The sequence below is a fragment of the Micromonospora sp. NPDC023633 genome, assembly GCF_040640035.1.
Classification (GTDB): domain Bacteria; phylum Actinomycetota; class Actinomycetes; order Mycobacteriales; family Micromonosporaceae; genus Micromonospora.
In genome coordinates, this window is sequence record NZ_JBFABB010000054.1 from 1 (window position 1) to 47,601 (window position 47,601).

Annotated in this window: 55 protein-coding genes and 1 pseudogene; 29 read left to right on the top strand and 27 right to left on the bottom strand. The window is 74.7% G+C overall.

Features of this window, described 5'->3' with window-relative positions:
- The 4 genes from AB0G13_RS18275 to AB0G13_RS18290 all read left to right on the top strand — a co-directional run.
- Positions 1–261 (top strand): hypothetical protein (locus AB0G13_RS18275; protein ID WP_357875579.1); only part of this gene is annotated, 261 nt, incomplete at its 5' end.
- On the top strand, positions 258–755 hold the full coding sequence (locus AB0G13_RS18280) for an SRPBCC family protein (protein ID WP_357875581.1): 498 nt from the start codon (positions 258–260) through the stop codon (positions 753–755). The genes AB0G13_RS18275 and AB0G13_RS18280, both read left to right, overlap by 4 nt.
- A 186-nt stretch (positions 756–941) precedes the next feature.
- Positions 942–1,523, top strand: coding sequence for a DNA-3-methyladenine glycosylase I (locus tag AB0G13_RS18285; protein ID WP_357875583.1), 582 nt, complete (start codon positions 942–944; stop codon positions 1,521–1,523).
- A gap of 13 nt (positions 1,524–1,536) precedes the next feature.
- Positions 1,537–2,160: a hypothetical protein gene (locus tag AB0G13_RS18290; protein WP_357875585.1), complete on the top strand. Its 624-nt coding sequence runs from the start codon at positions 1,537–1,539 to the stop codon at positions 2,158–2,160.
- 175 nt (positions 2,161–2,335) lie between these two features.
- Here AB0G13_RS18290 and AB0G13_RS18295 read toward each other — a convergent pair whose 3' ends face one another.
- Together AB0G13_RS18295 and AB0G13_RS18300 are read right to left on the bottom strand one after the other, a co-directional pair.
- The gene (locus AB0G13_RS18295; RefSeq protein WP_357875587.1) at positions 2,336–3,127 is read right to left on the bottom strand and encodes an enoyl-CoA hydratase-related protein; all 792 of its coding nucleotides are present in this window, start codon (positions 3,125–3,127) and stop codon (positions 2,336–2,338) included.
- Positions 3,128–3,129: 2 nt separating this feature from the next.
- Positions 3,130–3,948 (bottom strand): PaaX family transcriptional regulator C-terminal domain-containing protein, encoded by an 819-nt coding sequence (locus tag AB0G13_RS18300; RefSeq protein WP_357875589.1) that lies wholly within the window; start codon positions 3,946–3,948, stop codon positions 3,130–3,132.
- A gap of 190 nt (positions 3,949–4,138) precedes the next feature.
- On the opposite strand from AB0G13_RS18300, the gene AB0G13_RS18305 reads away from it, so the two are divergent.
- Together AB0G13_RS18305 and AB0G13_RS18310 are read left to right on the top strand one after the other, a co-directional pair.
- Positions 4,139–4,306, top strand: coding sequence for a DUF3117 domain-containing protein (locus AB0G13_RS18305; RefSeq protein ID WP_007455245.1), 168 nt, complete (start codon positions 4,139–4,141; stop codon positions 4,304–4,306).
- A 128-nt stretch (positions 4,307–4,434) separates the two neighbouring features.
- A complete protein-coding gene (locus AB0G13_RS18310) occupies positions 4,435–5,901 on the top strand; it encodes a leucyl aminopeptidase family protein (protein WP_357875591.1) in 1,467 nt (488 codons plus the stop codon).
- 49 nt (positions 5,902–5,950) lie between these two features.
- Here AB0G13_RS18310 and AB0G13_RS18315 read toward each other — a convergent pair whose 3' ends face one another.
- Complete coding sequence (locus AB0G13_RS18315) at positions 5,951–6,538, bottom strand: O-methyltransferase (RefSeq protein WP_357875680.1); 588 nt, start codon at positions 6,536–6,538, stop codon at positions 5,951–5,953.
- Between the two features lie 279 nt (positions 6,539–6,817).
- On the opposite strand from AB0G13_RS18315, the gene AB0G13_RS18320 reads away from it, so the two are divergent.
- Both AB0G13_RS18320 and AB0G13_RS18325 read left to right on the top strand, forming a co-directional pair.
- Positions 6,818–8,161: a trypsin-like peptidase domain-containing protein gene (locus AB0G13_RS18320; RefSeq protein ID WP_357875593.1), complete on the top strand. Its 1,344-nt coding sequence runs from the start codon at positions 6,818–6,820 to the stop codon at positions 8,159–8,161.
- Positions 8,162–8,232: 71 nt separating this feature from the next.
- Positions 8,233–8,655: a preprotein translocase subunit TatB gene (locus AB0G13_RS18325; protein ID WP_357875595.1), complete on the top strand. Its 423-nt coding sequence runs from the start codon at positions 8,233–8,235 to the stop codon at positions 8,653–8,655.
- Positions 8,656–8,750: 95 nt separating this feature from the next.
- On the opposite strand, the gene AB0G13_RS18330 is transcribed toward AB0G13_RS18325, so the two are convergent.
- The 3 genes and pseudogenes from AB0G13_RS18330 to AB0G13_RS18340 all read right to left on the bottom strand — a co-directional run bounded on the left by AB0G13_RS18330 (position 8,751) and on the right by AB0G13_RS18340 (position 12,050).
- The gene (locus tag AB0G13_RS18330; RefSeq protein ID WP_357875597.1) at positions 8,751–9,899 is read right to left on the bottom strand and encodes an Mrp/NBP35 family ATP-binding protein; all 1,149 of its coding nucleotides are present in this window, start codon (positions 9,897–9,899) and stop codon (positions 8,751–8,753) included.
- Between the two features lie 290 nt (positions 9,900–10,189).
- A pseudogene (locus AB0G13_RS18335) lies at positions 10,190–10,771 on the bottom strand (DUF1003 domain-containing protein); the annotation flags it as partial.
- On the bottom strand, positions 10,764–12,050 hold the full coding sequence (locus AB0G13_RS18340) for a CBS domain-containing protein (protein WP_357875599.1): 1,287 nt from the start codon (positions 12,048–12,050) through the stop codon (positions 10,764–10,766). The gene AB0G13_RS18340 and the pseudogene AB0G13_RS18335, both read right to left, overlap by 8 nt.
- A gap of 33 nt (positions 12,051–12,083) precedes the next feature.
- Here AB0G13_RS18340 and AB0G13_RS18345 point away from each other — a divergent pair, with 33 nt between their 5' ends.
- Both AB0G13_RS18345 and AB0G13_RS18350 read left to right on the top strand, forming a co-directional pair.
- Positions 12,084–12,953 carry a PhzF family phenazine biosynthesis protein gene (locus AB0G13_RS18345; RefSeq protein ID WP_357875601.1) on the top strand — a complete coding sequence of 290 codons (870 nt, stop codon included), beginning with the start codon at positions 12,084–12,086 and terminating at the stop codon, positions 12,951–12,953.
- 224 nt (positions 12,954–13,177) lie between these two features.
- Positions 13,178–13,687 carry a hypothetical protein gene (locus AB0G13_RS18350; RefSeq protein WP_357875603.1) on the top strand — a complete coding sequence of 170 codons (510 nt, stop codon included), beginning with the start codon at positions 13,178–13,180 and terminating at the stop codon, positions 13,685–13,687.
- 141 nt (positions 13,688–13,828) lie between these two features.
- On the opposite strand, the gene AB0G13_RS18355 is transcribed toward AB0G13_RS18350, so the two are convergent.
- Positions 13,829–14,578 (bottom strand): HAD family hydrolase, encoded by a 750-nt coding sequence (locus tag AB0G13_RS18355; protein WP_357875605.1) that lies wholly within the window; start codon positions 14,576–14,578, stop codon positions 13,829–13,831.
- A gap of 105 nt (positions 14,579–14,683) precedes the next feature.
- On the opposite strand from AB0G13_RS18355, the gene AB0G13_RS18360 reads away from it, so the two are divergent.
- Complete coding sequence (locus AB0G13_RS18360; RefSeq protein ID WP_357875607.1) at positions 14,684–15,646, top strand: DMT family transporter; 963 nt, start codon at positions 14,684–14,686, stop codon at positions 15,644–15,646.
- Between the two features lie 114 nt (positions 15,647–15,760).
- Here AB0G13_RS18360 and AB0G13_RS18365 read toward each other — a convergent pair whose 3' ends face one another.
- The 6 genes from AB0G13_RS18365 to AB0G13_RS18390 all read right to left on the bottom strand — a co-directional run bounded on the left by AB0G13_RS18365 (position 15,761) and on the right by AB0G13_RS18390 (position 21,666).
- On the bottom strand, positions 15,761–16,504 hold the full coding sequence (locus AB0G13_RS18365) for a class I SAM-dependent methyltransferase (protein ID WP_357875609.1): 744 nt from the start codon (positions 16,502–16,504) through the stop codon (positions 15,761–15,763).
- Positions 16,488–17,735 carry an MFS transporter gene (locus AB0G13_RS18370; RefSeq protein ID WP_357875611.1) on the bottom strand — a complete coding sequence of 416 codons (1,248 nt, stop codon included), beginning with the start codon at positions 17,733–17,735 and terminating at the stop codon, positions 16,488–16,490. Before AB0G13_RS18370 ends, AB0G13_RS18365 begins: the two co-directional genes overlap by 17 nt.
- On the bottom strand, positions 17,732–18,751 hold the full coding sequence (locus tag AB0G13_RS18375) for an alanine racemase (protein WP_357875613.1): 1,020 nt from the start codon (positions 18,749–18,751) through the stop codon (positions 17,732–17,734). The genes AB0G13_RS18370 and AB0G13_RS18375 overlap by 4 nt, the downstream gene beginning before the upstream one ends.
- Complete coding sequence (locus tag AB0G13_RS18380) at positions 18,748–19,842, bottom strand: SagB family peptide dehydrogenase (protein ID WP_357875615.1); 1,095 nt, start codon at positions 19,840–19,842, stop codon at positions 18,748–18,750. The genes AB0G13_RS18375 and AB0G13_RS18380 overlap by 4 nt, the downstream gene beginning before the upstream one ends.
- A 200-nt stretch (positions 19,843–20,042) precedes the next feature.
- Positions 20,043–20,801 (bottom strand): GNAT family N-acetyltransferase, encoded by a 759-nt coding sequence (locus AB0G13_RS18385; protein WP_357875616.1) that lies wholly within the window; start codon positions 20,799–20,801, stop codon positions 20,043–20,045.
- 40 nt (positions 20,802–20,841) lie between these two features.
- Complete coding sequence (locus tag AB0G13_RS18390; RefSeq protein WP_357875618.1) at positions 20,842–21,666, bottom strand: SDR family NAD(P)-dependent oxidoreductase; 825 nt, start codon at positions 21,664–21,666, stop codon at positions 20,842–20,844.
- A 131-nt stretch (positions 21,667–21,797) separates the two neighbouring features.
- On the opposite strand from AB0G13_RS18390, the gene AB0G13_RS18395 reads away from it, so the two are divergent.
- Entirely contained in the window at positions 21,798–22,754 is a 957-nt protein-coding gene (locus AB0G13_RS18395) for a CoA ester lyase (RefSeq protein WP_357875620.1), read from the top strand.
- Between the two features lie 57 nt (positions 22,755–22,811).
- Here AB0G13_RS18395 and AB0G13_RS18400 read toward each other — a convergent pair whose 3' ends face one another.
- Positions 22,812–23,348 carry a DUF4190 domain-containing protein gene (locus AB0G13_RS18400; protein WP_357875622.1) on the bottom strand — a complete coding sequence of 179 codons (537 nt, stop codon included), beginning with the start codon at positions 23,346–23,348 and terminating at the stop codon, positions 22,812–22,814.
- Between the two features lie 121 nt (positions 23,349–23,469).
- On the opposite strand from AB0G13_RS18400, the gene AB0G13_RS18405 reads away from it, so the two are divergent.
- On the top strand, positions 23,470–24,375 hold the full coding sequence (locus AB0G13_RS18405) for an SDR family NAD(P)-dependent oxidoreductase (protein ID WP_357875624.1): 906 nt from the start codon (positions 23,470–23,472) through the stop codon (positions 24,373–24,375).
- 9 nt (positions 24,376–24,384) lie between these two features.
- On the opposite strand, the gene AB0G13_RS18410 is transcribed toward AB0G13_RS18405, so the two are convergent.
- Positions 24,385–24,933 (bottom strand): DUF4190 domain-containing protein, encoded by a 549-nt coding sequence (locus AB0G13_RS18410; protein ID WP_357875626.1) that lies wholly within the window; start codon positions 24,931–24,933, stop codon positions 24,385–24,387.
- Positions 24,934–25,105: 172 nt separating this feature from the next.
- Here AB0G13_RS18410 and AB0G13_RS18415 point away from each other — a divergent pair, with 172 nt between their 5' ends.
- Positions 25,106–26,302, top strand: coding sequence for an acyl-CoA dehydrogenase family protein (locus AB0G13_RS18415; protein WP_357875628.1), 1,197 nt, complete (start codon positions 25,106–25,108; stop codon positions 26,300–26,302).
- Between the two features lie 12 nt (positions 26,303–26,314).
- Here AB0G13_RS18415 and AB0G13_RS18420 read toward each other — a convergent pair whose 3' ends face one another.
- The 4 genes from AB0G13_RS18420 to AB0G13_RS18435 form a co-directional block, all read right to left on the bottom strand.
- Positions 26,315–27,064 (bottom strand): hypothetical protein, encoded by a 750-nt coding sequence (locus tag AB0G13_RS18420; RefSeq protein WP_357875630.1) that lies wholly within the window; start codon positions 27,062–27,064, stop codon positions 26,315–26,317.
- 72 nt (positions 27,065–27,136) lie between these two features.
- Positions 27,137–27,544, bottom strand: coding sequence for a CoA-binding protein (locus AB0G13_RS18425; protein WP_357875632.1), 408 nt, complete (start codon positions 27,542–27,544; stop codon positions 27,137–27,139).
- A gap of 22 nt (positions 27,545–27,566) precedes the next feature.
- Complete coding sequence (locus tag AB0G13_RS18430; RefSeq protein ID WP_357875634.1) at positions 27,567–28,295, bottom strand: hypothetical protein; 729 nt, start codon at positions 28,293–28,295, stop codon at positions 27,567–27,569.
- A gap of 23 nt (positions 28,296–28,318) precedes the next feature.
- The gene (locus AB0G13_RS18435; protein WP_357875636.1) at positions 28,319–30,397 is read right to left on the bottom strand and encodes an intein-containing Rv2578c family radical SAM protein; all 2,079 of its coding nucleotides are present in this window, start codon (positions 30,395–30,397) and stop codon (positions 28,319–28,321) included.
- A gap of 92 nt (positions 30,398–30,489) precedes the next feature.
- On the opposite strand from AB0G13_RS18435, the gene AB0G13_RS18440 reads away from it, so the two are divergent.
- Complete coding sequence (locus AB0G13_RS18440; RefSeq protein WP_210833271.1) at positions 30,490–30,909, top strand: DUF393 domain-containing protein; 420 nt, start codon at positions 30,490–30,492, stop codon at positions 30,907–30,909.
- On the opposite strand, the gene AB0G13_RS18445 is transcribed toward AB0G13_RS18440, so the two are convergent.
- The 3 genes from AB0G13_RS18445 to trxA form a co-directional block, all read right to left on the bottom strand.
- The gene (locus tag AB0G13_RS18445; RefSeq protein WP_357875638.1) at positions 30,873–31,781 is read right to left on the bottom strand and encodes an HTTM domain-containing protein; all 909 of its coding nucleotides are present in this window, start codon (positions 31,779–31,781) and stop codon (positions 30,873–30,875) included. The genes AB0G13_RS18440 and AB0G13_RS18445 overlap by 37 nt on opposite strands.
- Positions 31,778–32,218: a hypothetical protein gene (locus AB0G13_RS18450; protein ID WP_357875640.1), complete on the bottom strand. Its 441-nt coding sequence runs from the start codon at positions 32,216–32,218 to the stop codon at positions 31,778–31,780. The genes AB0G13_RS18445 and AB0G13_RS18450 overlap by 4 nt, the downstream gene beginning before the upstream one ends.
- A 162-nt stretch (positions 32,219–32,380) precedes the next feature.
- Positions 32,381–32,743: a thioredoxin gene (gene trxA, locus AB0G13_RS18455; RefSeq protein ID WP_357875642.1), complete on the bottom strand. Its 363-nt coding sequence runs from the start codon at positions 32,741–32,743 to the stop codon at positions 32,381–32,383.
- Between the two features lie 551 nt (positions 32,744–33,294).
- On the opposite strand from trxA, the gene AB0G13_RS18460 reads away from it, so the two are divergent.
- From AB0G13_RS18460 to AB0G13_RS18510, 11 genes are all read left to right on the top strand, one after another.
- On the top strand, positions 33,295–33,810 hold the full coding sequence (locus AB0G13_RS18460; RefSeq protein WP_357875644.1) for a MaoC family dehydratase: 516 nt from the start codon (positions 33,295–33,297) through the stop codon (positions 33,808–33,810).
- A gap of 62 nt (positions 33,811–33,872) precedes the next feature.
- A complete protein-coding gene (locus AB0G13_RS18465; RefSeq protein WP_357875646.1) occupies positions 33,873–34,400 on the top strand; it encodes a hypothetical protein in 528 nt (175 codons plus the stop codon).
- A 168-nt stretch (positions 34,401–34,568) separates the two neighbouring features.
- A complete protein-coding gene (locus tag AB0G13_RS18470; RefSeq protein WP_357875648.1) occupies positions 34,569–35,192 on the top strand; it encodes an RNA methyltransferase in 624 nt (207 codons plus the stop codon).
- Positions 35,193–35,293: 101 nt separating this feature from the next.
- Positions 35,294–35,995 (top strand): DUF6758 family protein, encoded by a 702-nt coding sequence (locus AB0G13_RS18475; protein WP_357875650.1) that lies wholly within the window; start codon positions 35,294–35,296, stop codon positions 35,993–35,995.
- Between the two features lie 133 nt (positions 35,996–36,128).
- Entirely contained in the window at positions 36,129–36,287 is a 159-nt protein-coding gene (locus tag AB0G13_RS18480) for a hypothetical protein (RefSeq protein ID WP_007455302.1), read from the top strand.
- 6 nt (positions 36,288–36,293) lie between these two features.
- Positions 36,294–37,169, top strand: a complete 876-nt coding sequence (locus AB0G13_RS18485; protein ID WP_357875652.1) for a PH domain-containing protein — start codon at positions 36,294–36,296, stop codon at positions 37,167–37,169.
- A gap of 105 nt (positions 37,170–37,274) precedes the next feature.
- A complete protein-coding gene (locus tag AB0G13_RS18490) occupies positions 37,275–38,318 on the top strand; it encodes a SigE family RNA polymerase sigma factor (RefSeq protein WP_357875654.1) in 1,044 nt (347 codons plus the stop codon).
- Positions 38,315–39,592 (top strand): hypothetical protein, encoded by a 1,278-nt coding sequence (locus tag AB0G13_RS18495; protein ID WP_357875656.1) that lies wholly within the window; start codon positions 38,315–38,317, stop codon positions 39,590–39,592. The genes AB0G13_RS18490 and AB0G13_RS18495 overlap by 4 nt, the downstream gene beginning before the upstream one ends.
- Positions 39,593–39,640: 48 nt before the next feature.
- Complete coding sequence (locus AB0G13_RS18500; RefSeq protein WP_357875658.1) at positions 39,641–40,507, top strand: PHP domain-containing protein; 867 nt, start codon at positions 39,641–39,643, stop codon at positions 40,505–40,507.
- 40 nt (positions 40,508–40,547) lie between these two features.
- Entirely contained in the window at positions 40,548–41,162 is a 615-nt protein-coding gene (locus AB0G13_RS18505; RefSeq protein WP_357875660.1) for a MarC family protein, read from the top strand.
- A 42-nt stretch (positions 41,163–41,204) separates the two neighbouring features.
- Entirely contained in the window at positions 41,205–42,143 is a 939-nt protein-coding gene (locus AB0G13_RS18510; RefSeq protein WP_357875662.1) for a PD-(D/E)XK nuclease family protein, read from the top strand.
- Positions 42,144–42,245: 102 nt separating this feature from the next.
- Here AB0G13_RS18510 and AB0G13_RS18515 read toward each other — a convergent pair whose 3' ends face one another.
- Together AB0G13_RS18515 and AB0G13_RS18520 are read right to left on the bottom strand one after the other, a co-directional pair.
- Complete coding sequence (locus AB0G13_RS18515; RefSeq protein WP_357875664.1) at positions 42,246–43,103, bottom strand: oxygenase MpaB family protein; 858 nt, start codon at positions 43,101–43,103, stop codon at positions 42,246–42,248.
- Between the two features lie 52 nt (positions 43,104–43,155).
- Entirely contained in the window at positions 43,156–43,584 is a 429-nt protein-coding gene (locus AB0G13_RS18520; protein ID WP_357875666.1) for a Fur family transcriptional regulator, read from the bottom strand.
- Between the two features lie 229 nt (positions 43,585–43,813).
- Between AB0G13_RS18520 and AB0G13_RS18525 the strand changes: the two genes are divergently transcribed.
- The gene (locus tag AB0G13_RS18525; protein ID WP_357875668.1) at positions 43,814–44,296 is read left to right on the top strand and encodes a DUF2231 domain-containing protein; all 483 of its coding nucleotides are present in this window, start codon (positions 43,814–43,816) and stop codon (positions 44,294–44,296) included.
- Between the two features lie 45 nt (positions 44,297–44,341).
- Here the strand turns inward: AB0G13_RS18525 and AB0G13_RS18530 are convergent, their stop codons facing one another.
- On the bottom strand, positions 44,342–44,680 hold the full coding sequence (locus AB0G13_RS18530; RefSeq protein ID WP_357875670.1) for a hypothetical protein: 339 nt from the start codon (positions 44,678–44,680) through the stop codon (positions 44,342–44,344).
- 96 nt (positions 44,681–44,776) lie between these two features.
- Here AB0G13_RS18530 and AB0G13_RS18535 point away from each other — a divergent pair, with 96 nt between their 5' ends.
- On the top strand, positions 44,777–44,971 hold the full coding sequence (locus tag AB0G13_RS18535) for a hypothetical protein (protein ID WP_357875672.1): 195 nt from the start codon (positions 44,777–44,779) through the stop codon (positions 44,969–44,971).
- Between the two features lie 147 nt (positions 44,972–45,118).
- On the opposite strand, the gene AB0G13_RS18540 is transcribed toward AB0G13_RS18535, so the two are convergent.
- A complete protein-coding gene (locus AB0G13_RS18540) occupies positions 45,119–45,496 on the bottom strand; it encodes an FmdB family zinc ribbon protein (RefSeq protein ID WP_357875674.1) in 378 nt (125 codons plus the stop codon).
- 62 nt (positions 45,497–45,558) lie between these two features.
- On the bottom strand, positions 45,559–46,227 hold the full coding sequence (locus AB0G13_RS18545) for a 5-formyltetrahydrofolate cyclo-ligase (protein WP_357875676.1): 669 nt from the start codon (positions 46,225–46,227) through the stop codon (positions 45,559–45,561).
- An 85-nt stretch (positions 46,228–46,312) separates the two neighbouring features.
- On the opposite strand from AB0G13_RS18545, the gene AB0G13_RS18550 reads away from it, so the two are divergent.
- Positions 46,313–47,601, top strand: a 1,289-nt coding sequence (locus AB0G13_RS18550; protein WP_357875678.1) for a HAMP domain-containing protein, incomplete at its 3' end; no start/stop codon positions are given.

The window sequence follows — 47,601 nt, forward strand, 5'->3', positions numbered from 1 at the left end:
CTCCTGCCGGGGGGGGCCGTCCCGGGGGCGGGGCTGTACCGGGCCGGGGCCGGGCCCTACGACGTGGTCGCGGCCGCGGTGGTCGGGACGAACGGGGGCTACGCCGCCTCGGACCGGACCGACGGGAGCGACGCCGGCGTGGGTCGGACCGGCGCGGGCGCCGCCGGCGTGGACCGGACGTCGGCGGGCGACGACGGCACGACGCGGCCGGCGGGCGACGCGACCAGTCCCGGCCCGGTGGTCGGGTCGGAGTCGAAGTGACCGGGCCGGAACCCGGCGACGACCTGCGCGACGTGGCGCAGCCCGGCGCGGGCGAGGTAACCGCCACGGTGATCGTCGACGCGCCGGCCGAGCGGGTCTTCGCGGCGCTGACCGCCTGGGAGCGGCAGTCGGACTGGATCCCCTTCACCACCGTCCGGGTGGTCGAGGGCGACGGCGGCGAGGGCAGCCTGGTCGAGGCGGTCACGGCGCTCGGCCCCGCCGTGCTGCGCGACGAGATGCGGGTGGTCCGGGTGGACGCGCCCTACGAGGTGGGCGTCGTGCACTGCGGGAAGCTGCTGCGCGGCCCCGGCGTGCTCCGCTGCACGCCGCTGGAGCGGAACCGTACCCAGGTGGTCTGGCACGAGTGGTTCCACCTGCCGGTGGGCCCGGCCGGTCGGGTGGCCTGGCCGGTGCTCTGGCCCGGGTCGAAGTTCAGCCTGACCCAGGCGCTGAAGAGGTTCGGCCGGCTGGTGGAGCAGGGTCGGCTGCCCTGACCCGGGTTTCGCCTGATCGACCCTGACCGGGTTCGCCTGGTCGACTCGACGTTCCTGACATCGGGGGGTCGGCGCGGCCGGGACGCCCCGACGTCGTCGACTCCGGTCGGACCAGGCCCGGCCGCCCAGGCGCGAGGCGGGACGGGAGGCCACGGGCCTGTCGGGGCGGTGCCCTAGCGTGGACGCGTGACTGACCTGGTGATCGGCGCCGACGGGCTGCCACGATGCGGCTGGGGGCACAGCACCCCCGACTACGCCGCCTACCACGACACCGAGTGGGGCCGGCCCCTGCGCGGCGACGACGCGCTCTACGAGCGGCTCACGCTGGAGGCGTTCCAGTCGGGGCTGTCCTGGCTGACCATCCTCCGCAAGCGGCCCGCGTTCCGGCTGGCCTTCGACGAGTTCCGGATCGACGCCGTGGCCGGCTACGGCGACGCCGACGTCATCCGGCTGCTCGCCGACGCCGGCATCGTCCGCAACCGCGCCAAGATCGAGGCGGCCATCGCCAACGCCCGGGCGGCGCTGGAGCTCCCGGAGGGGCTCTCCGCGCTGCTCTGGTCCTTCGCCCCGCCGCCCCGGCCGGCCCGGCCCACGTCGTTCGCGGAGGTGCCGGCGCTGACCGCCGAGTCCACCGCGATGGCCAAGGCGCTCAAGAAGCGGGGCTTCCGCTTCGTCGGCCCGACCACGGCCTACGCGCTGATGCAGGCCACCGGGATGGTCGACGACCACCTTGCGGGCTGCCACGTCGTGGCGGCGCACGCGGCGTGATGGGATGGAGGTTATGACGACCGACACCGCGCACCGAGTGGACGCGGCGCGCCCCGCCGACGGCACGGGCGCCTGGGCGGTGCTGCTTCCGACCGGGCGCTACGAGGCCGAGCGGCTCGTCCACCACGACACGCTCGAGCTGACCGGTCTGGCCGACGCCGCCCGGCCCCACCCCGGCGACCGGGTGGCCGTGCTGGCCGGCGCGCCGCCCCGGCTGGTGGCGCTGGGCCGGGTCGCCGCGGCCAGCGGCCAGGAGCGGGAGGATCCGGACGACCCGCAGTCCGAGCGGGCCGAGGCGCCGCTGGTGGTGGCGTACACCCGGCGGGCCTTCGACGAGCCGGTGCCGGCCGACGCGCTGGCGCTCGACGGGCCGCTGACCGCACTGGACCCGACGGCCTTCCGGGAGCTGGTCGACCGGCTCGGCCCGCCGCCGCAGCGGCGCTCCTGGTTGGTCAGCCTGGACCTGCCGATCGAGGCCGCGTCGCCCGCCGATGCGGTCCGCCTGTTCTGGGCCTACGTGCAGGAGCTGGGTCCCCGCGAACTGCCCGCCTTCGTCTCGCCCGCCGGCGACGAGCTGGCCATGCAGGCGTTCGTGCTCGGGGCGGAGGCGAACCAGGATCCGGAGGAGGACGACTGACCGACCCCGGGTGACGTCGCCGCGACGACGCTCGGGCCGCCGCTGCCGGTGATCCGCGCACGGTCCCGGCCGGCGTCCCGCCGCAGGTGCGGCCCACAGCCCGGTCCGGCCGGCGTCCCGCCGCCGGCGCCGCCCACCGCCCGCGGAATGTCGGGGCGGGCCGGCCGGGGAGGCGTCAGCGGCCCTCGAAGACCGGCTTCTGCTTGTTGACGAAGGCCAGGGTGCCGGCGCGGTGGTCGGCGGTGCCCCCGCAGATCGACTGCGCCTGCGCCTCGGCGGCCAGGGCGTCGGCCAGCGTGCCCGCGTCGGCGATGGAGAGCTGCCGCTTGATCGCCCCGTACGCGACGGTCGGGCCGGCCGCCAGCCGGGCGGCCAGCTCCTGCGCGGTCGGCAGCACCTGCTCGTCGTCCTCCACCAGGCGGTTCAGCAGCCCGAGCTGGCAGGCGTCCGCCGCGCGCACCGGCTCGGCCAGCATCAGCAGCTCGACGGCCTTGGCGTGCCCGACGAGCCGGGGCAGCGTCCAGGAGGCGCCGGTGTCGGCGGCGAGCCCGACCTTGGCGAACGCCATCAGGAAGCTGGTCGACGGCCCGCCGATGCGGATGTCGGCCAGGAAGGCCAGCGAGGCACCCGCCCCGGCGGCCATCCCCCGCACGGCCGCGACCACCGGCTTCGGCAGGTTCGCCAGCCGGGCGGCGATCGGGTTGTAGTGCGCCCGGACGGTGTCCAGCGGGTTGCCGTCGGTGGACTCCAGGGCCTGCACGTGCTCGCGCAGGTCCTGGCCGGCGCTGAACGACCGACCCGCGCCCGCGAGCACCACCGCGCGGCAGGACCGGTCGGTCTCCAACTCGGCCAGCGTCTCCCGCAGCGCCTCCTTGAGCGCCACGTCGAGCGCGTTCATCGCCGTGGGGCGGTTCAGCGTCAGGGTGACGACGGCGTCGGTGCGGTCGACGAGCAGCGGCTCGGTCACTTCTAACGACCCTTCTGTCGGGCGATGCGGTTGCCGGCGTCGAGGCACTGCTCGACGTACCGGTCGGCGGCCGGCCGCAGCCGGGCCGCGTGCCGGTCGAAGAAACTGGCCGCGGCGGTGCCGGGCCAGCGCTCGGGGAGCAGCGCGGGGGGCAGCTGCGGGTCCCGGAACAGGAAGGTACGCCACGCGTGCACGAGCCGGAACCGGGCGGCGTACGCCTCCTCGTCGAGGCTGCGCACGGTGACGCCGGCCAGCAGCGGTCGCTGCTCGGCGACGAACTGCTCGTACGCCTGGCCGATCTCCGCCAGGTCCCAGGCCCGGCGCACCACGCCCATCGCGCCGGGGGTGCCGGCGGTGTGCGCGGCGGTGAACCGCTCGTAGCGCACGCCCGCCTCGTCGAGCAGCACGTCCACGTCCTCGCCCGGTCGGGTCGCCACCCAGGTGCACTCGTCCAGGGCGCCGTAGCCGAGGAAGGTCAGGTTGGCGGCGAGCCGCTGCCGGTCCCGCCGGGACAGGGGGGCCTCCAGCACCAGCAGGTCGAACCGCCCGTCCCAGGTGATCCGGCCGGTCCGGTAGATCCGCGCCGCCGCCTCGTCCAGCCGGCGGGCGGCTTTCGGTGTGATCGAATAACCCGGCCCGGAGGTCAGCCGGCACGGGTCGAGCCACCCCTGGCGGACCATCCGGGAGACCGCCGTGCGCACGGCGGGCGGGGCGATCCCGAGCGGCGCCAGCAGCCTGACCAGGGCGGCGACGGGTGCCCGGCCGCCCCTCGCCCGGAGGTGGTCGCCGTACAGGTCGAAGAGTGCCGACCGTGCCTGCATGACCGCACATTGTGACAGGCATTCTCAGGATAAGCTAGATGCTGTTACATCAATGCTGCTTCGGTTTGGGTCCGGCGGTGTTCATCAGGGAAAATCGTTGGTCGACACCCCCGCGTAGGTTGCGGGTGGTCAAGACGAAGTGGCTGTGGGGCAACCCACCGACCCTGGTGTAGGTCTGAGGGGAGACAACATGGCGGCGATGAAGCCGCGGACGGGCGACGGTCCGCTGGAAGTCACCAAGGAGGGCCGGGGCATCGTCATGCGCGTCCCGCTGGAGGGCGGTGGCCGGCTCGTCGTCGAGATGACTCCCGACGAGGCCAACGCGCTCGGTGACGCACTGAAGGCAGCCGCCGGCTGACCGAGGAACGGCCCGCGCGCCCGCGCGGGCCTTTCGTCAAACCCTGAGCCACCGGCCCCGCCGGTGGCTCAGGGTCTTCATTCCCCGCGGAGCCACGCTCCGCGAGCTTCCTGGAGGTACGGCTCCGCGTGCTCGCCATCCGTCTGCTCGCCGAGCCGGACCGGCTCGACATCCTCGTTCTGCCCGTCCGGCCCGGTCCGGGCGACGACGACCCGGCCCGACCGGCCCCGACCGGCGCGGCGCTGCCCGACGACGTGGTCGAGGAGGCCGCCGCCCTGGTGCCGGCGGCACGGCTGACCGGGCGCCCCGGCGAGGTCCAGGCACAGCTGCGGCCCGGGCGGGACCCCGGCCGGCTGCTGCTGCTCGGCATCGGCGAAAGCGACGAGGCGGCCTGGCGGAAGGCCGGCGCGGCCCTGGCCCGCGCCGCGAAGGATGAGACACGCGTCACTTTGGCCATGCCGGCGGAGGCCACCCCGGCGGCCGTACGCGGGCTGGTCGAGGGGCTGCTGCTGGCCTCGTACCGGTTCCGGCTGACCGACGCCGACGCCGCTCCCGCCCTGGCGGAGGTCGACGTCGTGGTGGCCGACCCGGACGCGCACACCGCGGCCGTGGAGGTGGCCCGGACGACGGCCCGGATGACCCGGTTCGCCCGCGACCTCACCAACACCCCCTCGTCGGTCAAGAACCCGCAGTGGTTCGCCGACCAGGTCGCCGCCCACGCCGTCGACGTGCCGGACCTGCACCTGCGGGTACGCGGGCCGGCCGAGCTGGCGGCCGAGGGCTTCGGCGGGATCCTCGCCGTCGGGGGCGGCTCGGCCAGCGGCCCGCGCCTGGTCGAGCTGGACTGGCGGCCGGCCGACGCGCGTACCCACGTGGTGCTGGTCGGCAAGGGGATCACGTTCGACACCGGCGGCATCTCGATCAAGCCGGTGGCGTCGATGAAGCTGATGCGCAAGGACATGGCCGGGGCGGCGGCGGTGGTCGCGGCGACCCTCGGCGCGGCGGCCCTGCGCCTGCCGGTCCGGGTCACCACGCTCGCGCCGCTGGCGGAGAACATGCTCAGCGGCTCGGCGTTCCGCCCCGGCGACATCATCCGCCACTACGGCGGCATGACCAGCGAGACCACCAACTCCGACGCCGAGGGGCGGCTCGTCCTGGCCGACGCGCTCGCGTACGCCGTCGCCGAGCTGGAGCCCGACCTGCTGGTCGACCTCGCCACCCTCACCGGGGCGAACGCGGTCGCGCTGGGCAAGCGCACCGGCGCCCTCTACAGCGACAACGACACCCTCGCCGCGGACGTGCTGGCCGCGATCGCCGCCGCCGGCGAGGCCGCCTGGCGGATGCCGCTGCCCAGCGACTACGCCGAGCACCTCGGCAGCGAGCTGGCCGACCTGCACAGCTCGCCGGACCGGGGCGCCGGGTCCGTGATGGCCGCGCTCTACCTGCGGGAGTTCACCGGCGAGCTGCGCGACCGGTGGCTGCACGTGGACATGTCCGCGCCGTCGTGGGCCGACGGCGACGACGCCGAGCTGACCCGAGGCGCGACCGGCTGGGGCGTACGCTCGCTGCTGCGCTGGCTGGGCTCGCTGGGTTGACCGCCCGGCGGCGCCCGCCCCCGGCGGGCCCCCGGTCAGCGGCGGCGGGTCAGCACTTGACGGCGGCGAGCAGCCCGTGGCCGACCGGCAGCAGCGCCGGGATCCAGTGCTCCGACTCCCGGATCGCCTTGATCGCCTCGCGGACGGTCACCGTCTCGACGTCCCGGGCGGCGGGGTCGCCGACCCGGCCGCCGGCCAGCGTGCCGTTGAGCGCGAGCACGCCGCCCTGCCGCAGCAGCCGCAGCGCGGCGTCCACGCAGGCGGCGAACCCGGTCGCCTCCGCGTCCACGAAGACCAGGTCGTACGCGCCGTCGGCGAGCCGGGGGAGCACGTCCAGCGCCCGGCCGGTGATGATCCGGGTCCGACCGGCGGCGAAGCCGGCCTCGGTGAAGATCCGCCGGGCGATCCGCTGGTGCTCGACCTCGACGTCGATGGTGGTGAGCACGCCGTCGGCGCGCATCCCGCGCAGCAGCCAGACCCCGCTGACTCCCGTGCCGGTGCCGATCTCCACCACCGCCCGGGCGCTGCCGGCGGCGGCGAGCAGCCGCAGCGCCGCGCCGGCGCCGGGGGTCACCGCCTCGAGGCCGACCTCGTGGGCCAGGCTGCGGGCGGTGCGCAGGACGAGATCCTCGGTCACGTACGACTCGGCGAAGTGCAGGGCCTGGGCCGTCGACGTGCCGGAACCGGCGACCGTGGCGATGGGACACCTCCGGGCGGCTCGTGTGGTGCGGGAGCGGGTGGGCACTGTGAGCCTAGAGGCGACGCCGAACGGGCGCAGCCGCGCGTCCGCCACCCGACGATCACGGTCGGCAACCGGTGACTCCATCCGCGGCATCCGTGTAATCCTGGAAGCGGTGTTCCGGCGAGCGCGACCGGGCGACGCTGTCGCCGGGTCCGTGGAGCGCGGGAGCCGGGGATGGACTGGGAGGGCACCGACGTGACCGACGGCTGGGACTGGCGCCAGCCCGGGGGAACTCCGGCGCCGGCGCGACCGCCGGTGCCCGGGTTCCCGCCGGTGGCCTCGCCGCCGACGCCTCAGGGCGCCGGGGGTGGCACGACTTCGCCCTGGTGGTCCGACGCGCTGGCCGACCCGTGGCGCGACCCGGCCGCGCCGGCCGCCGTGGTGCTGCCGGCCGCGCCGAGCCCCGGCACCGAGCCGGAGCCGGTCAGCGACCCGGACGCGCCCGGCCGGCCGACGCTGCGGCAGCTGTTGCTCATCCCGTTGATCACCGCACTGCTCGCGGGCAGCCTGGGCGGGGCGCTCGGGTACGCCTTCGCGGTGCGTGGAGGTGCTGCGGCCGGCACGGTGCTCGGCGCGGACCCGCAGGCGCCCGGCCTGGCCCAGCGCAGGCCCGAGTCGCTGGCCGGGGTCGCCGAGCGGGTGCTGCCCAGCGTGGTGACCGTCCGGGTGGCGGGCCTCGGCGGCACGAGCGAGGGTTCCGGCTTCATCGCCAGCGCCGACGGGCACGTGATCACCAACGACCACGTGGTGGCGGGGGCGACCGGCAAGGCGTCGGTGGTCTTCAACGACGGCAGCTCGGCCCCGGCGACCGTCGTCGGGCAGGACCCGGAGTCCGACATCGCGGTGATCAAGGTCTCCCGCACGGGCCTGCGGCCGGTCGAGTTCGGCGACTCCGACGCGCTGGCCGTGGGCGACCCGGTGCTCGCCATGGGCTCGCCGCTCTCCCTGGCCAACACGGTCACGGCGGGCATCGTCAGCGCCCTGGACCGGACGATGCGGGCCGGCGAGCCCGGCGGCCCCACGCGCTACTACGCGGCGATCCAGACCGACGCGGCGGTCAACCACGGCAACTCGGGCGGCCCGCTGGTCGACGGCGCGGGCCGGGTGATCGGGGTCAACTCGACCATCAAGTCGCTGGTCTCCGACGGGCAGGAGGCGGGCAACATCGGCCTGGCCTTCGCCATCCCGATCAACCAGGCCAAGCGGATCACCCAGGACATCATCGGCACCGGCAAGGCCCGGCGCACGGTGATCGGCGCCCAGGTCGGCGGGGCCGGCGCGGGCACCGGCGGGGCCGGCGTACGCCTGGCGGCGGTGGAGCCGTCCGGGCCGGCGGCCGGCGCGGGGCTGAAGGCCGGTGACGTGATCCTGAAGCTCGACGGGCGGCCGATGACCGAACCGACCGACCTGATCGCCCTGGTGCGGAAGTTCGCGCCCGGCGCGGTGGTGACCGTGGAGTACCGCCGGGGCGCCAACCGGCAGAACGCCTCCGTGACCCTGGCCGCGGACGCCAAGTAGGGGCCGGTCACCCCTCCCCGGTTGGCACCCGACGTGCGTAGTCTTGCTGCTGACCGAAGGAGGCCCGCGCAGTGTTCGAGAACCTGAACTGGTGGGAGATCGGTGCGCTACTGCTCCTGGCGCTGCTGATCTTCGGTGACCGGCTGCCCACGGTGATCAGCGACGGCCTGCGCATGGTGCGCAACCTGCGCACCATGGCCAGCAACGCCACCACCGACCTCAGTCGCGAGCTGGGCACCGACATCCAGCTGGAGGATCTGCACCCGAAGGCGTTCATCCGCAAGCACCTCCTCAGCGAGGAGGACGAGCAGGCGATCCGTAAGCCCCTCCAGGGCGTCTACGACAACCTGCGGGCGGACGTGACCGGTGTGCACAACGAGCTGAAGGACGTCGCCTCCGCCGCCGACCTGCGCGCGAGCGGCAGCCGCCCGGCCGCCGCCACCGGTGGTGCCCCGGCCCCCGCCCCCCGCGTCAGCTACGACGACGCGACCTGACCCCGCCGCCGCAGGACGGCGACGGGGGCGGCGCTCCCCAGGGGAACGCCGCCCCCGTGCGGGTGGCGACAGCGCCGGCCGTGGCCGGCATACGGTCAGCGGCCGGCGGGCTTGAGGCCCAGCGGCTTGCCGAGCAGTGACTCCCGCCGCACGGCGAGCCGGTCGGCGACCTGGCCCAGCGCCTTCGCGGCCGGCGACTCCGGCGCGGCCAGCACGATCGGGGTGCCCTCGTCGCCGGCCTCGCGGACCCGGGTGTCGAGCGGGACCTGCCCGAGCAGCGGCACCTGCGCGCCGATGGTCTTCGTCAGCGACTCGGCCACTGCCTGGCCGCCACCCGCGCCGAAGACCTCCATCCGGGAGCCGTCCGGCAGCTCCAGCCAGGACATGTTCTCGATGACGCCGACCACGCGCTGGTGGGTCTGCAACGCGATCGCGCCGGCCCGCTCCGCCACCTCGGCGGCGGCGGTCTGCGGGGTCGTCACGATCAGGATCTCGGAGTTGGGCAGCAGCTGGGCCAGGGAGATGGCCACGTCGCCGGTGCCCGGGGGCAGGTCGAGCAGGAGCACGTCCAGCTCACCCCAGTAGACGTCGGCGAGGAACTGCTGCAACGCCCGGTGCAGCATCGGGCCGCGCCACACCACGGCGGCGTTGCCGGCGGTGAACATGCCGATCGAGATGACCTTCACGCCGTGCGACTGCGGCGGCATGATCATGTCCTCGACGCGGGTCGGACGCCCGTCCGCGCCGAGCATCCGGGGCACCGAGTGGCCGTAGATGTCCGCGTCGACCACGCCGACGGAGAGCCCACGGGCGGCCAGCGCGGCGGCCAGGTTGACCGTCACGCTGGACTTGCCGACGCCGCCCTTGCCGCTGGCGACCGCGTACACACGGGTGCGGGAGCCCGGCTGGGCGAAGGGGATGACCGGCTCCTGGGAGGCGCCGCCACCGCGCAGCTTCGACTGGAGCTCCTGGCGCTGCTCGGGGCTCATCACGCCGAACTCGATCGTCACGCCGGTCACCCCGGGCACCGCGCCGACCGCGGCCGTGATGTCCGAGCGCAGCTTGTCCTTCAGCGGGCAGCCGGCGACGGTGAGCAGCAGCTCGACCCGTACGACGCCGTCGTCGCCGACCTCGGCGGAGCGGACCATGCCCAGCTCGGTGATGGGCCGGCGGATCTCCGGGTCGTTGACGGTGGCCAGCGCGGCCTGGATCGCGTCGGAGACGGTGCTGACGGGTGCTGACATGCCCGCAATGCTACGTCGGCGCCGATGCCCCACCGCGTCAGCGGGGGGCGGTGTGAGCGAATCGATGGCGGCGGCTGGGGTGGCCGGCATACCGCGCGAAGCGGGACGATCGGGGCGGGTGCCCCTCGCCCGGCCGCTCAGCCCTCGGCCTCCCGGCCCTCGGCCTCCCGGCCCTCGGCCTCCCGGCCCTCGGCCTCCCGGCCCTCGGCCTCCCGGCCCTCGGCCTCCCGGCCCTCGGGCTCGCGGCCCTGGGGCTCCCGGCCCTCCGGCTCCCGGCCCTCCGGCCGGGCGTCGCGGGCCCAGTCGCCGTCCAGGTCGTCGCGCGGCTCCTCCAACCCGTCGCCGTGCTGCGGGATCTTCTCCTGCTGCCGGCGCTCCAGCCGCTGCCGGCGCCGGCCCGCCTCGTCCAGCTCCTCGGCCAGCCTGGCCAGCTCCGAGCGGAGGAAGTCCCGGGTCGCCACCTCGCCCATCGCGTTGCGCAGCGCGGCGATCTCCCGGGCCAGGTACTCCGTGTCGGCCTTCTGCATGGTCGCCCGCCGGCGGTCCTCCTCCAGGGAGACCCGGTCCCGGTCGGCCTGCCGGTTCTGCGCCAGCAGGATCAGCGGGGCCGCGTAGCTGGCCTGCAGCGACAGCACCAGGGTCAGGAACGTGAAGGTGTACGGGTCGAAGCGCAGGTGCGCCGGGGCCAGCGTGTTCCAGCCGAACCACAGCGCGATCACGATCGTCATGTAGACGATGAAGTTCGCGGTGCCCATCCCCCGGGCGATCCCCTCGGACCACCGGCCGAAGGCCTCCGGGTCGAACCGGGGCAGCTTGACGCCCCGGGGCTCGCGCGGCTGGTCGAGCCGCTGCGCCCGTCGCCGCTCAGCCATCCGCGCCGTCCAGCGTCGGCTCGGCGGTCCTCGGGTGCCCGGCGGCGTCCCGGTCCCGCCAGTCCCGGGGCAGGAGGTGGTCCAGCACGTCGTCGACCGTGACCGCGCCGACCAGCCGGTTGTTGCGGTCGATCACGGGCATGGCGACCAGGTCGTACGTGGCCATCCGGCGGGTGATCTCCGGCAGCGGCGTGGTCGGCCGCAGCGGGTCGATGTCGTTGACCACGATGCCACCGAGCAGGTCGGCCGGCGGCTCGCGGAGTAGCCGCTGGAAGTGCACCATGCCGAGGTAGCGGCCGGTCGGCGTGGTCATCGGGGCCCGGGACACGAAGACCTGCGCGGCGATCGCGGGGGAGAGCTGCGGCTCCCGGATCCGGGCCAGGGCCTCGGCGACGGTGGCGTCCGGCGGCAGGATGACCGGCTCGGAGGTCATCACGCTGCCCGCCGTCCCCGGCGTGTACTTGAGCAGCTGACGCACCGGGTCGGCCTCGTCCGGCTGCATCAGGTCGAGCAGCACGTCCTGCTCGGGCGGCGGCAGCTCACTGAGCAGGTCGGCGGCGTCGTCCGGGTCCATCTCCTCCAGCACGTCGGCGGCCCGCTCCCGGTCCAGCGCGGCCAGGATCTCCACCTGGTCGTGCTCCGGCAGCTCGCTCAGCACGTCCGCCAGGCGCTCGTCGTCCAGCGCGGCGGCGACCTCGTTGCGCCGGGCGTCGGGGAGGTCCTGGAGGGCGTTGGCGAGGTCGGCGGGGCGCATGTCCTCCAGCACCGAGAGCAGGTTGGCCGTGCCCCGGCTGTCGGCGATGCCGCTGAGCCCGCGTACCCGCTCCCACTCGACCTGGTGCAGGTGGCCCCGGCGGGTCAGCCGGCCGGTCTGCTCGCGTACGGCGACCCGGGCCAGCGACCACTCGCCGCCCCGGCTGCACTCCATCGCCACGTCGACCACGGAGCCCGCCTGCCCGCCGGGGTCGATCTGCACCCGGCGGTCCAGCAGCTCCTGGAGCACGAGCAGCTCGTTCGGGCGCTTCTCGAAGCGTCGCAGGTTGAGCGTGCCGCTGCCGAGCACGACCGCGTCGGCGTCGATGGAGGTGATCCGGTTCAGCGAGAGGAAGATCCGCCGCCGCATCGGCATCTCGGCGACCAGCCCGACCACCTCGGGCGGGCGTTGCGTCGGCCGCAGCCTGGCCACCGCGTCGCGGACCCGGCCCACCTGGTCGCCGTTGGGATCGAAGACGGCGACTCCGGCGAGCCGGGCGAGGTAGACCCGGGTCGGCGTGCTCACGGGCACCAGCCTAAGCGCCTAGTGTCTATCAACATGTCGACCTTGGCCTACGAGATCGTGGACGTCTTCACCGACCGCCCGTTCGCCGGCAACCCGCTGGCGGTGGTGTTCGGCGCCGAAGGACTGGCCACCGAGCAGATGCAGGCGCTCGCGCTGGAGTTCAACCTCTCCGAGACGGTGTTCGTCCTTCCGCCCACCCAGGTCGGCGCCACCTACCGGGCCCGCATCTTCACTCCGGCCGAGGAGCTGCCCTTCGCCGGCCACCCGAGCGTCGGCGCGGCGGTGACCGCCAGCCGCCGCGGCATGTTCGGTGTGGGGCAGGTCATGCAGGAATGCGGGGCGGGCGTGCTGCCCGTCGAGGTGACCGCCACCGGGGCGACGCTGACGGGCGGCGTCCCCACCCTCGGCCCCGAGCTGGACCCGGAGCCGCTGCTGGAGATGGCCGGGCTCACCGCCGACGACCACGTCGGCCCGGCGCCCCGGGTGGCCGGCTGCGGGCTGGAGTTCCCGTACCTCCCGGTCCGTCCGGACGCGGTGGCCCGCGCCCGGGTCAACGCGGCGGCGGCGCAGCGGTACGGAGTGGAGCACGTCAGCGTCTTCTCCTGGGACGCCGCCGCCCAAACCGCGCACGCCCGGGTCTTCGTCCCCGGGCTCGGCGTGCCGGAGGACCCGGCCACCGGCTCGGCCGCCCTGGGGCTCGGGGTGTGGCTGGTCGCCAGCGGCCTGCTGCCCGCCGACGGGCGCGCGGAGTACACCGTCCACCAGGGCATCGAGATCAACCGTCCGTCCGTGCTGGCCTGCACGGTGACCGCCGCGGAGGGCCAGGCGGTGGGCGCCACCGTGGCCGGCCAGGTCATGCCGGTGGCCCGGGGCGAGATCATGGTCCCCCCGTTCGTCGGCTGACCTGCGGGGTCCGTTCCGCGCGCCCCGGGGCACGCGGAACGGACCTCCGGCTGGCGCCGACGGACCTGGGCGCGCCGACGGACCCCGGGCGCGCGGACGGACCCCGGGCGCGCGGACGGACCCCGGGTGGCGCTGACGGTCCCGGGTGGCGCGGACGGACCCGGGCGCGCCGACGGACCCGGGTGGCGCTGACGGGACGGGGGCGGATGCGGGAGGATGCCGGGGTGACCGACGCGGAGCGGACCAGCACGCCGCTGGTCGACGAGGCGATGAAGAAGGCCGCCGTGGCCTGGGTGAGCGTGGCCGGCGGGCCGGCGCTCGCGCTGTGGTGCCTGCCCCTGGAGGGGGCGCTCTTCGTGGTCAGCGGCCCCGGGGAGCAGTCCGCCCCGGGCCTGGCCGACGCGACCGAGGCGCAGGTCACCCTGCGCGGCGACCACGGCGGGCGGATCGTCACCTGGCCGGCCCGGGTGAGCCGCCTGGTGCCGGGCACCGAGCACTGGGAGACCACCGCGCCGCTCGTGGCCGCGAAGCGGCTGAACGCGCCCGGGCCCACGGCGGAGCTGGTGGAGCGCTGGGCGGCCGACGGCTGCGCGGTGAACCGGCTCGCCCCGGCCGGCGAGCCGGTCGCCGGCGCCGGTCTGCCCGCGGACTCGCTGGCCGAGGTGCCGCGCGAGACGCCGGCGGTCCGGGCGGCCCGCAAGCCGTTCCGCCTGCACCGGGTCCGCCGCCGCTGAGGCGTCCCGCCCGCACGGGGCCCGCCGCCGCTGAGGCGTCCCGCCCGCACCGGGCCCGCCGCCCGCCACGCCGCCCGCCGGTGGTGCGGTCGCTGCCGGTCACGCCCGATGTCGGTTCCCGGTGGCCCCGGGGACCCGGCGTCAGGAGAGGCCGCAACCGGCCGGCACGGCGACGACGGCCGGCACGGGCGCGTCCGTCCGCCCAGGGACCCGGTCGACGAGGCCGACCACCTCGTCGAGCGAGCGCAGCACTGGCCCGCTCCAGGCGGCGTCGGCGTTGAACACCATGTGGCCGGCCAGGTCGGGTGCGGCCAGCCGTACGGCGGTCATCCCGGCCCGCTCCGCCCCGGTCAGCTCCTGGCTGCCGCCGTCGCCGACGTAGAGGCAGTCCGCCGGCGCCAGGTCGAGCCGCCGGCACGCCGCCTGGTAGAGCGCCGGGTCCGGCTTGCAGCGCCCCACCTGCACGGAGAAGACCCGCACGTCGAGCAGCGGGGCGACCGGCAGCTGCGGCAGGAACGCCGGCAGCTCGTGCGTGCAGTCGCTGATCACCCCGGTGCGCAGCCCGAGCCGGCGCAGCGCGGCCAGCGTCGGGACCGCCTCGTCCCGCAGCCGGGTGTCGGCGCGTACGGCCCGGTGGCGGGAGGCGACCGCCGAGCGGACCGCGTCGTCGGAGGGGTGCACGCCGGCCTGCTCGCAGACCCAGCGCAGGGTCGCCTCGGCGTTGCCGAGTCGCCCGCAGGCCCGCTCGTAGTAGGTGCGGTCGAGCACGTCGACGAGCGTGTGCGGCGGGCAGCCGAGCAGCTCGGCGGTCGACCGGTGGGCCGCTCCCCGCTGGACGGAACAGGTCAGCGTGCCGAAGAAGTCGAACAGAACCGCCTGGTACGTGGGCATGGGAGAGCGCCTCCGGGCGGTAGGGGAATCGCCGGCGCGGACTGCATGATCGTAACGGAGCGCTGACGTTCCGTGGCGGCCCGCGACGTGTGAGGATTGCTCCCCGTGTCCCCCGCAGCGCACCGCCCGCCGTTCGACCCGGTGACCACCGGGGCGGTCGCCCTGGCCGTCGTCGCCGTCTCGTCGTCCGCGCCGCTGGTGGCCTTCGCGGCGGCGCCGGCGCTGGCCGTCGCGTTCTGGCGCAACCTGCTCTCGGTCGCCGTGCTCGGCCCGTTCTCGGCGACCCGGCGACGCGCCGAGTTCCGGTCGCTGACGGTCGGCGCCGGTCGGCGCGAGGGCGTCTACTGCGTGCTGTCGGGGGTCGCGCTCGCCGCGCACTTCGCCACCTGGATGCCCAGCACCAAGCTCACCTCGGTCGCCGCGGCGACCGCGCTGTGCGCCACCCAGCCGGTCTGGCAGGGGCTGATCGCCCGCGCCCAGGGCCGTCGGCTGCCGGGCGTGGTCTGGATCGGCATCGGGGTGGCGGTCGCGGGGGCGGGCGTGGCGACGGGGGCGGACTTCGCCGTCTCCGGCCGGGCCGTCGCCGGCGACCTGCTCGCGGTGGCCGGCGGCCTGTTCGCGGCCGTCTACACCGCGCTCGGCGAGCGCGCCCGCACGACGATCAGCACGACCACGTACACCACCATCTGCTACGGGGTCTGCGCGCTGGTGCTGCTCGTGGTCTGCCTGGTCGGCCGGGTGCCGCTGACCGGCTTCGACACCGGCACCTGGCTCGTCGTGCTGGCCCTGGTGGCCGGCGCCCAACTGCTCGGGCACTCGATGTTCAACTACGCGCTGAAGAAGGTCTCGGCGACCACGGTCAGCGTGCTGGCCCTGCTGGAGGCCCCGGGCGCGGCCCTGATCGGCTGGGCCTGGCTGGGGCAGCTGCCCGGGGTCACGGCCCTGCTCGGGCTGGCGCTGCTCCTGGCCGGCGTCGCGGTGGTGGTGCTCGGCGGCGCCCGCGCGGCCCGCCGCGTCCGACCGGTCCCCACCGTCGTTCCCGCCGACGCCGGCCCCGCACGCGGCTGACCCGCCAACTCGCGGGCGTCGCGCCACCCCGGCCCGTCCGCGGCGCCGGCAGCGCAGCCCGCCACCCCGGTCCCTCGCGGCAACGGGCGCCGGCAGCGGGTCGGGTGGCGGCCGTCAGGGGCGTCGGGCGACCACGGCGACCCTGGGCAGCGCCTCCGGGTCCGGTACGGGGGTGAGCAGGTCGTCGACGGCGGCGACGTGGCTCGTCACCCAGCCGGCGTCCGCCAGCGCGGAGAGCACGTCGGCCATCCGATGGGCGGTGTTGGTGATCGTCGTGGCGAAGGGGGTCGCGCGACCGTCCTCGGCGCGCAGCTCACCGGTGACGTGCAGCGGGCGGCGATCGCCGTCGAGCGGGCCCCGCGCCACCACCACCGAGACGGTCCCGTCCTGCCGCGTGACCGGTGGCACGTCGGCGAGGAGGCCCCTGACCGTGGACATGTCGAAGCCGAACCAGCCGCCCGGAGCGACCGCCCGGTGGACGCAGCGCAGGTAGGCGCGGACCCGGTCGATCCCGCCGACGTGGTTGACGATGTCGTAGGTGGAGACCGCGAAGGCGCAGGGTCGCGGCACCTCGAAGTCCGCGGCGTCCGCGGCCAGCAGCACCGCGTCGGTGCCGGCCAGCCGTTCCCGGGCGCGGGCGATCATCGGCGTGGAGACGTCCACCCCCACGACCCGGTAGCCGGCGGCGGCGAACCGGGCGGCCACGATGCCCGTACCGCAGCCGACGTCGAGCAGGCTCCGCTCCGATCCGGGTGCGACGTGCGCGTGCAGCCGCAGCCACGCGTCGCCCATCCGCTCGGGGTACGGCGCCCAGAAGCGGTCATACGCCGTGACGAAGGCGTCAACGTACTCGGCCATCGAGTTGCCTTTCGTAGTGCCGGACGGGGGAGCTGGACAACGGGACGAGCGCGGCGATGAAGATCACCGCGGCCAGACCGAGCAGGGTCGTCCGCACGCCGATCCCGGGTACGACGAAACCGGCGGCGATCATGACCGGCGGCCCCAGTCCCACCGCCCCCAGCCACTCGTACGCGCTCACGCGGGACATCGCCTCGGTGGGCACCTCGGACTGGACGGTCGTCTCCCACAGCACGCCGAAGACGTCGAAGGCCACCCCGGCCAGCACTGCGGCGAGGATCACGAACGGCAGCGCGGCACCGGATCCGAGCAGCAACGCCGGCAGTCCCAGCAGCGACACGGCGAGTACGGCCGTGCGCAGGGGACGGGTCGTCCTGATCCGCATCGCGACCAGCACACCGGCGAACATGCCCACCGCGTACCCGGCCAGGACGCCGGACCACGCGCCCGCGCCACCCAGGTGCGCCCTGGCGAGCAACGGCCCGGCGAGCCCGAAGGTGACCCCGACGGCGGCGTTGATCACGGCTGCGGCGAGCACGACCTGCCACAGCCATCTCCGCCGGACGAACTCCCGCCAGCCGTCGCGGAGCTCGGCCGGCAGGTTCCGCCTGGCCGGCCGGGCCGCCCCGGCGAGGCGCAGCCGCGCGAGGAGCCCGGCGGCGACGGCGAACGTCGCGGCGTCGAGGGCCAGCGCCCAGCCCGGCCCCAGCCAGGCGATCAGCGCGCCGCCCGCGGTGAAGCCCGCCACCGTGGCGGTGTTCGTGCCCAGCCGCAGCACGGCGTTGCCGCGCTGCCGCGCCTGCGGCGCGACGAGTTGCGCGGTCAACCCGTTCAGCGAGGGCAGCAGCAGCGCGGAGGCGGTACCGGCGACGGCCGCGCAGACGGCGAGGGCGGCGACGCTCGCCCGCCCGGTCAGGACGAGGACGGTCATCCCGCCGTACGCCGTGCCGCACATCAGTTCCGCCGCCACCAGTACGCGGTGCCGCGGCAGCCGGTCGCCGATGACGCCGCCGAGCAGCATCAGCGCGATCCGGGGCACCGAGATCGCGGCGAGCACCAGCGACAGCGCCGGAGGCGATCCGCCGGGAAGGTCGAGCACGGCGAAGGTCAGCGCGAGCGGGCCCATCGCGTTGCCGAAGACGGAGATCGTCCGGGCGGTGGCGAACAGGACGAACCGGCGCTCGCGCAGCGGGTCCGTCGGGCGGTCCACGGACGCGACGGCGTCGGTCATGCCCGGTCCGGGCGGACCAGCGCCTGCCACCGCGCCACCGGCTCGCCGGAGTCGAGCACGTGCAGCAGCGGCCGGCGGGCCACCACGGGGCACACGTGCCCGGGCAGCACCCGCAGCTCGTCGCCCACCGACACCGAGGCCGGGGAGACCGGCGCGCCGTCGGGGGCGGTCATCACGACACCGCTCATCCAGGTCTGGTCGGCGCCCGCGAGCAGCGCGTCGGCGTCGGTGCGCAGCACCCGCCCGTCGTTCCCGGTGACGGTCGTGGTGACGGTGATCGCGACCGCCTCGGGGTCGCACTCGCCCAGCCGGGCGAATCCGCCGTCGAGCAGCGCGTACGCGCCCGCGCACACCTCGGTCACGCCGGCGACGTCCAGCGCGCCGGGGAGGGTCGGGGTGCCGCCGACGCTCACCGTCGGGCAGGGCGACCCGGCCGCGCGGATCCGCTCCGCGACCGACACCAGCAGCCGCGCCTGGCGGCGGCCCAGCTCGGCCCGGTCGCGCGCGGCGGCGGCATCGGTGAGCCCCACGTACCCGGTCACGCCCGCCAGGCGCACCCCGTGCGTCCTCGCGACCGTGGCGGCCAGTTCCCCGGCGGCGTCGGGGTCGACGCCGACCCGGTGCAGACCGGTGTCGACCTCGATCCGTACGCCGAGTTCGACGCCGTGGGCCTCGGCCGCCGCGCCGAGCCCGGCCACCGCCTCCGGGTGGTCCACGTGCACCGTCACCGCGCAGTGCCGCGCGAGCTGCGCGAACCTGGTCCACCGCCACGGATCGCGCCACGGCCACGCCACCGCCACGTCCGTCACGCCCACCTCCAGGTAGGCCATGGCCTCGGCCGCGGAGTGGACCGCGACGCCCACGGCGCCCGCGGCCACCTGCCGGGCGGCGATCTCGGGGCTCCGATGTCCCTTGACGTGTGCGCGCAGGGCGACGCCGGCTTCGGCCGCGCGCCCGCCGTACCGCGAGATGTTCGCGTCCAGCCTGGCCAGGTCGACGGTCACCGTCGGCGTCATTCGCCGCGTCCGTGCCAGGCGTCCGGGGGGAAGGAGAACGCCACGTCGCCGCCGGCGAGCATCGCCGCCTGACGTTCCCGCTCGGCGGGGTGCGGCACGCCGACGCCGGACACGCCGAGGAAGATCTCGTCCGGCCAGGACAGGCCGAGGGCGTCCTCGACGGGCGCGTCGCGGGTGGCGGCGGTGAAGAACGTCCCGAGACCGAGCGCGGTCGCGGTGAGGTACACGGTCTGACTCAGGTGACCGACGTCGAGCAGGAGCGCACGGTACGCGCGTGCGGCCGGGTACTTCCACACGGTCCGGTCGAGCACCGCCGCGTACATCAGCAGGAAGCCGGCCTGGGCGGCGTGCGGCTGCCCGCCGCACCACCCGCGCAGCTCCTCCTCGCCGCTCGCGGCGGCGAGCCGCACCAGCTCGTGGCGGCGCACCGCGTAGTGGTAGACGCCGGGCTCCAGCCCCTCGACGTCGCGGACCACCGGATAGACCTCGACCGGATGGCGGGCTCCGCCGGACGGAACGGTCTTGAGCAGCGCCGTCCCGACCCCCGAGACGTCCACCTCGCGGCGGACGCCGGCCGTCCAGCGCAGCAGGGCGGCGAAGGCCGACAGCGGCACCGGGCGATCCGGGTCGAACCAGCGCGTCGAGCGCCGGGCGTCGAGGACCCTGGTGAAGTCGATCGCGGGCGGGTCGGCGCGGGGCAGGGCGATCCGCGGCCCGTCGTACTCCTTGACCGGGTCCGGCTGGCCGGTCTTGGCGCGCAGCACCGCGGCGTCCTCCGCCGCCGAGCGGAAGACGTCGCTGCCGAGCGTACGGCTGGCCAGGTGGTAGTAGGTGGCCGCCGGTCCCAGGTCGCGCCAGGCGCCGAGGCGTTCCTCCCGGGCGTGTTCCGGCGAACCCTCGGCGACGAGAACGTGGGCGTCGAGAAGCTGCTGCGCGAGCCGGCCGTCGAGCTCGGCCCAGTCGGCGTAGTCGCGCAGCAGCCTCTCCGCCTCAACAGTCAACGCGAACTGCCGGTGCCTCAGCGGATCGTCGCAGACCAGTTGACCGTCTCGCCACAGGAAGACGACCAGCCGCGACACACGGACTCGCACGACTGGTCAGGCTTCGACCGGCGGCTCCAGGCACGTCAGTTCCTGGTCGTAGTCGTCGGACGCCACCGGCTCGAAGGCCTCAACCTGCTCGGTCATGTGCGCTCTCCCCTCACCCATCGGCGTTGATCACTGCAACGCACCGTATCAGCAAGTCCACTGTGAACACACCCCCGCGCCGGATCGGCCGGGACCGCCCAGCCTCAGACCTCGTGGACCTCCAGCACCCGGGTGGTCGGGGCGGCGTCGCCCAGCTCGCCGCGCAGCGCCACCCGCTCCGGGTCGGCCAGGAAGCCGGCGTAGCCGTCGCGGCTGTCGAACCGGATCAGGTGCACCTCCGTACGCCCGTCGTCGGTGCGCTGCCGGCGCTCCAGCCGTCCGCCGTGCCGCCCGAGCAGGCCGAGCACCGCGTCCTCGTACCGCCGGCCGGCCTCGACCGCGTCGGGGGCCAGCTCCACCAGCGCCACCAGGCGCACGGCGGCGGCCGGGTCGGTGACCAGCGACTTGGCGAAGTGGTGGTCGACGTGGCCGCCGGGGATGCCCTCCCGGCGACCCGTGTCGAGGTAGCCGTGCCGCCGGTAGAACCCCGGGGCCTGGAACGAGAACGAGGAGACCGAGATCTCCGTACAGCCGCGCCGGCGGGCCTCGTCCTCGGCGGCGCGCAGCAGCCGGCCACCCCAGCCCTCGGCGCGGCGGTCCTCGCGCACCCACACCATGTCGATGCCGGCGCAGCCGCCCCAGGTCCACCCGGTGAGGCCGGCCACCAGCTCGCCGCCGGCGTCGTCGACCCGGACGACGAGGCCGGCCTCGTCGTCCGCGCCGGTCGCCCGGTTGTTGAAGGTGGTCAGCTCGGCGTCGAGCCGTGCCTGGAGTTCCTTGTCCCGGCCCAGCACCCGCAGGGTGCCGTCGCCGCCCGTCCCCGCGGGCCCGTCGTGCGTGTCGGTGCCGTTCCCCGTCGTCATGCGGCGGAGTATGGCAGCGCTCCGGCCACGGCCGACACCGTCACGCCGCGACGCCGACCGCCTCGGCGCTGGCCGTCCAGAGCCGGGCGGCGAGCTGCGGGTCGGCCGCCTTGGGCAGCGGCCGGCGCAGCCGCCGGTCGTTGTAGTAGCCGCCCGTGATCAGCCGCGCCGGGTCCTGCCTGGCCAGCCAGACCAGCGTCTCGGCGCCCTTCTCCGAGCTGCGGAACGGTAGGAACCGCATGCCCAGGGCGACCAGCCGGCTGTCGTTGCCGAACCGGCTGCGCACCACCCCCGGGTGGTAGGAGTACGCGGGGATCTCCGGCCAGCGCCGGGCCGCCTCGGCCGCGAAGAGGATGTTCGCCTGCTTGCTCGTGCCGTACGCCTGCATCGGCCGGTAGCGGCGCAGCGTGGCGTTCAGGTCGGCCGGGTCGAGCACGCCGCTGCGGTGCGCGGCCGAGGCGGTGACCACCATCCGGCCGATCCGGTCCCGCAGCAGGCTGCTGAGCAGGAACGGGGCCAGGTGGTTGGCCTGGATCGACAGCTCGAAGCCGTCGACCGTGGTGAGGGGCTGGAGCGCGATCGCCCCGGCGTTGTTGGCGAGCACGTCGATCCGGTCGTACGCCTCCCGCAGCTTCCCGGCCAGCCGGCGGACGTCGTCGAGCACCGCGAAGTCGGCCCGGAACAGCTCCGGTCGCTCGCCGGCCGCCTCCCGGACCTGTTCCGCCGCGGCCTGGAGCCGGGCCGGGTCCCGACCGACCAGTACCACCTGGTCACCGCGGCGCGCCAGGTCGACGGCGGCGGCCAGGCCGATGCCCGAACTGGCCCCCGTCACCACCACGAGTCGACGCCCAGTGAGATCTTCCACAGGCCCATTCACCCCGGTCACGGCACGAGGTTACCGTGGCGTCACAAAGGCCCTTGGGGGGATCGTCAAGCCCTCGCATTCTTCGTCAGGTGACGTCGGCGTGCCCTCCGCACGCTGGAAGGAGCGCATCCATGGCCGCAATCGGTCGCCCCCGCCGGTCCTGCCTCGCGGTACCCGGCTCCAGCGTCAAGATGCTCGGCAAGGCCCAGGGGCTCCCGGCCGACCAGGTCTTCCTCGACCTGGAGGACGCCGTCGCCCCACTGGCCAAGCCCGACGCCCGGAAGAACATCGTCGCGGCGCTCAACGAGGGCGACTGGTCGGGCAAGACCCGCGTCGTCCGGGTCAACGACCTGACCACGCCGTGGACCTACCGGGACGTCATCGACGTGGTGGAGGGGGCCGGCGCCAACCTCGACTGCGTCATGCTGCCGAAGGTGCAGAACGCGGCCCAGGTGCAGTGGCTCGACATGACGCTGACCCAGCTGGAGAAGACGCTCGGCCTGGAGGTCGGCCGGATCGGCATCGAGGCGCAGATCGAGAACGCCGCCGGCCTGGTCAACGTGGACGCCATCGCGGCCGCCTCGCCCCGGGTCGAGACCATCATCTTCGGTCCGGCCGACTTCATGGCCTCGATCAACATGAAGTCCCTGGTGGTCGGCGCGCTCATCCCGGACTACCCGGGCGACCCCTACCACTACATCCTCATGCGCATCCTGATGGCGGCCCGGATGCACGACAAGCAGGCCATCGACGGCCCGTTCCTGCAGATCCGCGACGTGGACGCGTTCCGCGAGGTGGCCAAGCGCTCGGCGGCGCTCGGCTTCGACGGCAAGTGGGTGCTGCACCCGGGCCAGATCGACGCCGCGAACGAGGTCTACTCGCCGGCCCAGGCCGACTACGACCACGCCGAGCTGATCCTCGACGCGTACGAGCACTACACGTCTGAGGCGGGCGGCCGGCTCGGCGCGGTGATGCTCGGCGACGAGATGATCGACGAGGCGTCCCGCAAGATGGCCCTCGTGGTCGCGGCGAAGGGCCGAGCCGCGGGCATGACCCGCACCTCGTCCTTCACCCCGCCGGGGGAGTAGTCCCGCCCTTCCGACCATCCGTGCCGCCCCGGTCCGTGCCGGGGCGGCACCGTCGGGTCAGTAGCTGGTGCCGCTGGTGTCGGCCTGGCTGATCGCGAAGACGATGACCGCCACGTAGAAGAGCATCACCAGCAGGTACAGGCCGGTGATGATCCAGCCGACGATGATGCCGGCCTTCGCCATGCCCTCGCCGCCCTCACCGGTCTCCCGGATCTGCTTCTGCGCGACGTGGCCGAGGATCGCGCCGATCGGCGCGGTGACGCAGGAGCCGATGCCGACCAGAGCGAGCACCATGGCGGCGATGGCGAGGCCGTTGGTCTTCTGCGGCGGGGCGTAGCCGTAGTTCGGGTAGGCGGGCGGGTAGGCGGCGGGCGCGGGCTGCCCGGAGGCCTGCTTCATCCCGGCGTACGGGTCGCCGCCCGCGTACGGGTCCGCCGAGGCGTACGGGTCGGCCGGCGCGTACGGATCGGCGCCGGTGGGCTGGGTGGGGATGGGCTGACCGCTCACCGGGAGGGCGGGGTCGGCGGGCGGGCTCGACTGCTGGCCCGACCACGCCGGGTCGTTCCAGCCGCCGGAGGGCGGGGGATATGTCATTCGTCTGCTCCGTAGGGTGCGGGGTGCGCCCGTTAGGGTAGTCAGCCCTGCCCAAACCCCGGGGCGTCGCCACCGGGTGTGCCGCGTTGCCCGGGCCGGAGGAAGCGGGCAGGATCCTGGCATGGTGATTGACGCGCGAGCCGCGGACCGCTCCGGCAGCCGACCGAGACGGGACGCGAGCCGCCCCGGCGTGGCCCGGCGCACCCGCGCCGCCGCCCAGGCGGGCGCCGCCGGCACCGACGAGCCCGCGCCGCTGCCGGACCCGGTGACCATGCGGCTCGACGGGAAGGTCGCCCTGGTCACCGGGGCGGGCAGCCCGGACGGCATCGGGTACGCGACGGCCCGCCGGCTGACCGACCTCGGCGCCCGGGTGGCCATCGTCTCCACCACCCGACGCATCCACGAACGGGCCGGCGAGCTGGGCGTGACCGGCTTCGTCGCCGACCTCACCGACGAGTCGGAGGTGGGCGCGCTCGCCGACGCGGTCGCCGAGCAGCTCGGTGACGTGGAGGTGCTGGTCAACAACGCCGGCCTGGCGAGCCGGGCCAGCCCCGAGGTGCTGCGCCCGGTCGCCCAGCTCAGCTACGACGAGTGGCGCGGCGAGATCGACCGCAACCTCACCACGGCGTTCCTGTGCAGCCGCGCCTTCATCGGCGGCATGGCGGAGCGGGGCTGGGGCCGGATCGTCAACCTGGCGGCCACCGCCGGGCCGGTCAACGCGCTGCCCACCGAGGCGGCCTACGCGGCGGCCAAGGCGGGCGTGGTCGGGCTGACCCGGGCGCTGGCGATGGAGATGATCGCCGACGGGGTGACCGTCAACGCGGTCGCGCCGGGCACCATCCACACCGCGGCCTCCACCGTGGCGGAGATCAGGCAGGGCCTCGGCACCCCGGTCGGGCGCCCCGGCACACCGGACGAGGTGGCCGCGGCGATCACCTTCCTCTGCTCGCCGGCCGCCTCGTACATCACGGGGCAGATGCTGGTGGTGGATGGCGGCAACAGCGTCCGGGAGGCCGAGTTCCGCTGATCCCCGGGCTCAGTAGCTGGGGTCGTTGTTGCCGGCGACGACGACCAGCGCGATCCAACCGCAGCAGGCCAGCACGCCGAGCCCGGTGACGACGTAGCTGAGGATGAGGCCCCACGTGGCGAGCTGGTCACCCTCCTCGCCCGTCCTGCGGATCTGCCGCTTGGCCAGGTGCCCCAGGACGATGCCGGCCGGGGAGAAGACGAACGCGAAGACCAGCGAGAGGATGGCCAGCACGTTCGTCCCGCCGGGCCGGGGACCGGACGGCGGGCCGTACTGCCCGTAGGGCACCTGCGGGGTGTACGGGGGCTGGTGTGCCCACTGCTGGCCGTGCGGCGGCTCGCCGGGGCGCTCGTAGCTGGGCTGCCCGTACGACGGCTGCTCGTAGCTGGGCTGCCCGTAGCTGGGCTGCTCGTAGCCGGCTGGGCCGTACGACGGCGGTTCGGGGGCGGGCGGCTCCGAGGGCGGGCCGTACCGCGACGGATCGTGCCCCGCCGGCGGCTCCCAGGGCGACGGCGGCCGGTCCGGATCGGGCGGCCCCGACGACGGTGGCTGGCTCACGGTCTTCTCCTGCCGGTGGCGGATCGCGTCCTCTTGCCGGACGCTACCCGCAGCGGTGAACCTTTTCACAGCGGTTGTGTGGACTGGTCACCTTGGCCTCGACCGCCGGGCGGCCAATACTGACCAAGCGTTCAGTTACCCATGAGTAAGGCGCGACCAACCGGAGGCTGAGATGGCCCGACTCGCCCAGACGCCCGGCCTGACCGATGTGCAGCGGTCGATCCTGGAAACCGTCCGGGAGTTCGCCGACAAGGAGATCATCCCGCACGCGCAGCGGCTGGAGCACGCCGACGAGTACCCGAGCGACATCCTCGACGGGATGCGCGAGATGGGCCTCTTCGGCCTCACCATCGACGAGGAGTACGGCGGGCTCGGCGAGTCCCTGCTCACCTACGCGCTGGTGGTCGAGGAGCTGTCGCGGGGCTGGATGTCGATCTCCGGCATCGTCAACACCCACTTCATCGTGGCGTACCTGATCTCCCAGCACGGCTCCGCCGAGCAGAAGGCCCGGCTGCTGCCGAGGATGGCGACCGGCGAGGTGCGCGGGGCCTTCTCGATGTCCGAGCCGGAGTGCGGCTCCGACGTATCCGCGATCAAGTCGAGGGCCGTCCGCGACGGCGATCAATTCGTCATCGACGGCCAGAAGATGTGGCTGACCAACGGGGCGTACTCCTCCGTGGTGGCGACCCTGGTCAAGACCGACACCGGCGCCGACTCCGTCTACGGCAACATGAGCACCTTCCTGCTGGAGAAGGAGCCCGGCTTCGGCGAGACCGCCCCCGGCCTGACCATCCCCGGCAAGATCGACAAGATGGGCTACAAGGGCGTCGAGACCACCGAGATGGTGCTCGACGGGGTGACCGTTCCCGAGTCCGCCGTCCTCGGCGGCGCGGAGAAGGTCGGCCGCGGCTTCTACCAGATGATGGACGGCATCGAGGTCGGCCGCGTCAACGTGGCCGCCCGCGCCTGCGGCATCTCGCTGCGCGCCTTCGAGCTCGCCGTCGCGTACGCCCAGCAGCGCCGCACCTTCGGCCAGCCGCTCGCGAAGCACCAGGCCGTCGCCTTCAAGCTCGCCGAGATGGGCACCAAGATCGAGGCCGCCCACGCCCTCATGGTCAACGCCGCCCGGCTCAAGGACGCCGGCCAGCGCAACGACGTCGAGGCCGGCATGGCCAAGCTGCTCGCCTCGGAGTACTGCGCCGAGGTCGTCCAGGAGGCGTTCCGCATCCACGGCGGCTACGGCTACTCCAAGGAGTACGAGATCGAGCGGCTGATGCGCGAGGCCCCGTTCCTGCTCATCGGCGAGGGCACCTCGGAGATCCAGAAGACCATCATCTCCCGGGGCCTGCTCAAGGAGTACAAGCTCTGACGGGCACGCCGGTCACCCACCGGCCGGCTCGACGGCCGGCTCCGGTGCGGTGACCGGCCCCACCGCCAGCGCCTGTGGTCGCTCCCGGTACGCCTCGATCGCGCTCGCCAGGCGTTGCTCCGACACCGCCACGTCCCGACCGCCGACCACCGGCGCCGGGTCGAGTGACCGCCACACCCTCGGCCGCAGCCGCACCCCGGCGAGCCGACCGTCCTGCCGGTGCAGACTCACCCGATCGATGTTGGACCAGTCGTACCGCCGGCGGCCGTGCCGGATCCCGCTCGCGGTCAGTGCCAACCGCCCGGTGAACCGCACGCCGGAATAGGCGACGACGCCGGTCGCCGCCGCCACCGCGAACAGGAGCCCCAGTCGTACGACCCTGGCCCACTGGGGGTCGGCAGGCAGCAGCATCGTCACCACCAGCGTCACGGCCGCCGCGAAGGCCAGGTCGGTGACGAGGTGGACCCAGCCGGCCAGGGACCGCCGGGCGACCAGGCCCGGCTCCACTCCGTCCAGGCCGGCCACCCGTTCCCGCCAGACCAACCGGGCGTCCTGCCGCGGCCGCCACCGCCGCAGCAGCGCGGTCAGACCGACGAACAGATAGAAGACGCAGACGGTCCCGTCGACCTCGAACCGGGGAACCCGGGACAATGCCGCGGCCACCAGCACCGTCACCGCCCCGGCCACCGCCGCTGCCAGGAGCCGGCGAGACCAGAGCCTGTCGTCACGCTTCGGCAGCCAGCCGGGAAGGCGGGGAGACATGGCCGCAGGGTACGGATCGCGGCCAACTGCCACGGCGGGCGGCCCGCCTCGCTGCGGCGTTCCCGAGCCCGATCAGCCCAGTCGGGTCAGGCCGGCGGCGGCGCGCTCGACGATCAGGCAGCGGTCCTCGACGTAGTCGACGCCCGCCTCCGTGGCGATCCGCCGCGCCTCCGCCGAGACGATGCCGAGCTGCAACCAGACCGCCGGCGCGCCGATCGCCACCGCCTCGCGCACCACCTCGACCGCGCCCTCAGCCGGCCGGAAGACGTCGACCAGGTCCACCGGGTGCGGGATGTCGGCCAGGGACCGGTAGACCCGCTCGCCGAAGAGTTCGTCGGCCGTCGGGTTGACCGGGATGATCCGCCAGCCGTACCGCTGCATCTGCAACGGCACGCTGTGTGCGGCCTTGCGTGGGTCGCGGGACGCGCCCACGACGGCGATCACGGCGGAGTCGGCGAGGATCTGCTGAGCGGAGCGCACCCGCCGACTCTAACCCCGCCGCTCAGCCCCCGCCCGCGAGCGCGCGGCGCAGTCGGGCGTACTCCTGCGGCGTGCCGATCGCCGCGCGGTGCTCGGGGTGGGTGGCGTAGTGCCGGATCGCCCCGGCCAGCAACTCCGGCGCGACGTCCAGCTCACCGGTCTCGACGACGATGTTGCGGCGCGAGGCGAGCCCTCGTTGCCGGACCAGGTCCCGGCTCCGTACCGGCAGCCGCAGGAAGCCGGACTGCCGGGGCGAACCGCCCGGAGCCGTCGGGTCCAGGGCCTCCCACGGTACGGAGGTGTGCCGCAGCGGGTCACCGGCGGTGATCCCGGCCGGGGTCAGCGCGACGGTCGGCACCCGGCGCCAGAGGACGGTCGACAGCAGCACAGCGAACGGGCCGGTGAGGCTCGGGTAGAGCCACCACACCCCGTCCTGCTCCGAGGTGAGCTGGTAGGTCGTCGTGTAGGCGAGGAAGGCGAGGAGGATGCATCGGTAGCTCGTCCGGCCCCTGGGCGGGCCGAAGAAGGCGCGCTCCCGCTCATCCACCCGCAACTCGGCGGCACCGGGCCGCCCGAACATGCGCATCAGGCTCCACAGCAGCGCGAGCAGCGGCAGCAGCGTGAGCAGGGCGGCCGGACCGCCCGTGTCCCGCGCCCACCCGGCCGCAACGCCCCAGAGCACCCCGACGGTCAACGCGACCACCGCCGTGACGCGCTGCCGGCGCAGCGCCCTTGCGATCGTCTCCCGCACGCCGGCAGCGTATCGGCGGCCGTCTACAGGAGAGTGAGCTGCTCGGCGGCCGGTGGCGCGGGCGCCGGGTCGGGCGGGCGGCGGTCGTCGTCGCGCTCGCCCCGGTGCAGCCCGTGCCGGCGGGCCGCGATCCGCACCCGCGCCGTCAGCTCCCGCTGGTAGGACTGCGGCGCGTACGCGCCGGAGCGGTAGAGCTCGCGGTAGCGGGGGACCAGGTGCGGGAACTCGCGGCCCAGCCAGCGCGCGTACCACTCCCGGGCCCCCGGCCGCAGGTGCAGCGCCAGCGGCGTCACGCTGGCCGCCCCGGCGGCGGCGATCGCCGCCACGGTAGCGTCGATCGAGGCGTCGTCGTCGCTGAGCCCGGGCAGGATCGGCGCCATCAGCACGCCCACGTCGAAGCCGGCGTCGGCCAGCGCCCGTACGGCGTCCAGCCGCCGCGTCGGGCTGGGGGTCCCAGGCTCGACGGCGCGCCAGAGCCGCTCGTCGACGAAGCCCACCGAGTACGACACGCCGACCCGGGTGACCTCGGCGGCCTGACGCAGCAGCGGCAGGTCCCGCAGGATCAGCGTGCCCTTGGTGAGGATCGAGAACGGGTTGGCGAAGTCGCGCAGCGCCGCGATGATCTGCGGCATGAGCTGGTAGCGCCCCTCGGCCCGCTGGTAGCAGTCGACGTTGGTGCCCATCGCGACGGGCGCGCCCCGCCAGCGCGGCGCGGCCAGCTCCCGCCGGACCAGCTCACCGGCGTTGACCTTGACGATGATCTTCCGGTCGAAGTCCGCGCCCGTGTCGAGGTCGAGGTAGGTGTGGGTATTTCTCGCGAAGCAGTTGTGGCTCACGACGCCGTCGGCGATGAAGTCGCCGGTGCCGGTCGTGATGTCCCAGAGGGGCAGTTCCAGCCCGAGGGGCTCGATGCTGACCACCCGGAGCGCCGCCTGGCATTTGAGCGCCGCTCCGTCGATCGACCGCTTCCGGGTGATGGCTGGGTCGGTCAGGTGGAAGAACCGTAGCCGTTCGCGTAGCCCGCCGGTCAGCCGGATGTTTCGTACGCGGTTCGCGCGGCCTGGATCTTCGACCACGCTCGTAAAGCCGAAGTGGCTCAGCGCCGCCGACGTCTGGTCGAGGATCTTGTCGTTGCTGTTGCTGATCCGGAGAACGCCCTGGCTGCAACTGCCCTCTGCGTCGAAGATCCCGGCGAGGAAGCCCAGCCGCCAGTCGTCGGTGGGATCGTCGGGCCACCGCACCAGCGCGGTGATGGCCTCGATCGAGCGCTGCCGGGACGTCCGGATCGCGGAGATGGCTCGTCGCGTCGCACTTGCCGGGGTGTACGCGAAGCTGTCCGTCTCCACCCCGGCGCTGTCGAGGAAACGCTTCGTGCGACCCAGCGCCTCCTCGTCGGCGAGCGCCAGGCGGAACCGGTGCACCACCCCGTAGGAATAGCGGTAGGTGCCGAGGTTCGCGTCACCACGGATCATTCCGCAGAGGTAGCCCCGCCGGTAGTCGGCCGAGTCCTTCGGGCCCGTGGCGAAGCGGCCGGTGCCGATCAGGCGGTTGTTCGTCGTCAGATAGGGGCGTTGCCCCGCGCCGTTCATCGCGCCGGTCACGTGTCTCCAACCGCGGTCGGAGAGGAACCGGTGGTCGCCGCTGGCGATCAGCGTCGTGCCGTCCTCCAGGGTGACCCGGTGGGCCGGCTTCATCGTCGACCACCTGGCCAGGACCGTGGTGACGACGTACCGACGGTAGGCACCACGGCGCTGCGTGCCGTAGATCCGGTCACCGATCTCCAGCTCGCTGATCGGCTTCGTGCGTCCGTCGGCCATGAGGATCGGCGTCTCGCCCGAGAGGCAGTAGACGCACGCATGTGAGCAGCCCCGGTAGGGGTTGATCGTCCACTCGAACGGGACGCGGGAGGCGCCGGGCACCTTGTTGATGATCGACTTGGCCTGCACCTCGTAGAACGTCATGCCGGCGAAACCCGGCGTGTCGAAGGTGCGGGCGACCGCGTCAGGCAGCGCCAGCGGCAGGGGTGGTGTCGCTGGCGCTGCCTGGTCCGGGACCCCCTCGTCCGGGGGAGCGGCGAGGTTGTCCCAGCGCATGGCCATCATTCGAACACGCGTACGATCGGAGCGCAAGCGACCCGCCGTGTTCCCGCCCACCTGGCCGCCCCGCGCACGGTCGGCGGGTGGAGGATGGAGGCATGGAGAGGTCGACGTTCGTCTACGACGGGGACTGCGCGTTCTGCACCCGGTGCGCCGAGTTCATCGACCGGCGCATCCCGACCGGGGTCCGCGTGGTGCCGTGGCAGTTCGCCGACCTCGACGCGCTGGGCCTGAGCGAGGCCGAGTGCGAGGAGGCGGTGCAGTGGGTGGGCGCCGACGGCTCCCGCGCGGCCGGCCCGGACGCCATCGCGCGGCTCCTCGGCGACAGCGGTCCGCTCTGGCGGGTCGCGGGCGCCGGCCTCCGGTTCCCCCCGGTGCGTGCCGCCGCGTGGCCCGCGTACCGCTGGGTGGCCCGCAACCGGCACCGGCTGCCCGGCGGCACGGCCGCCTGCGCGCTGCCCCAGGAGGCGCGGGAGCGCCTCTACGGACCGTCCGGCCGCCCTGCCGCGGACGCCTGACCCGCGAGTGCCGGCGTGGTGCCGGCGGGCGGCCCGGTGTCCCGCCCCCGGCGGGCGAGCAGCCGGCGGGCCCAGACCACCGGCCGGACCCGCTCCAGCGGCAGGAAGCTGGTCATCGCGGCGAGGTGCGGGGCGAACGAGATCGTGATGGTCGCGATGGTGACCAGGTGGAACGAGTAGAAGAAGCCCACCGTGGCCAGTCGCCAGCGCTCCCTGAGCAGGAAGACCACCGGGCTGAGCAGCTCGAAGGCGACGATGCCGAACTGGGCGACGATCAGCAGGTACGGCACCGAGGCGATCAGGTCGGCCAGCTCGGTGCCGCGCCGGATGATGGCCCTGGCCAGCACCGAGCCGGTGAGCCAGTCCAGCCCGCCGAAGCGCAGCTTGGCCCAGGCGGCCAGGAAGTACGTGCAGATGACGGCGATCTGGGTGACCCGCAGGGCCCAGCCGCCCGCCTCGGTGCGGGTGGCGTCGCCGTGCCGGGCCCGGCCGGCGGTGGGCAGTACGGCCAGCGCGACGAGCAGGCCGAACCGGTCGTGGTCGACCTTGCCGTAGCTCATCGCGACGATCATCCACTCGAAGTAGAGCGCGAAGACCGTCCAGCCGAGCAGCCGGGGCGCCCGGCCGGTCGCGGCGAGCAGGGCGAGCAGCAGCAGGGCCCAGAAGAGCACGGCGACCAGCGCCGGGGTCGGCGTGGGCAGCGGCAGCAGGCGGCCGACCAGCAGCGGCTGGTAGAGCTCGCCGGGCACCGCCACCCGGGTGCGCACCCAGGGGGTGAAGACGACCAGGTCGGCGGCGACGAAGAGGTAGATCAGCGTGCGGAAGGCGGCGATCCGGCCCCGGGGCACCGCCTCGGTCAACCAGCGGCTCATCGGTCCGCCCGCCAGGCCACCACGGTCTCGTCGGTCCAGCGGCCGGTGGGCCGCCCGTCGCGGATGCCGTGCCAGCGGACGACGATGCGGACCTCGACCAGCTCCGCCGCGCCCGGGTGGCGCTCGGCGTACGCGTCGGCGACCTCGGCGAGCAGCGCGGGGTCGGCGGCGTAGCGGTCCTGCTGGCCCTCGATCTCGGCCCGGCGGATGCCCGTGGCGCTCTCGCCCAGGTCGACGACCGCTCCGCCGCTGTCGACGCCCTCGACGCGGGTGTCCGGGGCGGGGGAGTTCGGCGGGTTGGACGTGGAGTACATCCGGAACGGGCCGAACGGGAAGTGGTCGTCGGTGCCCCAGGCGGTACCGACCAGCAGGACGGCCAGACCGAGGGCGGTGGCGGCGAGTCGGGCGGCGCGACCGCGGCTGGTCAAGGTTTCCATCGGGTCGTGACGATACGGGATGTACCGCCCGCCCCGGGTCCCTCCGACGGTCACTTCCCGCTGGCCGGCGGGCCAGGGGAGCGGCCCTTCGCCCCCGTTGCCGGGTGGGTGGACGACGACGGCCGGGCCCGTCGGGGCCCGGCCGTCGTGGAGCGCTCCGGCTCAGTGGCTGTGGCCGGCCAGCTTCTTGCGGACGTCGTCCATGTCGAGCGCCTGGACCTGCTCGATCAGGTTCTCCAGGGCGGACTCGGGGAGGGCACCGGGCTGGGCGAAGACGATGACGCCGTCGCGGATCGCCATGATGGTCGGGATCGAGCGGATGTCGAACTTGGCGGCCAGCTCCTGCTGCGCCTCGGTGTCGACCTTGCCGAACACGATCTCGGAGTGCTTGTCGGAGGAGCGCTCGTAGACCGGGGCGAACCGCTTGCACGGGCCGCACCAGTCGGCCCAGAAGTCGACCAGCACGATGCCGTCGCTGCCGGTCACCTCGTCGAAGTTTGCCGTGGTCAGCTCTACGGTTGCCATGAAAGTCTCCGATCGGCGCGGAATAGCTACGTCTGGTGGAACCAGGGCGTACCGCGTGGAATTCCCGACCCGCCCCCGCCGAAACGTGCTCGTCACGGCGTTGCGCGGGGTGGCGCTTCCATCGACGGGCGTTGTTTCCCGGTCGCCGTTGCGGTACGCAAGTGCATGACGCATTTGCGTGACCGGAAGTGATGGGAGCGTTTCCATGGAGATCGACACGATTGACCGACAGGAATGGGCAATCGGGCGGTTGACAAGCGGCTATCCGGCGTGCGGAGATCGCCGGGGCTCGGCCGCTCGAACACGCAGAGTAGTGTTACGAAAAGGTAAATGTGACCTCCGTCTCTGTTCGATTCGCCTTCCCGTGCGGCAGAATCGTCCGCATCAGAGCGTGGGCGGCGGGTGCCGGGGAGGGCCCCGCCGCTCATTGCGTCTCCCCCCGGTCGTGGCGGGTGTGACATTCCCGCACGCCACGCGCCCCGCGCATCGCCTTAACACTCCATAAGGCATGCTGTGCCGAACTCCATCGCCGCCCGTCGAAGGGGACAAGGATGCAGTTCGGCCGCTACTACGAGGAGTTCGAGGTCGGCGCGGTCTACCGACACTGGCCCGGCAAGACGGTGACCGAGTACGACGACCACCTCTTCTGCCTGCTCACCATGAACCACCACCCGCTGCACATGGACGCGCACTACGCTCAGACGGCGAGCCAGTTCAAGCGCAACGTGGTGGTCGGCAACTACATCTACTCCCTGCTGCTGGGCATGTCGGTGCCCGACGTCAGCGGCAAGGCCATCGCGAACCTCGAGGTCGAGTCCCTGCGGCACGTGGCGCCCACCTTCCACGGCGACACGATCTACGGCGAGACCACGGTCCTGGACAAGCGTGAGTCGTCCTCCAAGCCCGACCGGGGCGTGGTCTCCGTGGAGACCCGGGGCTACAACCAGGACGGCACCATGGTGTGCGTCTTCCGCCGCCGGGTGATGGTCCCGAAGAAGGAGTACGCGGCGACGACGGTGCCCGAGGGCGTCGACCCGGAACGGCCGAGCTTCCCCGAGCCGCGCTGACCGACGGGCCCCTTCTCATCCGGGTTCCGGGTGGTAGGGGCCCTTTTTCCCATCCGGGGCATATGCTGGCGCCGGAGGTCCCCATGAGCCACTCCGTCGCCGGAGAGCCGTCCTCTGCCGGCCGCCGCGCCGCACCGCTGACCACCGCCGTCTACTCCGCCGCCGAGTGGGATCTGCTGACCAGCCTGCCCGGCCGCGTGATCGTGGCCGCCGCCGCGCCCGGCCCCGGACGGCCCCGCCCCGGAGTCGCCGCCGGGCTAGCCGGCCTGGACGCGGTCGCGGCCGGCCGGGCCTTCGACAGCGATCTCGTACGCGCGGTGGTCGCCACCATCTACGCCCGGCACGACGGGGCGACCGATCCCGCCGACCGCCTCGCCGACGTGGTGGACCTGCTCGCCGCCTGCCGGGCCGCCACCCGGGTGCTGCGGCGGCGCGCCGATCCCGCCGACTCGGCCGCGTACCGGCAGTGGGTGCAGTCGGTGGCGGCCCGGGTGTGCCGGGCGGCCACGGCCGGTGCTGCGGGGCTGCCGCCGGCCCCTGCCGACCGTCGCTTCCTCGACCGGCTCGGCGACGCGCTGGGGCTGCGCTGAGCAGCCCAGGCCCACCGGGGTCGCTCCGGCCGTCCCAGTCCCCCGGGCCCGGCACAGGCCACCCCGGGCCCCGGCGCAGGCCGCCGGGCCGACCCGGCCCACCCGGACCGGTGCCGGCGCCGGGGTCGCGGCCCGGGGTGGGGCCCGCGGGCCGTACCCTGCGTGACCGTGACCGGAGACCAGCTCGACGTCGGCGTGGGACCGTGGCCCGGGGATCCGCCGGACGACCCCCGGTACGACCCCGAGCTGCTCGCCGAGGGTGACCGGCGCAACGTCGTCGACCGATACCGCTACTGGCGGCGCGAGGCCGTGGTGGCCGACCTGGACCTGCGGCGGCACGACTTCCACGTGGCGATCGAGAACTGGCAGCACGACTTCAACATCGGCACGGTCGTCCGCAACGCCAACGCCTTCCTCGCCGCCGAGGTGCACGTCGTCGGCCGTCGGCGGTGGAACCGGCGCGGCGCCATGGTGACCGACCGCTACCAGCACGTCCGGCACCACGAGACCATCGAGGAGTTCGTGGCCTGGGCGGCCGGGCGGGAGCTGCCGGTCGTCGGCATCGACAACCTGCCCGGCTCCCGGCCGCTGGAGACCGCCATCCTGCCCCGGCGCTGCGTCCTGCTGTTCGGGCAGGAGGGCCCGGGCCTCTCCGACCCGGCGCGTGCCGCCTGCGACCAGCTCTTCTCCATCGCCCAGTACGGCTCCACCCGGTCGATCAACGCCGGCGTGGCCAGCGGCATCGCCATGCACGCCTGGATCCGCGCCCACGCCGGGCCGCCGCCGGGCTGAACGGGCCCGCCCGGGTGCTGGACGGGCCCGCTCAGGTGCCGTCCGGCGGGACCGAAACCGGCGCTCCGCTTGACGGGGCGGCGCGACGGGGCGACGGTGGGATGGTGAGTGTCGCGGTGAGTTGCCCGAAATGTGGTGGGCCGGTGCGGGCGCCGGACCTGATGCACACCGAGTCGCGCTGCCTGGACTGCGGGCCGGTGCCCCCGCTGCGGGTGCCCGAGCACATCGGGGCGGAGATCGTGGCCAGCGTCGTGGAGCGGATCTCCGCCGCGGCCGACCCGCCGACCCGGCCGAGGACGCCGCTGTGGTGCCCCTGGCCGCTGCCGACGGGCTGGACCATGACCGGCGTGGCGTACGCGGGCGACGACCGCACCGGGGTGCGCGCCACGGCGGTCGCCTGCGCCGGGCCGGAGCCGCTGGGCGGCGGTCCCGCGGACCTGGTCTTCGTGGCCGAGGAGCCAGGCGTCGGCCTGGGCACCCGGTTCGCGGGGCTGGCCGGCCCGGATCCGGGCCCGGAACTCGCGCAGGCCCTGACCGATCCCGGGCCGGGGCATCCGGAGCACGTCGGGCAGGCCAGGATCAAGGTGGCCGGTCATCCCACTCCACTGTGGCTCGTGAACTCGCCGACAGATCGAAGCGCGTACGCCGGCGAGGCTCGGGGATTGTGGCTCCATGCGATAGCCTGGCCGGCGAGTGCGGGACACCTGCTCGCGGAAGACGTCGTGCTGCACGACCTGACCGAGTGGACACCGCCCGAACTCGTGTACGGCGCACCGTCTCTGTATCTGCACGGGAAGGCTTGACGGGCCTCAGGGCTTGACAGGCGTCCCGGAATGTCGGAGAACGGACGCAGATATTCACTGTACGACACCACACTGATACTCTGGGTGCCGCTGCGGTAATGGGACCCGGCGCCGCGCGAGAGGATGGCCCGCCATGGTCAAGAAGGTCCTCACCTGGGCCGGAATCGCATTCTTGATCTTCTTCGTCGCATATCGGCCAAATTCTGCGGCGGACGTGTTCAAGTCACTGGGCGGCGGAATCATGGACATCGCCCAGGGGTTCGGCGACTTCTTCACCAGCCTCGTCGCCTAGCCGCCGATGGGAAACCCCTCCGGTCCACCCTTCGATCCCGACGATCCCGATCGGGAGCGCCGGGAGCGAGACACGGAGCCGATCCCCCGGCTCGGCCCCGACGACGGGCCGGGCTACGGCACCGGTCCGGGCCTCTCCGACGGTCCCTCCCTTTCGGACGACGCCGGCTTCGGCGACGGCCCGGCGTACGCCGGGGAGGGGCGGTCAGGTCGGGCCTGGGTCCGTGACCCGGAGGCCGGCTACCAGCCGCCGCAGATCTCCGAGGACGAGCTGGCCGGTCTGCGGGCCGACGCCGCCGGCATGGCGCCGCGCCGGGTGCTGCCGTTGGAGGACGAGCCCAGCTCGCTGGTGGCGCGCTACCTCTTCCCGACGGAGCGCTACCGGGGCGAGTGGAAGCGGCACTGGATCCACCTCTCCACCCCGCTGCTGGTCGGCATCGCCGCTACCTTCGTGCTCGGCTACCTCTCCGGCTTCCTCGCCGGTCAGGACGTGGGCGCGCTCACCACGATCGCGGTGCTGCTCTGGTTCGCTGTGATGGGGTGGGTGGCCTGGAAGGTCGCCGACTGGTGGTACGACCGCTTCATCCTGACCAACAAGCGGGTGATGGTCGTCAACGGCATCATCACCCGGCGGGTCGCGATGATGCCGCTGGTGCGGGTCACCGACATGAAGTACGAGCAGACCCCGACCGGCCGGGCGCTCAACTACGGCACGTTCGTGCTGGAGTCCGCCGGTCAGGAGCAGGCGCTGCGCGAGATCAAGAACCTGCCCAACCCGAACGAGCTCTACCTGCGCGTCGTCGAGGAGATGTACGAGCCGCAGGCGGTCGAGGCGCGGCTGGGCAAGGAGGCCGACGAGGCCAAGGCCGACGACGGGGCGTGAAACTTTTCGTCCGAACATCGGAGGAACTGCGCACCATTCGCCGTCGCTTCGACCACCCCGGGCATGGCAACCTGCCAGGGGAACGGGGTGCGGAGGTGGCCGGTGGTGAGCAGGGATCCCTTGGAGGAGGAGTTCCGCGACTTCGTCGCGGCCCGCTCCAGCGCCCTGCTGCGCACCGCCTACCTGCTCAGCGGGGACTGGGCCACCGCCGAGGACCTGTTGCAGACCGCGTTGACCAAGACGTACCTGGCCTGGAAGCGGCTCGGCGGGATCGAGGCGATCGAGCCGTACGCCCGCCGGGTCATGATCAACACTTCGACCAGTTGGTGGCGTCGGCGCTGGCACGGTGAACGCCCCACCGAGGTGCTGCCGGAGCGGGCCGGGGTCGACGAGATCGAGCAGCAGCTCGACCGGGACCTGCTCTGGCGCCACCTGAGCGCGCTGCCCAGCCGGCAGCGGGCGGTGCTCGTGCTGCGTTTCTACGAGGACATGTCCGAGGCCCAGACCGCCGCCCTGCTCGGCATCTCGCCGGGCACGGTCAAGAGCCAGACCTCGCGCGCCCTGGGCACCCTGCGTCGCCGGATGGGCGCCGAGGCCGCCCTCGACCTGCCGACCGGGGCCGACCCGCCCCCGGCGCCGCCGGGGGCCGACGGCACCGCCCGGCCCGCCCCGGGCGGCGCCGGTCGATCCGCTCCCGCCTACGGGGACCGATCCGCTCCCGCCCACGGCGGGGTGCCGGTCAGCCCGTCGGCGGCCTACCGCGCCCCGACGATGGTGGTCGGCGAGGACGCGGCGGCCGTGGTCGCGGCGACGAACGCCCCGCCGCCGGCCATCGCGCCGGTCACGGCGGGCAGGCCGGACGGCGCCACCGCCGCCGTCCCGCACAGGTCGGGGAGCGCCGGCACCCCCGTCCCGGGCGGTCCCGCGACCGAGCTGCCGGCGCAGAGAGCCCCCGTGGCGGCCACCGCGCCGGCCACGGACGCCGGGCGTGCCACCTCGGCCGCCGAGCTGGCGGACGAGTCGGCGGGCGACCCGGTGCCCGTGGCCTCGGGCGCGCGGGCCGGCGTCGGGGCGGGGCCGCGTACCGGCCGCGACGAGCGACGCGGCCGGCAGGCCGCCTACCCGGCCGGCGCCGGAGAGCACCGGTGAGCCGTCCGGTGGGCCGTGGTGACAACCGGACCGACGGCCCGACGCGTCCATTCGCCGTGACCGAGGACGAGCTGGAGCAGGCGGTACGGGAGACGTTCGCCCGCCGGGTGGCCGTCGCGCGCCCGCTCGTCGCCGACCCGGCGGGACTCGCGATCCGGCGGGCCGACCGGTCCCGGCGCCGGCGGACGCTGACCGGGATCGCCCTCGCCGCGGTGGCCACCGTGACGGTCAGCGTCGGCATGGCGCAGCTGGGGCAGCAGCCCGGGCGGCCCACCCGTCCCACCGTGGTGCTCGGCGACCCGTACGCCTCGCCGCTGCCGGACCCGGCCCCGCAGCTGTCGGCCGCCCCGCAGCCCGACCTGGGCCGGGGCGAGGTGGACCTCGTCCTCAACGACGTGCTGGTCACCGCGAGCGGGCAGCGGATCGCCCTGCCCGACGTGGGCACCGCCGCCGAGCGTGCCCAGCGGCTCCCCGAGGGGGCCGGCTGGGCGGTGGTGGGCGCGTCGACGGCGGCCGGCCGCTCGCTCTGGATCGTGCTGCCGAACGGCGCGGCACACCTGCTCCTGGCCGGGGCCCGGGAGATCGTCCTCAGCCCGGACGGGCGGCAGGTCGCCTGGCGGGAGGGGGCGGACCTGGTCGTTGCCGGCATCGTCGGCGGCCAGGTCGTGGCCGTCGCCCGCACGCCGTCGCCGCCCGACGCGGTGCCGGTCGGTTTCGCCGGGGACACCGTCGTGGTCCGCCTGGACCCGGGCCGGCCCGGGCACGCCCTGTGGCGCCCGGCGGCGGGCCCGCCGCGCGGCGCGGGCGACGGGGCCCTGCACGTCTACGGCACCCGCCCCGACGGGCTGGCGGTCGCGCTGGTGTCCGCCGGCACCCCCCGCCGGCCCTGCGTCGCCCTGCTCGACCCGGCCCGGGACCTCGCGCCCGTGCGGACGGGCTGCGGGCCCGCGCTGGCCGGCGACGGAGCCGGCGGGGTCTCCGCCGACGGGCGGTGGCTGCTGGCCAACGGGAAGGCGGGCCCGCAGGACCGCGCGGTGCTGGTCGACCTGGACCGGCTCGCCCCCGCACCGGCGACCCACCCGGCCGGTCCGCCCGTGGCCGGGCCGGTGGCCTGGACGCCGCAGGGGACGGCCCACTACTCCGACGCGGCCGGCGCCCTGGTGCGGATCGAGGTGAGCCGGGTGCTCGACGGCGAGGCGGCCCTCTCCGCGCCCGTGACCGGCCTGCCCGCCGGGGCACGCCCGGTGCCGGTGGGCGGCGACCGCCGTTCCTGACCGCGCCCGCGTGCCCGGGCCGGGCCGCCGGCCGGTAGCGTCGGGCCGATGAGCGCGGCACCCCGGATCGACCTGCACACCCACTCCACCGCCAGCGACGGCACGCTCAGCCCGGCCGAGCTGGTGCGGGCGGCGGCGGAGTCGGGGCTGGACGTCGTGGCGATCACCGACCACGACACCACGGCCGGCTGGGCGCCCGCCCTGGAGGCGCTGCCGGCCGGGCTCAGCCTGGTCCGGGGCGCGGAGCTCTCCTGCCGGTGGTACGGCGAGGAGCCGGCGCTGCCGCTGCACCTGCTGGCGTACCTGTTCGATCCGGACGCCCCGGAACTCGTCGCGGAACTGGCCCGGGTGCGTGCCGCCCGGGAGGAACGGGGCGAGCGGATCGTGGCGCTGCTGCGGGCCGACGGGATCGACGTGAGCTGGCCGGAGATCCTGACCGGCGCGGGCGGCGGGACCGTGGGCCGGCCGCACATCGCGCAGGCGCTGATCCGGGCCGGCCTGGTGGCCACCACCACGGAGGCGTTCGGGCCGGACTGGCTGGGCGAGCGCTACCGGCTGCCCAAGGAGGACATCGACGTCTTCCGCGCGGTCCGGCTCGTCCGCGCGGCGGGCGGCGTGCCGGTCTTCGCCCACCCCCGGGCCACCCGGCGGGGGCGGATCGCGCCCGACGAGCTGATCGCCGACCTGGCCGCCGTCGGGCTGGCGGGGCTGGAGGCCGACCATGAGGACCACTCCCCGGCCGAGCGGGCCCACGTCCGGGCCCTGGCCGACGAGCTGGGCCTGGTGGTGACCGGCTCGTCGGACTTCCACGGCACCCACAAGACCGTCCGGCTCGGGGCGTTCACCACCGATCCCGGGGCGTACGAGCGGCTCGTCGCCGAGGCGCGCGGGGTGACCGAGGTCGCTTCCGGCTGATCCGCGTTTCCGCCTCCGGCGGCGCGGCTACGTTGATCACGTGGATGCCAAGCTGTTCGGCGAGGTCTTCGTGACCCTGCTGGTGATCGTCGACCCGCCGGGCATGATGCCCATCTTCCTGGCGCTGACCGGCCCGCTGCCGGCGCGGGACCGGAACCGGGCGGCCTGGCAGGCGGTCGCCCTGGCGCTGGGCGTGATCGTGATCTTCGCGGTGGCGGGCCAGACGCTGCTCGACTACCTGCACGTGGACCTGCCGGCGTTGCAGGCCGCAGGCGGACTGCTGCTGGTGCTGGTGGCGCTGGAACTGCTGACCGGCAAGGCCGACGACCCGAGCCAGCAGACCACCTCGAACATCGCCCTGGTGCCGCTGGGCACGCCGCTGCTGGCCGGCCCCGGCGCCATCGTGGCCACCATGCTCTTCGTCCAGCAGGCCGACGGCGGGGCGGACGTCACGGCCATCGCCGCCGCGATCCTGGCCGTGATGGTCACCGTCTGGATCGTGCTCCGGTTCTCCGGCGGGATCGTCAAGATCCTGCGGCCCGGCGGGATCGAGGTGCTGACCCGGATCGCCGGTCTGCTGCTGGCCGCGATCGCGGTGCAGCTCATCGCGGACGCGGTGGCCGCGTTCGTGACCCAGTACGCCAACATGACCTGACCGGCGGCCGGTTTCGTCGGAGGCGGATGGCAGGATCGCGGTGTGCGACGAGCCTCTTCAGCCGGACGGTCCTCCACCAGCGGCGGCCGGGCGCCCCGGCCCCGCGGTGACCAGCCCGAGCAGCTCGGCTTCGAGGGCATGCCGGAGCGGCTCTTCGTCTGCACCCCCAGCAGACTGGGCACCTACGCCGACTGCCCCCGGCGCTACCGCTACTCCTACGTCGACCGTCCGGCCCCGCAGAAGGGCCCGCCGTGGGCGCACAACTCCCTCGGCGCGAGCGTGCACACCGCTCTGAAGAACTGGTACGCCCTGAGCCCCGAGCGGCGTCGGCCGGAGGCCCTCGCCGCGCTGCTCAAGGGCACCTGGGTGCGCGAGGGCTACCGCGACGACGAGCAGGAGCGGGCGGCCTACCGGCGGGCCCTGGGCTGGCTGGAGTCATACGTCGAGACCCTGGAGCCCGGGGTCGACCCGCTCGGCGTGGAGCGGGTGGTGGCGGTCAAGACCGCCGTGCTGGCCTTCAACGGCCGGGCCGACCGGATCGACTCCCGTCCCGGGCCCGACGGTCCCGAGCTGGTGATCGTCGACTACAAGACGGGACGCACCGGGCTGGACGCCGACGACGCGCGCGGCTCGCAGGCGCTGGCGCTCTACGCGTACGCCGCCGAGCGGGTGTTCCGCCGGCCGTGCCGCCGGGTGGAGCTGCACCACCTGCCGACCGGCACGGTGGCGGCGCACGAGCACACCGTGGAGTCGCTGGCCCGCCAGCTCGCCCGGGCGGAGGAGACCGCCCGCGACATCATGGCCGCCGAGCGGGCGGTCGCCGACGGGGACGACCCCGACGAGGCCTTCCCGACCACGCCGGGCCCGCGCTGCGGCTGGTGCGACTACCGGCGCACCTGCCCCGCGGGGGCGCAGGCGCCGGGCAAGGAGCCGTGGGCGGCCGTCGAGCGCGCGACCGACCCGGTGCCCGGCAAAGACTGACAGCCCCGCACGCCCACCCGGCCAAGCCTGACCGCCCCCGCACATTCCACCCGGGCACGACCGACCGCCCGGGGCTCGGCGGCAGCCGGCACGGCCGTGCGGTCAGGCCGGCGTGCCGGCGAGCCGGGCGGCGCGTTCCTTCGCGGCCTGCTGCAACGGCCCCTCCCGCCAGCGGCGGGGCACCGCGGCGAGGGTCAGCCGCAGCGCCCGGACGCTCAGGTCGGCGGAGAACGCGGTCGTGGGCAGGCCCAGCCCGCCGTACATGCGCCGGGCCCAGGCCGGTAGCAGCGCGAGCGCGGTGCCGGCGATGCCGAAGTACGCCCAGCGGGGCGGCCCGAGGTTGAGCCCGATGCGGGCGGGCAGGCTGAGCTTCCACGGGATCGGCGGCGCGGTGAGGAAGAGCGCCGTCTCGGCCGCCTCGCGGGTCATCCGCAGCTGCGGGCGGATCTGCCGGTAGTAGTCGGACACCTCGGCGGCGGTGCCCGGGACCGTCTCCGGGTCGAGGCCGACCAGGGCGGCGGAGCGCCGCTGCTCGGTGTAGTAGGCGTCGGTCTCGTCGGCGGTCAGCGGCAGCCCGGCCCGCCGGGCCGTGTCGAGGAACGACTCGACCTCGGTGACGTGCACCCAGCGCAGCAGATCGGGGTCGTCGACGCGGAACTCCTCCCCGGTGAACAGGTCGGTGGCCCGCAGCCGGGCGTGCCGGCGGCGCACCCGGAGCCCGGCGGCCTCCGCCTCGGCGGTGGTGCCGTAGATGGTGGTGCCGACGTAGGTGGCGGTGCGCACCAGCCGGCCCCAGGCGTCGGAGCGGTAGTTGCTGTTCTGCGCGACCCCGGCCATGGCCCGGGGATGCAGCGACTGAAGGTAGAGCGAACGCAGGCCGGCGACGATCAGGATCGGCTCCTCGTGCACCTTCCACGTGACCGAACCCGGACCGAAGAGACCGAGGTCATCGGAGTCCACCGACCAAGCGTGCCACGCCCGCCACCGGGTGCCGGCGGAGAGCGGCCGGCCCTCAGTCGTCGGCGGAGCGGCGGGCCTGGCAGGCGGGGCAGAGGCCCCAGAACGTCACTTCCGCCTCGTCGACCTCGAACCCGTGGGCGATGTCCGGGTCCAGGCAGGGCGCGCTGCCGACCGCGCAGTCGATGTCGGCGATCTCGCCGCAGCCCCGGCAGACGACGTGGTGGTGGTTGTCCCCGGCCCGGGCCTCGTAGCGGGCGGGGCTGCCGGCCGGCTCGATGCGGCGGGACAGCCCAGCCCGGGACAGGGCGCCGAGCACGTCGTAGACCGCCTGGGTGGAGACCGAGTCGAGGCGCTCACGGACCCGGCGGGTGATCTCGTCGACCTCGAGGTGACCGCCGGCGGCCAGCACGTCGAGCACGGCGAGGCGCGGTCGGGTGACCCGCAGGCCCCTCGACCGGAGCAGTTGCTCGCCACCGGGCATGTGCCAATGACAGCACGCGGCTCGGGGACCGACAACCGGCCTCCGCAAGAGGGTGGCGCCGGCCACAGCCAGCCTGCCCGGCCGGGCCGAGGCGGACGGCGGGCATCGTCGCCGAGCGGTGGTGAACCGGACCGGTTCCGGGCGCGTGTAGTCGATCGAGACGACCTGGGCGGGTCGACCGGCACACCGTACGCTGGCAACCCGCAACCGCGTACCGCCGGAGGTGTGGATGTTCAAGGAGATCCTGGGTCTGCCGGCCCACGTGTTGGTGGTGCACGCGGTCGTCGTCCTCGTGCCGCTGCTGGCCCTGCTCTCCGCCGCGTACGTGGCGCTGCCCCGGTTCCGGTCGCGGCTGGACTGGGCGGTGGCGCTCCTCGCCGTGGCGGCGCCGGTGTCGGCCTTCGTCGCGGTCCAGTCGGGGGAGGAGCTGACCGACGCGTTCGTCGCCCGGGGCATGCAGGGCCCGGTCCTGGAGCAGATCTTCGCGCACTCGCGCTACGGCGACATCCTGTTCCGCTGGGTGCTGCCGTTGGCCGTGGCGACGCTGCTGCTGCTCGTGGCGACGAGCGGGCACCGGCGGGTGCCGAAGCTGCCGTCCTGGGTGACCCCGGTGCTGTCGGTCGCGGTGGTGGCGCTCGGCGTCGTCAGCATCGTCTACGTCTACCTGACCGGGCACTCCGGGGCCGAGACCGTCTGGGGCAACACGCTCTGACAGCCTCCCGCCGGTCGCGGCGTCCCGTCGGCGGCCAGCATCCGGTCAGAACACGAGCCGGGAGCAGAGCACGCAGACGAGGACCACCAGCAGCACACCGGCCACCGTGCCCACGCCGTACGTGAGCCGCTGCGCCCGCTGCTCCGCCGCGTCGAGTTCCGCCATGTCCTGCGGCGGCAGTCGCCGGGGCGGTGGCGGGCGCAGGTGCACCGGTGGGCGCCACCCGGCCGGTGGCGGGGTGGTCGCGGGCGGGCCCGCGTAGCCGCTCGCACGCGCCGGGTGCGACGCGGCCGGCCCCGCCGGCGCGCCCGGGGGGCGCTCGGGCGGGGTGTCGGGCCGCCGCCAGTACTCGTCCGGGGGGCCGCCGGAGGTGGGGGTCGTCACGCCGTCCGACGCTACCAACGCCCCGGCCCGCCGGCCGGCCGGACGCGGCGGCCCGGCGGTTCGTCGCCGGTCCCGCCGGTCGCGGCTGCGCTAGTCTTGCCGCTCGTGAGCATTCCCGAGGACCCGGGCACGCCGGCGGTACGCGGCGACGACGACCGCACCGTCGACCTCAGCGACGACTTCGTGGTGCTGCCCGAGCAGACCGCCGACGACACCGACCGGGGCTGGGGCGAGCGCTCCGGTGGCAACGACGACTGGCTGCTCGCGGAGCGCCCCCCGCACTGGGACTGACCGGGCCCACCGCCGCCCGGTGAGGACGCGGCGCCCGGTGGACGATTTCGCCGCGCGGTGGACGACCTTGGGGCCCGGTGGACGACGCGGCTGGCCCGAGGGCCGGCCCCGGATCGGGGCCGGCCCTCGGGCCGCGGCGGCGTGGGGTCAGGAGGCGCTGGCGGTGCTGGCGGCCGGGGTCTTGCCCCCGCCGCCGGTGGAGCCGCCCCCGCTCGACGACGGGGACGAGCCCGACGACGACGAGGACGAGCCGGACGCGCCGCCGGACGAGCCGGAGTCGCCACCCGAGGACGAGTCGGACTTCGCCGGCTTGGCGGCGGCGCCGCCCTTCGCGCTTTCCGACCCGGACGAGCGCGAGTCCGTGCGGTAGAAGCCCGATCCCTTGAACACGATGCCGACGGAGTTGAAGACCTTCCGCAGCCGTCCCTCACACGCCGGGCACTCGCTCAGCGGCGCGTCGGAGAAGGACTGCACCGCCTCGAGCTGGTGGCCGCACGCGGTGCAGGCGTACTGGTACGTGGGCACGTTCTCCTCCGGATCTGGCCACGGCCGGTTGGCACTCGACGTATTCGAGTGCCAATGGTGCGTCATCGCCCCCGGATTCGTCCAGCGGAAGTGTGGGGCGCGACACCCGCCGCGCCGTCCGGGGCGGCGTCCAGCGTACGCAGCCCGTCGGCGGGCGTGACGACCGCGCGTACCGGCTGGTCGTGCGGCTCGGCGGGAAGCGCCTCCACCAGCTCGCCGTCGTGCAGCGGGACCACGGTCGGCGTGGACGCCGGCACCCGGGCCAGCGCCCGGTCGTACGAGCCGCCGCCCCGGCCCAGCCGCAGCCCTCGGCGGTCCACCGCCAGCGCCGGCAGCACCACCAGCTGCGCCCCGGCGACCGCCGCCTGGCCCAGTCGCGGCCCCGCCGGCTCGCGCATCCCCCGCCCGGCGGCCACCAGCCCCTCCGGCCCGCTCCAGGCCGCCCAGTCCAGGTCGAGGTCGTCGCGGAGCACCGGCAGCAGCAGCTCCCCGCCCGGCGGCAGCGCCGCGTGCAGCACCGCCGGCAGGTCGGGCCCGCCCGGCTCGGAGCCGACCGGCACGTACGCCGTCATCCGCAGCGGGCGCAGCCGGCGTACGAGAGCCACCAGCTCGGCCTGGACGCGCCCGGCGGCGGCGGCCCGCTGCGGCGCGGTCAGCGCCCGGCGGCGGGCGAGCAGGACGGCCCGCACATCCCGCTTGGCCCCTTCCGCTCCATCAGAAAAATCAGGCACGCAACACTCCTGACGCAACGCTCGTCGACTGGTGGCTCTGTGTCAGCATCGCAAGCAACGGCGGCGGAACTTCCGGGGGGACCGAGTGACGCTACGCGGGCGGTTGACCACAGCCTTCCTGGCGGTGGCGCTCGGCCCGGTGGTGCTCGGGGTGATGTTCGTCGGGGCGATCGTGGCGGCGGTCGACTCGAGCCGCTCCACCGAGCGGCTCGCGGTGGCCGCCGCGACCGTGCGCACCTCCGTCGACGCCCTCTGCCAGCAGCTGCGGGCCGCCGCCGACGCGGTCGCCCTGACCAGCGACCGGCCGGCCGCCGCGAGCCAGGCGGTCCGCCGCGGCCTGGCCGCCGCCGTGCGGGTCACCGACGTCACCGGCCGGGTCACCTACGCCACGCCCGGCGGCCCCGCAGAGCCCTGGCGGGACTGCGCCGGCCCGCCGGTCACCGGGCCGGTGCGGGCGCTCGCGGCCCGGGCCGACCTGCGCGACCGGGCCGGCGGGCCGCTGGGCACGGTCACCGCCGCGCAGCCGGTCGACCCGGCCTTCGTGGCGCGCCTCGCGGCCGTGACGGGAGTGGCGGTCACCCTGCTCGACGACGCGGCGGCGCCCGTCCGGCTCGCCCACAGCACCGAGTCGACCGGCGTACGCGACGCCGTGCTCGCCGCCGCCGGCACGCTCAGGGGCGAGCGGGTCACCGAGACCCCCGATGGCCGGTACGTCCGCCGGGTCGGCCCGTCCGCCGGGCAGCCCCTGCCGCTGGTCCTCTCGGTTCCCAGCGAACGGCCGCGGGGCCTGTACGTCGCGCTGTGGTCGGCGGTGCTGGTGGCGGCCATGCTGGCCGTGGTGGCCGCCTGGCGGCTGGCCCGGGTGACCACCCGCCCCCTGGTCGAGCTGGCGGGCGCGGTGGACCGGGTGGCGCGCGGCGACCTGACCGCCCGGGTGCCGGTGCGCAGCCGGGACGAGATCGGCCGGCTGGCCGGCGCGTTCAACCGGATGACCCGTGAGACGGGCACCTACGTGGCGGCGCTGACCAGCAGCCGCGACCAGCTGCGCGGGCACCTCGCGGTGCTGGGGGACACCCTGGCCAGCACGCACGACCTGCAACGCATCCTGCGGGTGATCCTGCACAGCGCGATCGCGGCGACCGGTGCCCGGGCCGGGGCGGTGCTGCTCGTCGACGACGGCGGGGTGCTCGTCGCGCAGTGCACCGAGGGGCTGGACGGGGGCGCTCCGGCGGACGAACGGTCGGGGCCGTTGCGGGTGCCGCTGGGCAGCGGCGTGGTGGGCGCCGTCGCGGCGACCGGGGAGCCGCGCCGGGGCCGGGTGGAGCCCTCCGCCGCGCCGCCGGGGGAGCCGCGCTGCCGCACGTACATCGCGGT

Excerpts from the sequence above, each read along its gene's own strand:
- AB0G13_RS18475 (WP_357875650.1), top strand. The coding sequence starts at position 35,294 with ATGGTGAGTGTCGCGGTGAGTTGCCCGAAATGTGGTGGGCCGGTGCGG.
- AB0G13_RS18365 (WP_357875609.1), bottom strand. The coding sequence starts at position 16,504 with ATGGCCGAGTACGTTGACGCCTTCGTCACGGCGTATGACCGCTTCTGG.
- AB0G13_RS18415 (WP_357875628.1), top strand. The coding sequence starts at position 25,106 with ATGGCCCGACTCGCCCAGACGCCCGGCCTGACCGATGTGCAGCGGTCG.
- AB0G13_RS18405 (WP_357875624.1), top strand. The coding sequence starts at position 23,470 with ATGGTGATTGACGCGCGAGCCGCGGACCGCTCCGGCAGCCGACCGAGA.
- AB0G13_RS18420 (WP_357875630.1), bottom strand. The coding sequence starts at position 27,064 with ATGTCTCCCCGCCTTCCCGGCTGGCTGCCGAAGCGTGACGACAGGCTC.
- AB0G13_RS18460 (WP_357875644.1), top strand. The coding sequence starts at position 33,295 with ATGCAGTTCGGCCGCTACTACGAGGAGTTCGAGGTCGGCGCGGTCTAC.
- AB0G13_RS18305 (WP_007455245.1), top strand. The coding sequence starts at position 4,139 with ATGGCGGCGATGAAGCCGCGGACGGGCGACGGTCCGCTGGAAGTCACC.
- trxA (WP_357875642.1), bottom strand. The coding sequence starts at position 32,743 with ATGGCAACCGTAGAGCTGACCACGGCAAACTTCGACGAGGTGACCGGC.
- AB0G13_RS18400 (WP_357875622.1), bottom strand. The coding sequence starts at position 23,348 with ATGACATATCCCCCGCCCTCCGGCGGCTGGAACGACCCGGCGTGGTCG.
- AB0G13_RS18500 (WP_357875658.1), top strand. The coding sequence starts at position 39,641 with ATGAGCGCGGCACCCCGGATCGACCTGCACACCCACTCCACCGCCAGC.
- AB0G13_RS18370 (WP_357875611.1), bottom strand. The coding sequence starts at position 17,735 with ATGACCGACGCCGTCGCGTCCGTGGACCGCCCGACGGACCCGCTGCGC.
- AB0G13_RS18375 (WP_357875613.1), bottom strand. The coding sequence starts at position 18,751 with ATGACGCCGACGGTGACCGTCGACCTGGCCAGGCTGGACGCGAACATC.
- AB0G13_RS18520 (WP_357875666.1), bottom strand. The coding sequence starts at position 43,584 with ATGCCCGGTGGCGAGCAACTGCTCCGGTCGAGGGGCCTGCGGGTCACC.
- AB0G13_RS18465 (WP_357875646.1), top strand. The coding sequence starts at position 33,873 with ATGCTGGCGCCGGAGGTCCCCATGAGCCACTCCGTCGCCGGAGAGCCG.
- AB0G13_RS18440 (WP_210833271.1), top strand. The coding sequence starts at position 30,490 with ATGGAGAGGTCGACGTTCGTCTACGACGGGGACTGCGCGTTCTGCACC.
- AB0G13_RS18485 (WP_357875652.1), top strand. The coding sequence starts at position 36,294 with ATGGGAAACCCCTCCGGTCCACCCTTCGATCCCGACGATCCCGATCGG.
- AB0G13_RS18395 (WP_357875620.1), top strand. The coding sequence starts at position 21,798 with ATGGCCGCAATCGGTCGCCCCCGCCGGTCCTGCCTCGCGGTACCCGGC.
- AB0G13_RS18525 (WP_357875668.1), top strand. The coding sequence starts at position 43,814 with ATGTTCAAGGAGATCCTGGGTCTGCCGGCCCACGTGTTGGTGGTGCAC.
- AB0G13_RS18355 (WP_357875605.1), bottom strand. The coding sequence starts at position 14,578 with ATGCCCACGTACCAGGCGGTTCTGTTCGACTTCTTCGGCACGCTGACC.
- AB0G13_RS18435 (WP_357875636.1), bottom strand. The coding sequence starts at position 30,397 with ATGATGGCCATGCGCTGGGACAACCTCGCCGCTCCCCCGGACGAGGGG.
- AB0G13_RS18320 (WP_357875593.1), top strand. The coding sequence starts at position 6,818 with ATGGACTGGGAGGGCACCGACGTGACCGACGGCTGGGACTGGCGCCAG.
- AB0G13_RS18330 (WP_357875597.1), bottom strand. The coding sequence starts at position 9,899 with ATGTCAGCACCCGTCAGCACCGTCTCCGACGCGATCCAGGCCGCGCTG.
- AB0G13_RS18480 (WP_007455302.1), top strand. The coding sequence starts at position 36,129 with ATGGTCAAGAAGGTCCTCACCTGGGCCGGAATCGCATTCTTGATCTTC.
- AB0G13_RS18385 (WP_357875616.1), bottom strand. The coding sequence starts at position 20,801 with ATGACGACGGGGAACGGCACCGACACGCACGACGGGCCCGCGGGGACG.
- AB0G13_RS18450 (WP_357875640.1), bottom strand. The coding sequence starts at position 32,218 with ATGGAAACCTTGACCAGCCGCGGTCGCGCCGCCCGACTCGCCGCCACC.
- AB0G13_RS18290 (WP_357875585.1), top strand. The coding sequence starts at position 1,537 with ATGACGACCGACACCGCGCACCGAGTGGACGCGGCGCGCCCCGCCGAC.
- AB0G13_RS18345 (WP_357875601.1), top strand. The coding sequence starts at position 12,084 with ATGTCGACCTTGGCCTACGAGATCGTGGACGTCTTCACCGACCGCCCG.
- AB0G13_RS18445 (WP_357875638.1), bottom strand. The coding sequence starts at position 31,781 with ATGAGCCGCTGGTTGACCGAGGCGGTGCCCCGGGGCCGGATCGCCGCC.
- AB0G13_RS18300 (WP_357875589.1), bottom strand. The coding sequence starts at position 3,948 with ATGCAGGCACGGTCGGCACTCTTCGACCTGTACGGCGACCACCTCCGG.